Genomic DNA, 57,671 nt, shown 5'->3' with positions numbered 1-57,671 from the left:
TCCAGCATGCGGCCTGAGCCGATATCGCCACACGCCTGGTCGCCCGAGGCCGGACCGAGCAGGTGCACGCCACGCTGGCGCAAGGTTGCCACGTTCGCCTGCACGGCCGCATGCGCCCACATCTGCTGGTTCATGGCTGGCGCCACATAGAGCGGTGCGGCACTGGCGAGGCACACCGTGGTGAGCAGGTCGTTCGCCATGCCATGCGCGAGGCGCGCGATAAGGTCGGCGCTGGCGGGCGCGATGATGATGCGCTCGGCCCAGCGTGCCAGTTCGATGTGGCCCATGGCCGCCTCGGCCTCGGCATCCCACAGGCTGCTGCGCACGGGCTGGCCCGACAGCGCCTGGAACGTGGTGGCGCTGACGAAGTGAGCCGCGTTTTCGGTCATCACCACGCGCACCTCGGCACCGAGATCGCGCAACCGGCGAACCAGTTCGCAGGACTTGTAGGCAGCGATGCCGCCGGATACGCCCAGCAGGATGCGGCGTTGGGCAAGACTCATGGGATGGGGCCTGACAACCGTTTGGGCCGGTAGCTTACCGGAATCATTCGACGGTCTCGGTGAAACGACGAAGGGCGACCGAAGCCGCCCCTCGTGTCTTCAGGCCTGCACCCGTGGATGCAGGATGTCTTCCAGCCCAATGCGGCGCAGCAGCTCGGCCCGAACACGGTCGGCCACGCCGTTGACGATTTCCGCGCCGTCCTGCGACGGGTCGATATGTACGCGGAACGGGCGCTTGCCGAACGGCGCATCCACCACGGCGACGATGGCGCGGGCGACGTCTTCCGGATCGGCATCCTCAGGCTCCAGCGAGGCGAGGCCCTTGAAGGCCACCTCGCTGAAATCGCGCGTGGGACCCTTCGCATAGATCCTGGCTACCGCCTCGTCGGCCGGCGCGCCGGCATGGGCGAAGTGGTTGGTGCCCTGGGTGAAGGCGCCGGGCACCACGATGGAGGTTTCGATGCCCCAGCGCGCCAGTTCGCCCGCGTAGCTCACCGCCAGCGAATCCATGCCGGCCTTGGCGGCGAAATACGGCGCGAGATACGGCGGCGTGCCGCCTCGCACGCTGCTCGAAGAGACCCACAGCACCAGCCCTTTCCCCTGCTTGCGCAGCTGCGGCAGCGCCGCGCGATTCACCCGCTGCGTGCTCAACACATTGGTGTCGTAGAGCTGGGCGAACTGCTCCGGCGTAAATGCCTCGGCCGGCCCGTAGGACATGTGTCCCGCGTTGTGGATCACCACGTCAAGGCGCTGCTGTTCGTTGACGATCCGGGCGATGGCGGCATCCACCGACGGCTGCGAGGCCACGTCCATCTCGATGGCGCGCAGGTCCACGCCATGCTCTTTCGCGTACTGCTGCATTTCTTCGACGCGCGATGCATTGCGTCCGGCGGTTTCCCGCATGCCGGCATAAACGGTGTGGCCGGCGTGGGCCAGGGCGCGGGCGCTCATCAGGCCGAAGCCGCTCGATGCGCCGGTGATGACGATGACGTACTTCATGGTCGTTCTCCAGAAAGGGATCGATGCGGGAAAGGACTCAGACGAGGCCGCCGTTGGCGCGCAGCACCTGGCCGTTCACCCAGCCGCCGTCGGGGCCGGCGAGGAAAGACACCACGCTGGCAATGTCGTCCGGCGTACCCAGGCGCTCCAGCGGGGCGGCCTTGGCGAGTTGGTCCACCTGTTCCTGCGTCTTGCCCTTCAGGAAAAGATCGGTAGCGGTCGGGCCCGGTGCCACGGCGTTCACCGTGATGGCGCGGCCACGCAGCTCCTTGGAAAGCACGTGCGTCATCGATTCCACCGCCGCCTTGGTGGCCACATACACGCCATAGGTCGGGAAGTTGGTGCCCACCACGCTGGTGGAAAAATTCACGATGCGGCCACCGGAGCGCAGTCGCTTGCCGGCTTCGCGCAGCGTGTTGAAGGTGCCCTTCAGATTGATGGCAACCGTGCGATCGAACAGCGCGTCGTCGGTATCGCTGATCGGCGCCAGCTGCATGATGCCGGCGTTGTTGATCAGCACATCGACGCCGCCGAAGGCGGTCTCGGCCGCATCGAACATGCGGCGCACGGCGGCCGCATCCGACACATCGGCCTGCGCGGTGAGGGCACGGCCACCCTTGTTTTCGATGGTGCGTGCCAGCGCTTCGGCGGACGCCGCGTCGCCGGCGTAATTGATGACCACGGTGAAACCATCGCGGGCCAGGCGTTCGGCCACGGCGGCACCGATGCCACGGGAAGCACCGGTAACGATGGCGACTTTGGACGTTTGAGCAGACATGGGGAGCATCCTCGGAAAGTGCCGACCGGTTGTCGGCGTGGGCACAGGATGTTCTTTTCCCTTCAATGGATAATCTGCTCAAATCCGTCATCATCATTCGGCTAGAGCGAACAAATGGACAAGGTTGATGCCATGCGCCTGTTCGCCCGCATCGTGGAGCGGCGCAGCTTCACGGCCGCCGCGCAGGACCTGGAGTTGCCCCGCTCCACCGTCACCGAAGTGGTCAAGCGCCTGGAAGCCCGACTTGGCGTGCGGTTGCTGGAACGCACCACACGACAGGTACGCCCCACCCTGGATGGCGAGGCGTATTACCAGCGTTGCCTGAGCATCCTTGCGGAAATCGAAGAGGCCGAAGCGGCGTTTACCGGCGCAAAGCCAGCGGGCTTGCTGCGCGTGGACGTGCACAGCGTGTTGGCGCGGCACTTCATGCTGCCGGGACTTCCCGATTTCCTCGCCCGCTATCCGCAGATCCAGTTGCGCATCGGCGAAGGCGACCGCTATGTGGATCTGGTCCGCGAAGGCGTCGACTGCGTGCTGCGCGTGGGCAAACCCACCGACAGCAGCATGATCGGGCGCCAGATCGCCTCGCTGGCTGAAGGCACCTATGCAAGCCCGGACTATCTGGCGCGATTCGGCACCCCGGCTTCCCCCGATGAGCTGGACGGGCACCAGATGGTGGCCTTCGTCTCCTCCGCGTCGGGCGCCACGTTGCCTCTGGAATTCCAGGTGGACGGCGGCGTGCGCGAACATCTGCTGCCGCACGCCGTGAGCGTGGCCGGCGCGGAAATGTACGTGGCCACGGCGCGCCTGGGCCTCGGTTTGATCCAGGTACCGAGCTATCGCGTGCAGGACGACCTTGCGCGCGGCACCCTGGTGGAAGTGCTGCCGCGCTGTCCGCCCACGCCGTCACCGGTTTATGTGCTTTATCCGCAGAGCAGGCAGCTCTCGCCACGCGTGCGCGTCTTCATCGACTGGTTGAGCGCGGAGTTCAACCGACGCTTGCCCGCTGCCGGCTGACCCACCATCAGCCATTAGCCCGACGCACCGCGCGGCGCTCGCCGCTGGGCGGCACCGCGCTAAACGGGCAGGCTCAACCGGATGAGCATCCGTGAATGGCCCGAAGGGGAACGCCCCCGCGAAAAACTGTTGAGTCGCGGTTGTTCTGCCCTATCCGACGCCGAATTGATCGCGGTGCTGCTGGGCAGCGGCGTTCCCGGCAAGGACGCCATCGCGCTAGGGCGGGAATTGCTGGGAAAGAGCGGCGGCCTGGCTGCACTGCTGGCCGACCCGGGTGGCAGCGTGCGTCTGCGTGGCATCGGGCCGGCCAAACGCGCCCGGTTGATCGCGGCGCTCGAACTGGCCCGCCGGTCGCTGGCGGAACAACTCATCGAGCGCCCGGTGCTGGCCAACCCTCGCGACAGCGGCGACTACCTTCGCGCGCAGCTTCGGCATCTGCCGTACGAGGTTTTTGGTTGCCTGTTCCTGGACAATCGCCACAAAGTGCTGGCTTTTGAAGAACTCTTCCGCGGGACGATCGACAATGCCAGCGTGCATCCACGCGAAGTGGTGCGCGCCTGCCTGCGCCACAACGCCTCGGCCGTCATCCTGGCCCACAACCATCCCAGCGGCGTGGCCGAACCCAGCGGTGCCGATCGCGCCATCACCCAGGAATTGAAGGACGCCCTGCAGTTGATTGGCGTGCGGGTACTCGACCATCTGGTGATCGGCAGCGGCGCGCCGGTATCCATGGCCGCTGCGGGGCTTTTGTAACCCCCAAAAAACAACGGCGCGGGGGGAGAATCCGCGCCGTATGGCCGTCTTGTGGGGAGAAAGGAGAGTAGCGGCGTTCTCCTGTCCCCGTCGGCGGGGAGGTGCCTGGGGGACGAGAGATAGTGTGGCGGTGCCGCATGACAGGGTCATGACGTGGATCGAGGCAAATTCCCGCCATGTCCGCAGGACAAGCCGTTCTGCGACTTATGCACATTCGGGCTGAGACGGCACTTTCCGTTCACAATCTCTTCAACGCCTTACGTGTGCATCGCAATACATTGTTTTGAATCCATATTTTTCATGACAATGTGATTTCCGCCGGGAAAATCGTATGACCGCCGCGCAGGCCGTCATGATTCCCCACAGAGTTATCCACAGACTTCCCCACCGCGTTGCAGCACGCCTGGGCGCTGCAACCAGGCCCGGCTGGCCAGGCCTTCCTCTGTTAGGATTAGGGGTTCCATTGCCGTCAGACTCCTACCGTGAAAGAACAGCTGCGCGAACTGCTGCTGCAGGCCATTCGTACCCTGCAGAATGACGCTGCCCTGCCCGCCGACCTCGAAGTGCCCAACTTCGTGATCGAGCGTACGCGCAGCCGCGATCATGGTGATTTCGCGGCCAACGCCGCGATGCTGCTGGCCAAGCCGGCCCGCGCCAAGCCGCGAGAACTGGCCGAGAAGCTGGTCGCCGCCCTGCCGGCCAATGCGCTGGTGGGCAAGGTGGAGATCGCCGGCCCCGGCTTCATCAACTTCTTCCTGGCACCCGGCGCTTATCACGCCGAGGTGAACCGCGTGCTCGCCGCTGGCAACGCCTACGGCCGCAGCACCGCCGGCAAGGGCGTGGTGGCTGGCGTGGAATTCGTTTCCGCCAACCCGACCGGCCCGCTGCATGTGGGCCACGGCCGCAACGCGGTGCTGGGCGACTGCATCGCGCGCGTGCTCGATGCCGCCGGCTGGGCCGTGAAGCGCGAGTTCTACTACAACGACGCCGGTGTGCAGATCCATAACCTGGCCATCTCCACGCAGGCCCGTGCGCGCGGCATCACGCCGAATGACGCCGGCTGGCCGGAAGACGGCTACCGCGGCGATTACATCGCCGACGTGGCGCAGGCTTACCTCAACGGCGACAGTGTCGAAGTGGAAGGCCATGTGGTCACCGGCGCCAAGAATGTCGAGGACCTGGACGCGATCCGCCACTTCGCCGTGGCCTACCTGCGCCGCGAGCAGAACCTGGACCTCGCCGCGTTCGGCGTGGGCTTTGACGTGTATTACCTCGAGTCCTCGCTGTACACGCAGCACAAGGTCGAGGAAACCGTCAGCAAGCTGGTCGCGCACGGTCATACCTACGAGGAAGGCGGCGCGCTGTGGCTGCGCTCCACCGACTACGGTGACGACAAGGACCGCGTGATGCGCAAGTCCGACGGCACCTATACGTATTTCGTGCCGGACGTGGCGTACCACCTGACCAAGTGGCAGCGTGGCTACGAGAACGCCGTGACCGTGCTGGGTTCGGATCACCACGGCTCGCTGGCCCGCGTGAAAGCCGGCCTGCAGGCGCTGGATGAGGGCATCCCCAAGGGTTACCCCAACTACGTGCTGTACCAGATGGTGACGGTGATGCGCGGCGGCGAAGAGGTGAAGCTCTCCAAGCGCGCCGGCAGCTACCTCACCCTGCGCGACCTGATCGAAGAAGCCGGTCGCGACGCCACGCGTTACTTCCTGATCGCGCGCAAGGCCGACTCGCAGCTGGTGTTCGACATCGACCTGGCCCGCTCGCAGAGCAACGACAACCCGGTCTACTACATCCAGTACGCCCATGCCCGCGTGTGCCGCGTGCTGGAAGAACTGGCCGAGCGCGGCCTGCCCGCCGTGGACGCCCAGGCCGGCGTCGCCCAGCTGGGTCGCCTGGACAGCGAGCACGAGCAAGCCCTGTTCACCGAACTGTCGCGCTATCCGGAAGTGGTGGAAGCGGCCGCGGCCAATCTGGAACCTCACCTGATCGCGCAATACCTGCGCGAACTCGCGGGCGCGCTTCACAGCTACTATCACGAGCACAAGTGGATCGTGGACGACGCCGAATTGCGCAATGCGCGCATCACGCTGGCGCTCGCCACGCGCCAGGTCATCCGCAACGGTCTGGATTTGCTGGGACTCAGTGCCCCGGAGAAGATGTAAATGGCAGCACGCAAGGGCAGCGGCAAGGGTCGACAGGCCGTCCGCAACAACAGTGGTGGCATGCCGGGTTGGGGCTGGATGGTCATCGGCATCCTGATCGGTGTCGTCGTGGTGTTCGCCATGCGCGGACACCTGCCGATGGCGCCGCATGCCAACGAAGGCCCGCAGCCGAACGCCCAGGCCACCGCCAAGGGCGGTAGCGATGCCGGCGCCGCCGCCAGCGAATCGACCTCTGCCACCGACAACGGCAACGCCGCAGCCGCCGCGAAGAAGCCGCAGTACGACTTCTATTCCGTGCTCTCGGAAAAGGAAGTGCGCATTCCCGATGCCGTGATCAGCGCGCAGGCCAAGGCCGAACAGCAGCAGAAGCAGCAGGCACAGCAGCAGGCTGCCCAGGCCGCAGCGCAACAGCAGGCGCAAGCCGCCCAGCAGAAGCCCGCGCCGGGTCCCGCCGCTGTATCCGAAGCCATTACGCCGGCGCCGGAATCGGCCGTGCATGCACCGGCAGCCGCACCGTCGCCCGCTACCGCTACGGCGGCCGCAGCGCCTGCCGCCAGCGGCTACCTGCTGCAGGTCGGCGCGTTCCCGAGCGCTTCCGACGCCGAGACGCTGAAAGCCAAGCTCGCCATGCAGGGTTTCGTTGCCAACGTGGCCTCGGTGAACGTCAACGGCCAGACCTACAACCGCGTCCGCCTGGGCCCATTCCATTCGGCCACGGAACTGGAGTCGGCCAAGCAGCGCCTGGCATCGGCGGGCATCAATGCGATTGCGTTGAAGGAAGGCAAGTAAGCCGCGCCTCCAACACACGATGTAACAAGAAAAGGCCGTGTCTCTCGACGCGGCCTTTTTTTATTTACAGACACGGCGTCATGGTAATCGACGGCATGCGGACTATCAGCCGCATGCCGTCGCTACATCAGAACTGCCAGCGCATGCCGATGTTCGCGCTCCAGCCCTGCTCACCTGCGCCACCTACGTTGCCCTGGTAGTCGCCACTGCCATATACCGAAAGCGTCGGCGTCAATGCCCCGGTGACACCGGCACCCACCTGCCATGCCTGACCCCAGCTACCGGAATAGAGCGTGCTACTCACGCCCCATTCGTCGCTGGTCACCCCAACGCCACTGCGGCTACCGGAGCTCCACAGATAGTTGGCGCGCACCCACGGCGTCCAGCGCTGACCACCGGTCACGAATGTCTTGCCGAGGTTGGCGCCCACGCGGCCCTGCCAGGCACCGGTGTTTTCCGGCGACACGGTCAAACCATCAGCATCGTGGAAGCTGTTGGTGCGCAACGACTGGTAGACCACCTGTGCCTGCGGCTCAAGGCGGACATCGTTGCCGAACACGAACGGATAGCCGCTTTCCAGCGAGTAAGACCAACCGTGCGTCTTCATGGTCGCCATGTCGTAGCCGCGATAGGCGGTATCAATGCGCGTGCTGTAGTAATTGCGCGACACCACACCATCGACATAGAACCCATTGCCCGTCATATAGGTGCCGGTGGCGGCAACACTGTTGGCACTCATGCGCATGGCACTGCTGCCATCAATGGCTTTCGGTGTGACGTGTGACGTACCCGTGCTCACAAACGCACCCAGGCGGAACGTCGAAGCATCGTCGCCCGCCTTCAACCAGGTCCCGCCAATCTGCACACCGCGATCATTCTGGTCGAAGTCGTAACCGTACTGGCTGAAGCTGCGATCGGTTTGGTACCGGTAATTGCCACCGAATGCCCGAGCGTAGAACTCGTCGGTGTTGCCCGCCTGCCCAGCATCACCCTGATGCAATTCGCCGAGGCGGTCATGCAGCGTTCCCAGGCTACGCATGCCATACGAGAGCATCGCAGTGTTGGCGCTCAGGTAGGCAGGGACCTGTGGAACCAGGGCCGGGCGCACAGGCGTTTCGGTGCCGTTGCTGCTCGGGTCGGGCGACGGGGCCGGGGTCGGGCTGGGGGTTGGATTGGGCGTCGGCGTCGGATTGGGTGCCGGGTCCGGATTCGGTGCCGGCTCGGGGGCCGGCGTTGGATCGGGTATGACGACACTCTGCAAACGGTAATCCCAGAACCCGGGGCCCGAACCCGCGACCTGGCGCTGCGCAGCACTGGCGACGCCAGGCTCGTAAGCGGCCAGGTCATAACGCCACGGACCCACGGCAACGTAGCCGCCAGCCAGGGCGAATGCCGTAGTTGATGAAGCGCCAGCCACCTGTACGAGGGAAATACCTTCGTTCGACTCCAGGATGCCGTTGCTGTTGGCATCGGTCGTTGCACCACTGCCCGAACCCACCACCTTCAGGTACGTCGTGCCACTGGCATTGCCTTCGACCAGCACGCGATCGGTGAACTGATTGGTCAGTGCGCCACCATCGTTGAGCATCGTATTGAGCGTGATCGTGCCGTTGTTGCCGACGAGATCGCCATGCACCGTCAGTGTCTTATAGCTGGACGACGGAGCAGCGAAAGCTGCGTTGCCTGCGAGCGACAGCCTCTGGACATCGGAGCTGGACGTGATGTTCCACAGGCTTTCACCATCGATGGAGACCGCATTGGCGCCATGCATGCCGCCGTTAAGCGTTGCGCCGGTACCTAGCGAGATGTTGGCAATGGCAGGCGTGGTGACAGCGACGTCACCATTGATGACTGTACCGGCATCAGCCGCGTTCAACGCCACGATCGTGCCAGGGTTCACGACCGCCAACGCAACCCCGTTGCCACCCGTTACGGTCACTCCCTGAGACAGGTTTACCGTACTGGTGCCCGCTTCAGCAAAGAGCGCTGCGTCCGCCGCGGACGAGATCGAGCCACCGCTGATGTCCACGGTGTTGATGGCGAGGGGGAGCGCCGGCGCCCTGCTGAGCCACAAGCCCCGGTATTGGCTTTGAATCGTCGTATTCGTGAGTTTGCCGATCCCGTTGGCCACCAGGACGCCCGCCGACTGGGCGCCAGTGGTTGTGACAGCAACGCCACTGGCATCGATTTCACCGCGTGTGCCCGTCGCCAGAAGACCGTGCGCACTCGTGCCGGACGTCTGGATCTGTGCGCCGTCCCCGATGGAGAGGGTGCCGCCATTGAACGCCATGCCGCCATAAGCCTGCGAGCCCTCGGTCGATACCCGAAGATCGCCCGTAGTCACCAGTCGGGATGCCGGGTCGGAGGAACGCAAGGCTACGGCATCGCTCCCCAGGGTCGTCACCGACGAATTGCCGCTGAGCGTGATGCGTGCGCCTGCCTCCGCATCCACACCATAAGCGCCTGTACCGGAAGTCGCGCTCGTTTCGCCCTGCGTCCTGATCTGTACGTTCGATGCCGTCAAGCTCGTCGCCGCACCCGCCGCCACAAGACCGGCGGCGCCCAGGCCACTGGTGGTGACCGCGCTATCGGCGAGTGACGCTGCAGCTCCTTTCGTGGCCACGACACCGAGACTCAGATCGCCCGTGGTATCGACAGTGACCGAGGACAGCGCGACCTTGGTGCCCAACTCCGTGGCAAATGCTCCGAAGGCGCTCGAGCCACTCGTTTTGACGGAGCCACCCGAGACGTTCACTTGAGCACCGGACGACGCACTGACACCAGTCGCGTAGTCACCGATGGTGGAAACGTCCACATTTTCCGTCTTGATGCTGGTTGTTAGACCATTTGCCGCAACGCCGGCAGCACCCTCGGACTGCGTCGTGATGGACCCACCCGTCATATCAGCGCGCGCGCCGCTATCGGCATAAAGACCAACAGCATTACTGCCTTGCGTAAGGATGGACGTGTTGCCGATGCTAAGGCGCGTTCCAAAGTTCATGGCCTGCGCGCCTGGAGTTTTCGATCCTTCGGTGCTGATCGAACCATTGTTGAACACCAGCATCGAGCCGGTGCCCGCATAAATGCCTGCCGACTCAACGCCAGAAACGTTCACCGTCACGTTGTTTGCGTTCAGCAGCGAACCTGTACCCCACGTGCCAATGCCAACAGCTTCGTCGAGTGCCACCGTTACGGTGTCACCGTTAAGCATAAGGCTGCCTCCACCGACGACTTGCACCGGGTAGGTATAGGCGGTGGCAAAGGCCGGGGATTGCACAGCCAGTCCCATGGCCAGCGCCACCCACAACTTGCGTTGGCGCGGCGTCTGTTGGCATTTACCGAGGCTTGGGCAAGGCCTGTAGCTACGCGATGCGCGATACGTGTGATTCATTCGAACTCCTTGTAGATGTCCATGCAGGGCAAATGCCGAGCAACAAACTCGCGAACGCAACACGGATCGCGCGAGTTCCATCACCGCGCAAAGCTTTTGCGCGAGAGTGGATCGATCGTTCTAACAAGGTGTTTTTTTGCGATCCATAAGACGTGACTGAAAGTCCGGATACGCAGGAACCCTTCGCGCTTGCTCGTTGCGAACAAGTGCCAATCAACTGATTGAGAAGTCAGTCATCGCTGATGAATGACACATGGGCCGCGCGACGCGCGACCCATGTGTCACTCAACGTTTTTCACAAACGGTACCTTGCACGGCAGGGCCAATATGGGCATGTGCGGATGCACCTGCCCGCACACCCATCGATCAGCCCTTGCGCTTGAGGCGGATCAGGCCGGAGATGTCGTCGTCACCGTAGCCTTGGCTCATCAGCTCCGCATAGTCGGCCAGCGAGCGCTCGATCACGTTGCGGCTGGTGCCGGCGTCTTCGGCAATGCGGCGCACGATGCCCAGGTCCTTGTGCAGCAGGCCGAGCTTGAAGCCGACGCTGAATTCGTTGCGCAGCATGGTGGCGCCGCGCTTTTCCAGGAACCAGTTGCCGGCGGCGCCGGCGCCTAGCGTGGGAAGCAGGCGCTCCGGATCGAGTCCCAGCGCTTCGGCGAGGGCAAGGCCTTCGCACACGCCCTGCGCGATGCCGGCGACGAGCACCTGGTTCACGGCCTTGGTGGCCTGGCCTGCACCAACGTCGCCCAGATGCGTGATGCGCAGGGCATACGCTTCGAGCACGGGACGTGCGCGTTCAAGCACGTCGGCATCACCGCCGACCATCACCGACAGCTTGCCGTTCTTCGCCCCTTCCACGCCGCCGGACACCGGGGCATCGAGGAAGAACGCGCCAACCTCGGCCAGTTTGGCCGCGGCACGCTTGGCGGTGTCCGGGGCCACGGTGGAGTGATCCACCACGATGGCACCCTTCTTGAGGTGCGGCGCCAGCGCATCGACCGTGCCGAGCACATCCGCATCGGCGGTGACGCACAGGGCGATGACGTCGCACTGCGCGGCGATGTCCGCCAGCGACGGCGCGGCAACGCCGAGTTCCTTGGCAACCTTGTCCGCGTTGGCCTGGGTGCGGCTGGACACGGCGTGAAGCAGGCCGTGGGTTTTCAGATGGCCGGCCATCGGCGTGCCCATGGCGCCGAGTCCGATGAATGCTGCCTTGAGACTCATGTGTGTTCCTGCGTGTTCAATCGTCACAGTGTACGTCGTGCGTGACGAAGGGGTGTTCTGTCGATGGTTTGGCGAACCAATCCGGCTCGTCGAGCGTGCAGAGCATGTCGTCCCTGCCGCTGCTCCAGTGCTGATTCATGCTGTCCACACTGAATTCGTAGTCCTTGTAGTGCCCTTCGTACGGCTTGTTGCGGTAGATGAGGTGGAACAGGTTCACCAGGGCGCCGCTGGCGTAGATTTCGGCCTGCTTGTACGCCTTGTGCTGACGCTGGTCTTCCGGCACCAGCGCCATCAGGTCGTGCAGCACACGCTGCTGGCGCTGGCGGTTGGCCATGTATTCGGTGATGAGGCGCGTGCGGCTGGAGTACTGGATGTCCTTTGAGCGCGTGGTGACTTCGGCAAGATCGCGCGGAAGCTCGCCCCGGGCACTCCAGAGATCCACCTGGAACACCAGCGAGTCGCGGCACGACGCATCGGACAGCACCTTGTACAACGGGGTGTTCGAGACCATGCCGCCGTCCCAGTAGAACTCGCCGTCCACTTCGATGGCGGGAAACCCCGGCGGCAACGCGCCGGAGGCCATGAAGTGCTCCACGCGCAGGTTCCCTTCGGTGTTGTCGAAGTACGCGAAGTTGCCGGTGCGGATATTCACCGCGCCCACGGACACGCGCATCGAGGTCTTGTGGTTGATGCGATCGAAATCGACCAGGCGCTCCAGCGTTCCCTTCAGCGGCGAGGTGTCGTACCAGCTGGCCGTGGCCGGCGACGCGCGCCACGGCATGAGCGGGAACGGACGCGGCGTGAAGAAACCCGGCTGACCTTCCGTGAGCGCGCGCAACGCCGCCAGCCCGCTCAGGCCGTTTTGCCACGGCAACTCCCATGCGCTGGGGTCCAGTGGCGGCGTGATCCATGCCGGCATCAGCGGCGGGCGGGTGATGGATCGCCAGAATTCGCGCAGGCGTTCGACGCGATGTTCGGGTGCGTTGCCGGCGATGATTGCGGCGTTGAGCGCGCCGATGGAAATGCCCGCCACCCAATTGGGATGCACACCGGCCTCGTCCAGCGCCTCGTATACGCCGGCCTGGTACGCACCCAGCGCACCGCCACCCTGCAACACCAGTGCGATCGTCTTGTAGTCCGCGTGATGCTGCTTGAGCAGGTCACGCGCGGAAGCCTGGGATTCGGAAGATTTCTTTCGGACGTCCATACGTATCAGCCTCGGCTCACTCGGCCAGATAGTCGTGCACCACGGTACCCAGGTCGAGCGTGAGGTCCGTGATGAAATGCAGTGCCGATACCACCTTGAGCACCGGAAGATCCGCCACCGGCGCCAGCGCATGCGGATGAAGTTCGAGCGACGCAGGGCCACTCCATGCACCCTTCAACGTGACGTTGGTGGTGTAGTAACGGACCAGTTCGCAGATGCGCGGCGTGCCATCCACATGCGGGATGATCTTCAGCAGGAAGTTGGGCGCCGCCAGCGAATCCAGCACGGCCTGGTGATCGGCCGCGCGATGCTTGAAGCCCATGGTGGCCTTGGCCACGCGCACCTTGCCGTAATCCAGCGTGCCGACCAGCGTGTCGATTTCAGTATCCAGCTGCGGCGTGGCGAGCTTCTTGGGGAAGCCCCACAGCTCGCGACCGCCCGCGATCGGCGGATGATCGTTCAAGTACATGGAATGCACGTAACCGCCATGCTGCCCCTGAAAACTTACCGGGATGACCTGGCCCGATTCGGTGTAGTCGCCGAAACCGGTGGAGTCGGGCATGCGGATGAATTCGTATTTCACCAGTGGCTCGCCAATTTCCAGCGGCTCGGGCACTACCTCGCGCAGCGCATCGGGATCGGTGCGATAGGTGATGACCAGGAACTCGCGATTGACGAAACGATAGGGACCGAGCGGAAACGCAGGACTGGTCAACGGCATGGCGAAGGCATTGGCCTTCACGTCGGCGATCTTCATGGCAGCGCTCCGGGCAGGTCGCCCACGCGGCGCGCGATGGCTCGCGTGGCACGGTATCGATGAATGCAAAGGCATCCCGCCCGGCACGTGCCGGGCGGGTACGTCGATTACTGCATGTACCAGCCGTGGCTCACCACGATCGACTGACCGGTGAGGGCCGCCGACGGGAACGCGGCCAGATAGAGCGCGGTTTCCGCGATGTCCTCGACGGTGGTGAACACACCATCCACCGTGTCCTTGAGCATCACGTTCTTGATCACCTCGTCTTCGGTGATGCCCAGTTCCTTCGCCTGCTCGGGAATCTGCTTCTCCACCAGCGGCGTGCGCACGAAGCCCGGGCAGATCACGTGCGAACGCACGTTGTGCGCGGCGCCTTCCTTCGCCAGTGTGCGCGCCAGACCCAACAGGCCGTGCTTGGCGGTGACGTAGGCGGACTTGAGCTTGGAGGCTTCGTGCGAATGCACCGAACCCATGTAGATCACGGTGCCGCCGCGATCACCCTTGTACATGTGCTTGAGCGCGGCCTTGGTGGTGAGAAAACCGCCATCGAGATGGATGGCCAGCATCTTCTTCCAGTCGGCGAAGGCGAACTGCTCGATCGGATTGATGATCTGCACGCCGGCGTTGGAGATCAGGATATCCAGATGGCCAAACTCGGCGACCACCTTGTCGGTGCCGGCGTTGACGGCGTCTTCATTGGTCACGTCCATGGCGATGCCGATGGCCTTGCCACCTGCCGCCTTGATCTCGTCGGCGGTTGCATCCGCCTGTTGCTGATTGATGTCGGCGATGGCGACTGCGGCGCCATTCTTTGCATAGAGCTCGGCGATTGCCTTGCCCAGACCGCTGGCTGCGCCAGTGATGAGTGCCACCTTGCCGTCGAGACGTGCCATAACCACTCCTGTCGATGGGGAACGGGGAAAGCAGAAACGGTTTTCAGGTTGATGCCTGTGCCGTTGGGGCGACAAAGGCTATGCCAGCCTGCGGTGTGTGGCCATGCGACGAATGGACAACATCGCACCACGCCCTCTCCTACTCCGTCATTCCGGCGCAGGCCGGAATCCAGTTGCCGGGTGCTCGATCTTCGCGAGGCGTCAACCGACGATTTCGCGAAAAGCTCACACTATCGCTACTGGATTCCGGCCTGCGCCGGAATGACGAGCAAAAGAGTGACGCAGCGCGGCTGTTCACCGCCTCAGCGCACACCCTCGGAAAGGTAGGTATATCCGGTCAGACCTTCATTCAATGTGACAAACAGCTGTTCGGCTGCTTCGCCTTCCACACCGGCGGCGGCGATGCGCTCGCGGTAGCTGCGGCGCAGGGCTTCCAGGTCGTAGCCGACGTAGTCGAGCATCAGGTCGGTGGTATCGCCACGACGCTTGTGCGCGAAAACATACGAATCGCCGTCCACGCGCACGTTCACCGCATCGGTGTCGCCGAACAGGTTGTGGATGTCGCCCAGCGTTTCCTGGTACGCGCCGACCATGAAGATGCCGAGGCGGTAGCTCTCGTCGTCGTTCAGTGCGTGCAGCGGCAGGCTCACGTCCACGCCTTCGGCGTCGACGTAATCGTCGATGCGGCCGTCCGAATCGCAGGTCAGGTCGACGATGACGCCGCGACGCGTGGGTTCTTCATCCAGGCGCGCGATCGGTGCGATCGGGAAGATCTGGTCGATGGCCCAGATGTCCGGCACGGATTCGAACACCGAGAAATTGACGAAGTACTTGTCGACCAGCTTCTCGTCCAGCTCGTCCATCGCCTGGCGATGCGAACGCTCGGCCGGCAGCAGGCGCGTGCGCACCGCGTTGGCGATGGCGTAGTACATGTCGTCCAGGCGTGCGCGATCTTCCAGGCTCAGCTGGCCGAGCGCGTACAGCGTCTGGCCTTCGGCAAGGTGATGCTGCGCTTCGTGGAACAGTTCCAGCGCGGGGCGCGTGTCCAGTTCGTCCCAGGTTTCGCGCAGGCGGCGCAGCACGGCGGGTTCGTGGTCGTGCGCGGCTGGGATGTTGCCATCCGGCACCGGTTCCACCTCGGTCACGTTCACCACCATCACGGCGTGGTGCGCGGTCATGGCGCGGCCGGCCTCGGTGATGATGTGCGGCGCGGGCAGGTCCGCTTCCGCCACGGCTTCGGCCAGCGACTGCACGATGGTCGCGGCGTACTGTTCGATGGAGTAGTTGATGGAGTTGTGGCTGCGCGAACGCGAGCCTTCATAGTCCACGCCCAGGCCACCACCGACGTCGACGATGTCCAGCGGCACGCCCATGCGCTTCAGTTCCACGAAGTAACGCGTGGCTTCGCGCATGCCGTTGGCGATGTCGCGCACGTTGGAAATCTGCGAGCCCATGTGGAAATGCTGCAGCTTCAGCGTGTGCTTGAGGTTGGCCTTGTCCAGGCGTTCCACCAGCGTCAGCACCTGGCTGGGCGAGAGGCCGAATTTGCCCTTGTCGCCGCCGGTGTTCTGCCACTTGCCCGCACCGATGGAGGCCAGGCGCACGCGCACGCCCAGCAACGGCTCGACATTCAGGGCCTTCGCTTCGGTGAAAACGTGATCGAGCTCGGAAAGCTTTTCGATCACGATGTGCACGCGCAGGCCCAGCTTGAGGCCGATCAGCGCGAGACGGATGTATTCGCGATCCTTGTAGCCATTGCAGATGACGATGCTGCCCGGGCGCGCCATGGCCAGCACGGCCATGAGTTCGGGCTTGGAACCGGCTTCGAGGCCGAAGCCATGCTCACCGGCGGCCACCAGCTCGCCGGCCACGCCGCGCTGCTGGTTCACCTTGATCGGATAGACGGCCGTGTAGCCGCCCGCGTAGCTCCATTCACCGATGGCTTTGGCAAAGGCGTCCTGCAGGCGCTTCAAGCGGTCGGCCAGGATGTCCGGAAAGCGCACCAGCAGCGGCAAGCGCAGGCCTTCGTCGCGGGCACGATCCACGATGGCCGGCAGCGACAGCGCCGGACCCTTGGTGCCATGCGGGCGCATCACGATGTGGCCGGCGTCGTTGACGTCCACATAGCCGTCGCTCCAGTGCGGAACGGCATAGGTGTGGCGGGCAGCGTCAATGTTCCAGTGCTTCGACATGGAGGGTTCCTTGTTTTACGGGTGTAACACCCTGGACATGTCGTCGCAGCGGCGAGCCTTGACGAAACAAAGTCAGCCGGGCCGGAAGCCTCGCACGCCGCGGGGCCGCGGCTGACCTATGGGATGCTCGGAACCATTCCCTGAGAGTGGCATGGTGTCCAGAAAGCCCACAGGCTGCGGCGCGTGACGCAGTTGCAGGCTGGCTGCCTGGGCAAGTCGCGCGCCGCAGCCTGTGGGCTTTCTGGACACCACCCAAAGGGCGGGTTCTGTGTGCCCGCAGCTGCGTGCCGCGACGTCTCGACAGGCGGCCAGCCTGCCTTCGCCGACACGACACACACCTGCGGGCACACAGAACCCGTGACACCCTCAGGGAATAGTTTCGAGCATCCCTTGAATCGCGGGCAGGTTGGCACGGCGATTCGGACGGCTATTGTAACGGCCTCTTGTGACAATGTGCCGAAGATTGAGCCAGCGTCGGACCGCCCCGGAGACCCCGCTCGGCTACAATTGACGTTCTTTGAACCCTTTGATCGTCAGGAACATCCCCATGTCGCAGCACCCCAGCTGGTTCACCGAAGCCCACCAGGCCTCCGGCTCCTCCATTGGTTACCGCGTGGAGAAGCTGCTGCACGCCGAGAAAACCCCGTTCCAGACCATCGAGATCTACCAGACCACCGATTGGGGCAACCTGATGGTGATCGACGGCTGCGTCATGCTCACCAGCCGCGACAACTTCCTCTATCACGAGATGATGACCCACCCGGCCCTGTTCACCCATGCGCGCGCCAAGCGCGTGGTGATCATCGGCGGCGGCGACTGCGGCACGCTGCGTGAAGTGCTCAAGCACGAGGAAGTGGAGCACGCGGTGCAGGTGGAAATCGACGAGCGCGTGACGCGCCTGGCCGAGCAGTACTTTCCGGAACTGTGCGATTCCAACAACGATCCGCGCGCCGAACTGCTGTTCATCGACGGCATCAAGTACATGGCCGAAGCCGAGCCGGAATCGCTGGACCTGATCATCGTGGACTCGACCGACCCGGTCGGCCCGGCCGAAGGCCTGTTCAACGCCGCCTTCTATGCCAGCTGCTACAAGGCCCTGCGCCACGGCGGCATCCTGGTGCAGCAGTCCGAATCGCCGATTGCCCACCTGGAACTGATCAAGTCCATGCGTTCGGCCATGCGCACGGCCGGCTTCAGCGCCGTGAAGACCCTGCCGTTCCCGCAGCCGTGCTACCCCACCGGCTGGTGGAGCTGCACCATGGTCCGCAAGGGTGGCGACCTGGCCGGCTTCCGCGAGCGCGGCGCGCTGAGCAAGAACTTCCCGACCCGCTACTACAACGCCGATATCCACAAGGCGGCGCTGGCCCAGCCGGAATTCATGCGCGAGGCGCTGGGCGAGTAACGAGAGTAAGTCGGCCGCTCCGCGGCCTGGAAAGCCGCTCGCTGCGCTCGCTGTAAAAAAGTAAGGGGAGAGCGGGCTTTTGCTTTCCCCCTTTCCAGGCTCGCGCTAGCGAGCCGACTTTCCATTTGCAGGCGCCATCGGCGCCGACTCACATCAAAACAGCGTCTGCCGCGCCTTCGGCATCAGCACCAGCACCAGCGTGGCGATGGGGCCCAGCACCAGCGACAGCAGGAACCACAACAGTCCACTGCGATTCTTGCCCTGGGCGAGGCCGGCGTTGATCAGGGCCAGCGTGCCCCAGCCGACGAACCAGGGGGCGGCGCGGCCATCGGCCAGTAGGGAAATGTCGTTCACGTAGTCTTCTCCTGTGCTGCGCAGGATGACGTGTCACCCCGGGGCGTCGCGAAGCGGCCATGCTAGCAAGGCAGGGCGCGTTCTCCCGCCTGCCGCATGAGCGCGGATCAGGCGAGCTTAATCCTCGGGCGTTATCCTGATCGTTGGCTTTTTGTAAGGAACACTCGATGCTCGGACGGCAACTGATCCCCCTGGCCCTGCTGCTGGCGGCAGCTTCCGGCCCCGCCCTGGCGGCCAAGACGCCATCGCCGGATGCCCAACAGAACGCGCGCCGCCAGGCGCTGCTGCAGTACCAGAAGGACCTGGTGAGCGTCGCCGCCCCCCAGGCCGATCCGATTCCCCTGATGGGCGCCGCCCTGCTCGCCCGCCCGCTGAAGGATCAGCCGGACTTCAACAGCTATCACACGCTGATCGACCGCGCTGCCGCCGCCGAAGGCGCGGGGCCGGAAATCAGCTGGGTGCGCCTGAGCGATTGCGACAGCAAGGCCGGCGATTGCCCGAACGCCGACGCGGCCACCAAGCTGGTGCAGCAGGCGCCGGACAACGCTGCCGTGTGGATGCTCAAGCTGGGCCAGGACATTCGCGACGGCAAGAACGACGATGCCCGCCAGGACATCGCCAAGGCCGCCTCGGCCAAGGTTTATGACGATTACGCCGGCGCCACGCTGAAGGCACTGTCCACCACCGTGACCACGCTGCCGCCGCCGGCCAATGTGGTCGGTCCGCTGTCGGGCATGAATGGCGCGGACGTGCAGCTGACCCTGGTGTTCGGCCTGGCCGAAGGTCAACCGCAACCGGCGCTGCAAGCCACCTCGCGCCTGTGCGAGGACAACGCCGACAAGGCGGACATCAAGGCGGACTGCCTGAAGCTGGGCAAGCTGCTCGAATGGGGTTCCAGCCCGCTGGCCCGTTCGCTGGGGCTGCATCTGCGCGAAGTGCTGGCCGATGACGACTCGCAGAAAGAAGACGCCAAGCGGGCGCGCCGCAACCTGGTGTGGCAGGTGCAGAGCTTCTCGGAGCTCTCGGTGCGGGCCAAGGGCGACATGGCCATTGCCCAGCATCTCCTCAAGCTGGCCCGCTCCGGCGGCACGCAGATGAGCCTGGTGCTCACCGCACTTCACGACTACAACATGCCCGTGGATGCACCTTCTGACTGGGAGCCTTCCAAAGCGGGTTGAGCTTCACGACGGGTATCCACAACTCGGGTTGCCAGTCGCAGCACTCACCGCTTGTATGGGTGCCCCGGCCATCGTGTAGGCTGGGCCCCGGCTTGGACACCTGGGGCGGCATCATGCTGACGGTACTGGTAGCAAGCAGCAAAGGCGGTTGCGGCAAGAGCACCGTGGTCACGCAGTTGGCCTCGCATTGGGCGCAGGATGGCAAGCACACGGCCATCGTCGACGCCGACCGGCAGAAGTCCGGTTTCCGCTGGGCGGCCAATCGCCCGGACAACGTTCCCGGCGTGCTCGCCATCGAAGGCGGACGCAAAGCGCTGGACAAGATTCCTCCCGATACCCAGCGCGTGCTTATCGACACGCCTGCCGGTTCGCAGGAGAAAGACCTGGAACCCTATCTCGAGAAGGCCGACGTGGTGCTGGTGCCCGTGCTGCCGTCAACCTTCGACCTCGATGCCACGTTCGGCTTCCTCGAGGAACTCAAGCAGATCAACCGCATCAAACGGGGCAAGCTGCCGGTGGGCCTGGTGGGCAATCGCCTGAAGCCGTGGACGAATGCCAGCCAGGACGCCATGGCGCGGGTGGCCGAGCAGGCGCCGTTTCCGCTGGTGGCGCAGTTGCGTGACAGCCAGGCCTATGTGCTGCTGACCGCACTCGGCAAGGGTATCTTTGATTACGCTTCGGAAAACGTTCGAAGCCAGCAGGAGGACTGGAAGCATCTTCTGCGCTGGATCAAGCGCCAGCACTGACATCGCGTGTCCTGCGTGGCACGACTGGGAGCCAAACATGCAAGAACTCATCCTGTTGCGTCACGCTGAAGCCCAACCGGCACCGTCCGGCGGCGATGATCACAGCCGACGCCTGAGCGGACGCGGAGAGCAGGAAGCCAAGGCCGCCGGCAAATGGCTGGCATCGCACGGGGTCAAGGTGGACCGTGTGCTGTGCTCGCCTTCGGAACGCACCCGCGCCACCGCCGAGCTCGCCCTCGCCGCTTATGGCAAGTCGCCAGGCACCCAATTCGCCGACGACATCTACGAAGCCACGCCCGGCGAACTCATGGCGTTGCTCGACCAGCACGGCGATGCCGGCACGGTCATGCTGGTAGGCCACAACCCCGGCATCGAACGACTGGTGGCGCTGCTGGTGGAAGGCCGTTCCGACGAGTTCCGCGGCATGCCGCCCGGCGGTCTCGCGGTATTGCACCTCAACGGTACGCTTGAACCCGGCAACGCGCGTTTGGATGCCTTCTGGTCCCCATGACCACCTTCGGGCTCCCATGACGTTACCGTTTGCCAGCGCCTGCCTGCTGCTGATGCTGCTGATGATGCAGCCAGCGCAGGCGGCCGATTACCGCATCGATCCCGCACGCTCCCACGCCGATTTCGGCGTCAAGCTGTTCTGGCTCAGCCAGATCAGCGGCCGTTTCGAAGAAATCGACGGCGACGTGACCCTGAGCGCCCTGCACGACACCGCCATCGTCGATGCGCGCATCACGGTCGACAGCATCCACATGGGTTCGGACCGTGTCCGTCGCTGGGTGCTGGCGCCGGAATTCTTCGACGCCTCGCGGTTTCCTTCGATCCACTTCGTCTCCGAACCCATTTCGCTGGACATGCTGGAGAAAGGCGGCGACCTCGATGGCACGCTGACCTTGCGCGGCGTGACCAAGCCAGCGCGTTTCGAAGTGCTTCCTTCGCACTGCCCACTCGCGTCGCCGCAGCAATGCGTGATTTCCGTACGCGGCACCATCCAGCGCAGCGACTTCGGCATGAGCGGTCATCGCACGGCCATCTCGGACCAGGTGCAGTTGGGCATGATGATCAGTCTGGATTACCCCAAGCGTTAATACCCCAGGCGTTAACTGCCCCAGGCGTTAAGCGGCGCCTCAAGGGAACGTCATGCTTCTCCCGTATCATGCGCGCATGCGCCAGCGCGGGATCGCCGTCTCCCTATTGTTTGCAGCGATCCTGATGCTCTCGGGATGCAGCGTGTCGCCTTCGCGCGTGCACCGCGCCGATGTCGTGGTCGCCACCGATTCACCGCGCCAGCTTGATTGCGACCGATACGATCACTGCGCCATCGACTCGGCATTGATTGATGCCGGCCAGCAGGCCATGGCCGACTCCACGCCCGATCAACCCGTGCATGTGGTGACGCTGCTCAACGACAGCGAGGCGGCGATGGTGGCGCGGCTCAACCTGATTCGCGCCGCGCAGCACAGCATCGACGTGCAGACCTACATCTGGGACCAGGACGACGCCGGCCAGCTGGTGCTCAACGAACTGATCAAGGCGGCGCGACGCGGCGTGAAGGTGCGCATCCTTGCCGACCAGCTGTTCTCCTTCGGCGACCCGGTGCTGCTCGAACGACTCGCCACCGTGCACGAGAACCTGGAAGTACGCCTGTACAACCCCACGTTCCACGAAGCGCAGACCTCGGCAGTGGAGTTCAGCGCGAGCATCGTGTGCTGCTTCATGACGTTCAACCAGCGCATGCACAACAAGCTGCTGCTGGTGGACAACCTGATCGGCATCACCGGCGGGCGCAATTACCAGGATCGCTACTTCGACTGGGACAACGATTTCGACTACGTCGATCGCGATGTGATGGTGGGCGGCCCGGCAGCACACGAAATGGCCCGCAGTTTCGAGACGTTCTGGCACCACAAACGCTCCACGCCGTTGACGCAGTTGCGCGATGTGAATCGCTACCTGCTCGACGACATCCACCCCGGCCCCATGCCGGAACCGCACTATGCGCATCCGCAGCGCGTGGCGCGCGTGATGGAAGAAGCCAGCGATCCGGCCTGGATCGACGACGTGCTGGTGTCCGACACGCTGCGTACCGGTCGCGTGGATTTCTTCAGCGACCTGCCGGCTAAAACGGATCAACCCGACAAGCGAAGCGCCCACGAATTCACCACGCACCTCATGCGCATGGTCGGTGCCGCACAACATGAAGTGGTGCTGCAGACGCCGTACCTGGTGTTGAGCGACCGCGCCAAGGCGATTTTCGAGCGGCTGCATCAGGGAGCGTCGCCGCCACGCATCGTGGTGTCGACCAATTCGCTGGCTTCCACCGATGCTTTCGCGGTCTATGCCCTCTCGTACAAACACCGCAAGAGTTACTTGAAGGACTTCGGCTTCGAGATCTACGAGATGAAGCCACACGCCGCCGGCCCCGCCGAAGACAACGCGGATGCCGCCGACGACGAAGGACCGCCACTTTCAACGGATGGCACGCCGGCCCATCGACGCGTCGGTACCGAACGCGGCCTGCTCGCCAGTCGCAGCGGTGCACGGCGCAACCGCCCGGCACCGCTGACCACGCCGGGACGCCGTTTTGGACTGCACGCCAAATCCATTGTGGTGGACGACGATTTCGCGATGGTCGGTTCGCACAATTTCGACCCGCGTTCGGACCACTACAACACCGAAGCGGGCGTGATCGTGTACGACGCACGCTTCGCCACCGAGCTGCGCGAAAGCATCCTGCGTGACACGCAGCCGGAGAATGCATGGGTGATCGCACCGCGCCAGCAGAGCAGCCTGAGCATGGCCATCGGCGACTTCTCCGCAAGCCTGCCCATCTTCGACCTATGGCCGTACCGCTACGCCACCAGCTACGAACTCAAGGCCGGCTGCACGCCGATGCGTCCGAGCGATCCCGCGTTCTTCAGTTGCTACACGCCGGTGGGTGACTTCCCCGATGTGGACGTATCGCCGAAGCTGATCTACACGCGCCTGATCACGGCGTTCGGGGCGGGCGTGCAGGGCGTGCTGTAACCGGGGCGATGCCGTCACCTGTGGGAGCGCATCCTGTGCGCGATGGCTCCTGCGAACGACTGTCGCGCACAGGGTGTGCTCCCACGACACCAGGGTGAGGTCAGGGCGGCGCGGCAGGCCTGTCGTCGAAGCGCATCACCACCACGCCGCTCAAACCCTCGGGATGATCGCTGGGCACGGCAAAGCGCCAGCGGCTTACCGTCTGCAACGCACGATCGTCGAGTGCTGCGTTGCCACTGGATTCGGCCACGGTCGACTGCGCTACCCGGCCTTCACCGTCCACGGTAAGCCGCAACATCACGCGCCCATTGGCGAATACGCTGCGTTGCAGCCAACGCGCGGGCAAGGACGGCGTTTCGACGGGTGTGAGCGCGGGAAGGCGTTCCTCGGAAGGCACCGGCATCGGTGCGCTCGCCGGATGATCGATGGCGGCGCCATGTTCGACGGGGCGCGCATGGCGCCGACGCAACACCATCCGCACCGGATCGCGCGAGGCCGACACCATGCCAGCCGGACCTTTCCAGTCGCCGGTCAACGTGCTCAACCAGAACGTGCCCGCCACGCCGATGGCCAACGCAAGCAGGCTCAGGCTGACGGTGGTGCGCAAACGAAACATGCAACAACCAGCCGCGTACCGGGCCGATCAGCGCTCGAGAATGGCGGTGACGCCCATGCCGCCGGCCGTGCAGATGGAAATCAGGCCGCGGCCCGAGCCCTTCTGTTCCAGCATCTTGGCCAGCGTGGCGACGATGCGCGCGCCGGTGGCGGCAAACGGATGGCCCGTGGCCAGGCTGGAACCGTTGACGTTGAGCTTGGCCGGATCAATGGCGCCCAGCGGATGGTCCAGGCCGAGACGGTTCTTGCAGTAATCGGCGCTTTCCCATGCACGCAGCGTGCACAGCACCTGCGCCGCAAAGGCTTCGTGGATCTCGTAGAAATCGAAGTCCTGCAGGGTAAGGCCGTTTCGCGCGAGCATGCGCGGCACGGCCACGGTGGGCGCCATCAGCAGGCCTTCGCCGTGCACGAAATCCACGGCCGCCACTTCCGCATCGCGAAACCATGCCTGCACTTTCAGGCCGCGCCTGGTGGCCCACTCCTCGGTGCCCATCAGCACGGCGGCAGCGCCATCGGAAAGACCAGTGGAGTTGCCCGCCGTGAGCGTGCCGTGACCCGAACTCTTGTCGAACGCCGGCTTCAGCGAGGCCAGCTTTTCCATCGTGCTGTCCGGACGCAGGAAACCGTCGCGTTTCAAACCGCGGAACGGCACCACCAGGTCTTCGAAGAAACCCGCTTCATACGCGGCCGCCAGCTTGTGGTGGCTGTCGAGCGCCAGCTGATCCTGTGCCTGACGGGCGATGTGCCACTCCTTGGCCATCTTTTCGCAGTGGTCGCCCATCGACATGCCGGTACGCGGCTCGGCCACGCCGGGAAAGGCGGGCTTGAGTTCGCGCAGCGAGAAGCCCTGCGTGGCCGCACGCAGCTTGTCCTGCCAGGTCTTGCCGCGGTTCATGGCGAGCAGGCGCTTGCGCAGGCGCTCACCGAGCACGATGGGCACATCGCTGGTGGTGTCCGAACCACCGGCAATGCCCGCTTCGATCTGGCCGGTGGCGATCTTGTTGGCGATGATGATGGCGTTGTCCAGCGAGGTACCGCAGGCGCGCGCCGTGGTGATGGCAGGCGTGGTGGGCGCCAGGCCCGAGGACAGCACGGCCTCGCGGGCCAGATTCCACTCGGACGAGTGCTTGATCACCGCGCCCATCGCCACTTCGCCCAGCTCCAGGCCATGCAGGCCGAAACGCTCCACCAGCGACCCAAGCACCTTCACCGACATGCCGAAGTTGCCGACGTCGGCGTAGGCGGTGTTGTTGCGGCAGAACGGGATACGTACGCCGCCGATCACACCGACGCGCTTGAGCGTGTTTTCCATGGCTGGAGCAGTCCGAAAAAGCCGAGTCGTCAAGGCTAACCCGCCCCGATACGGCACGGAAGCCCAAAACCGCCCAGATGCTAGAATTCGGTTCTTTATTGTTCGGGTTCGTGATCGTGGAAGCTCAAACGCTCGTTGCCCTTCCGGTGGTCCTGGCGCTGGAGCTGTCCGCCGGCGACACGCCCTCGCACCGTACGCTGAGCCGTGACGAGGCCGCCGAGCTCGCCGCGCTGGTCGCCGAGGACCTCCACGCGCTGGTGCCCCAGGTAAGCGAAGCCCGCCTGGCCGTGGCCGGCGCGCTGTTCGATGCGGTGGAATTGCTGCGCCCCGGTTTCCCGGTGTGGGCGACCCTGGACGAGCTGGCCCGTCGCGTGCCGCGCGGCCATCTGGACAACGTGGTGGCCTTTGGCACCCATGAAGGTCACATGCCGGCGCAGCCGCTGGAGCCCGAAGCGGCCTTCGCCGATGGCCCGATGCGCCTGCTGCCCATGTCGCTGCTGGCGCCCGAGTCTCTCGCCGAGAGCCTGTCGGAAAAACTGGAAGTGGAACTGGTGGGCCGTGGCGAGGCCGGTGCCCGCACCGCGGACTGGCTGATGCGCACGCTGGGCGTCCGCCTGGAACACGCGCGCTACCTCAGCCGCAACGACCTGCTCGCGCTGACCTGCGTGCAGTACGAGCACGTCAACCTCGCGCCGCTGTGGACGCTACTGGAGTCGGCGCTGCTCACACCCTATCGCGATGAAACCACCATGAGCGCGCGCGGCCTCACGCTGCGCTATCACGAGGGCAAGGTGGAAGCGCAGTCACCGCTCGACTGGCTGCGTCACCAGCCCGGGGACGTGAGTCAGCGCGCCCACGACTTCGCCGGCCTGCTGTTCGAATTGCGCCAGTACGCCGCCTTGCTTGGCGCGCATCACTTGCCGCTCGTCCTCGCCGATGGCGAACCCACGTCCGGATACTTGCTCGAGACCTTCGGCCATACCGATGCCGGCTACGATGCGCCCGCGCTGTACGCTCATGAAGCGCCGGGCCTTGGCGTGGTTGCGGTAACCGTCGCGCAGCGCGGCGATGGCGGCCGTGCCCGCGTGCTGGCGCATGGTTATCCGCTGCATCCCAAGGCGCTTGGACCCCTGGTGTCCGCATTGGCGGATCGCTACGGCATTGCGTCGGATGTGCATGCCCTGGGCTGCATCCTGCTCGATGCGGATGGACAGCTCGGCGCGCCGGCCGACGCCCTCCACTGATGATTGACGCATCCCTGTTCACCCGTGAACAGGGATGCGATGCACCTTCGTTGTCCGTGCCGCTGCACCTGCCCGAATAAAAGCTGACGAGGCTGGCCACACGGATAGTGCGAACGCCCCCCGAATTGGCGCATGATGCGTCGATAAGGCGCGGGGGGTGCGCCACCGGGCCGAAACCCAGATGCGCCAAACCGATCACGAGTTCGTCCCTGCAGGAGGCGAGGCCCAATGGCCAGCGCATGTATTGCAGGGCGCACCCGCGCTGATCACCTACATCGATACCGAGCGACGCTTCCGCTTCGCCAATGCCACGCACCAGTCGTGGCTGGGCATTGATCCCCAACGCATGCTGGGCCGCACGGTCGATGAGATCATCGGCATCTGGAACCTGCAGCGTGCCGGTTCCAGCCTGGACCAGGCATTGGCCGGCGAGCCCTCGGTGTATGAAGGCGAGCTCCAGGCCGGCAATGCACTGTTCTACGTGCACGGCAACTTCCAGCCCGATGTGGACAGCGACGGCCATGTCCGTGGTGTGTTCACCGTATTCATGGACATCACCGCGCGCTACGCCCTCGAACAGCAGTTGCGCGAAAGCGAGCAGCGCTTCTTCGGCGCGTTCCAGCACGCACCCATCGGCATGGCACTGGTCACCACGGAAGGCCACATGCTTCGCGTCAACGAAGCGCTGTGCGACATGCTTGGCTACAGCGAGGAAGAATTGCTGTCGCGTACGCTACCTGGCCTGACCCACGTCGACGACCTGCCCGCCTCGCGCGAGCTGACGCGCGCCTTGCGCGAAGGTCACCGCGAAACCTACCAGCTGGAAAAGCGCTACATCCATCGCGACGGGCACGTGGTGCATGTGCTGCTCAACGTGTCACTGGTGCGCGCCGTGAAGGGCGAGCCCTATCACGCGGTGGCGCAGATTCTCGACATCAGCCAACGCAAGTCCTACGAAGAAGCCCTGTTCCGCGAACGCGAACTGGCCGAGGTCACGCTGCGCTCCATCGGCGATGCCGTGATCACCACCGACCTGAAGCACTGCGTGACCTCGCTCAACCCTATCGCCGAAGCGATGACCGGCTGGAGCCAGGCCGAGGCAGTGGGCAAGCCGATGAGCGAAGTGTTCCGCCTCATCGACAGCCGCACGCGCGAACCGCTGCACAGCCCGCTGCTCGATGCGATCGCGCGCGACGCCATCGTCGAGCTGAAGGGCAATGCAGTGCTGCTGCACCGTAACGGGTTTGAAACGCCCATCGAGGATTCCGCCGCATCCATCCACGACCACGCCGGCAGCGTCATCGGTGGCGTGCTGGTGTTCCACGACGTAAGCGAGACACGCGCGCTGGCGTTGAAGATGGCGCACCTCGCCCAGCACGACACGCTTACTGGCCTGCCCAACCGCAGCCTGCTGCAGTCGCGCCTTGAACAGGTGCTCGCTGCTGCCGTGCGTCGTCATGACGAAGCCGCACTGCTGCACATCGACATCGATCACTTCAAGCTGATCAACGACGCACTCGGCCATGCCGCCGGCGATGAATTGCTGCGCGCCTTCGCTGCCCACCTGCGGCATCACCTGCGCAACGAAGACACCGTCAGCCGCATCGGCGGCGACGAATTCGTCGTTCTTCTCTCGCACGTGGATGGCCGCTCCGGTGCCAGCCAGCTGTGCGAAAAGCTGATGCGCCTGTGGCAGGCCTCGCCGGCCAGCAAGATGGGCGAGTTCAACATCACCTTCAGCACCGGCATCAGCGTCTATCCGGACGATGCGCTGGAAGCGGAAGTGATGCTGCGCAATGCCGACATCGCCATGTACGAAGTGAAGATGAAGGGGCGCAACGACTACCGCTTCTTCACCTCGCAGATGAGCGAACTGCCCGCCGCGCGCCTGCGCATCGAGCAGGACCTGCGCAAGGCGCTCAAGCGTGGCGACCTGCACCTGCATTACCAGCCGAAGGTCGATGCGCTCACCAACACCATCGTCGGTGCCGAGGCGCTGTTGCGCTGGCAGGTCGATGGCCACGATGTGTACATGCCCGACCAGTTCATTCCGGTGGCGGAAGAAAGCGGCCTGATCGTGCCCATCGGCGAATGGGTAATCCGCGAAGCCTGCCGCCAGGCCGGCGAGTGGTACCGCGCCGGCAAGGCCATCGTGGTGGCAGTGAATGTGGCCGCGCCGCAGTTCCAGCATCCGGGTTTCCACGCGACGCTCAAGGCCGCACTGGAAGAAGCGCAGCTGCCGCCGTCATTGATCGAACTGGAACTCACCGAGCGCATGGTGATGTCCGCCGGCGATCAGAGCCGCGCGCTGATGCAAGGCATCAAGGATCTGGGCGTGAGCCTGGCGCTGGATGATTTCGGCACCGGCTATTGCAGCCTTTCGTACCTCAAGTATTTCCCCATCGATGCGCTGAAGATCGACCGCACCTTCGTGCGCGACATTGCCAGCGATGCGGACAACGCGGCCATTACCGACGCCATCATCACCATGGCGCGCGGACTGGACATGAGCGTGGTCGCCGAAGGCGTGGAAACCGCCGCCCAGGCCGAACATCTGCGCCGCGCGGGTTGCTCGCTGCTGCAGGGCTTCCTGTTTGGTACCGCGATTCCGCCGGAAGAATTCAGCAGGCAGTTGCTGGTTGCCTGAGGGGCGTCCTGTCGCGCACAAGTGCGCTCCTACAAGGGCGCACACTCTTTGTAGGAGCGCACTTGTGCGCGACAACCCCCTCAGAATTCCGCTTCGTACATGAAGTAGTGACACCGCTCCATGCCCAGCCCCGCATACGTGCGCTGCGCCCGTTCGTTCTCCGTCTCCACGTAAAGACGCAATCCCACAGCACGTGCCTGCTTCGCGCGATCTTTCGCCTCTTCGTACAGCCGGCGAAACACGCCTTCGCGACGCGCGGACTCCACTACGTAGACGCTCTGTATCCACCAGAAGTCGCCCGCGCGCCAATCGCTCCATTCATAGGTTACCAACAGGCAACCGACGGGTTCCTTGTCGCGCTCGGCCAGCAGGTAGAAGCCGCGACGCGGTTCGTCGAACACTGCCGTCACGCCGCGATGGATCACGGCTGGCTCCAGCGCCTTGTGTTCGGTTTCCCACGCCATCGCGGTGTTCCACTGCGCGATGTGTTCGATGTCGCCGCGATCGGCGATGCGAATGGCGATGCTCATGATCGATCTCTCAGGATTTGGACGGCCGGCGCGAACGCGATGCACCAAGCTTTCGTGTCAGCGTATTGCGGCCTACGCCAAGGGCTGCAGCAGCATGCTGGCGATGGCCTTCGTGCGCCTCCAGCGCTACCTGCAACAACGTGTGGTCCAATGCTTCGCGGGCGCGTGTATGAATATCAATCTCACCATCCGCCAATGCCTGCGAGGCCCATACGCGTAACCCGTCCGTCCATCCGCCCGCCGTGCCGGTGGTCGGGCTCGAACCGAGGTCCGACGGCAATATCTCGTTGCCCGGCGCGATGACCGCAAGGCGGCGGCACAGGTTTTCCAGCTCGCGCACGTTGCCGGGGAAATCGCGCTGCGCAATCGCCTTCAACGCAGCCTTGGAGAAACGCTTCGGCGGCAGACGCAATTCCTGCGCGGCGCTGGCGAGGAAATGCTGGGCCAGCACGGGAATGTCGCTGCGGCGCTGACTCAACGGTGGCAGTTCGATGCGCACCACGTCGAGGCGATGCTTGAGGTCGGCGCGGAACTGACCCGAGGCCACGCGCGCATCCAGATCCTGATGCGTCGCCGCCACGATGCGAACGTTGCCGCGAATCAACTCGCGGCCACCCACGCGGTAGAACTCACCACCTGCGAGCACGCGCAGCAGCCGCGTCTGCAGCGCCAGCGGCATGTCGCCAATTTCGTCCAGGAACAGCGTGCCGCCTTCGGCCTGCTCGAAACGACCAGCGTGGCGGCGTGTGGCGCCAGTGAATGCGCCTGCTTCGTGCCCGAACAATTCGCTTTCCAGCAGCTCGCTGGGAATGGCTGCGGTATTGAGCGCAACGAACGGCTTGTCGCGTCGTGCGCTTTCTTCGTGCAACGCACGCGCCACCAGTTCCTTGCCGGTACCGGTTTCACCGGTGATCAGCACGTTGAGGTCGCTGGCAGCCACGCGGCCGATCAAACGGAACACTTCGCGCATCGCCGGACTTTCACCCAGCAGCGCATGCGCGGGCGCAGTGGTCGTCACGGGCGTGGAAGCCACCGGCACATCGGCCAGCGCGCGTTGCACGGCGGCAACGGCCTGGTCGAGGTCGAACGGTTTGGCCAGGTAATCCACTGCGCCCGCGCGATATGCCGCGGCCGTGGTGGCGACATCGGTGAACGCACTCATCACGATGACCGGCCCGACGCCGTCTGCTTTCAACGCAGCCACAAGCGCCAGTCCACCTTCGCCCGGCATGCGCACATCGGTGAGCAGCAGGGCGGGAGACGACGTGCGCAAGGCGGCGCGCACTTCTTCCGCATCGCCAAATTCACGCACAGGCAAACCCGCGTCACGCAGCGCTTCGGCCAGCACGAAGCGGACGCCGCGGTCGTCATCGGCAATCCAGATCTCGGTGCGTGACTCAGTCATGGGTATGTCCCATCGGCAGATAAAGAGAGAACGTGGTTTCGCCAGCGCGCCCCACGTGGCGCAATTCGCCGCCGTGGTCACGGGCAATCTCGCGGGCGAGCGCCAGGCCAAGGCCGCTGCCATCGGCGCGTCCGGACACCAGCGGTTCGAACAAGGTGTCGCGCAAGGGCTCAGGCACACCCGGGCCGTCGTCGATGACATCGACACGCAAGGCCATGCGTGCCGTGCGTTCACCCAACCGCACGGCGGGTTCGGCACGCGTGCGGAAAACCAGCGTTTTTGCGCCCGCCTCAATGGCGTTGCGCGCGAGGTTGAGCAGCAGTTGAAGCAGGCGATCCGCGTCGCCGTAGATATCCGGCAGGCTCGGATCGTAGTCGTGGCGAATCGTGGGCGGCGACGACTCAGCCTGGAGCAGATCGCCCAGGCGTTCGAGTTGTTCATGGATGTTCACCTCGCCGAGTTGAGCGGCGCCGCCGTGATGCAGCAGGCGATTGGCCAGCGCCGCCAGGCGATCGGCTTCCGCAATCACCAGACCCGCCAGGTTGCGCAGCTGTTCGTCGTCAACGCGCCGCTGCAGCAACTGCGCGGCGCCACGCAAACCGGCGAGGGGATTCTTCACCTCATGCGCAAAACCGCGCAGCGTGGCCGAGATCGGCGTATCGGAGGCAGCCGGCGGCGCCAACGCGTGAACTTCCAGCAACAATTCGCCACTGGCCAGCCGCTGCATCGACACATCCACCCGCGCCATCTCGCCTCGCGCGGATGGCACCTCGATCCCGCGCAACTGATGCGGCGATGGCTCGCGCAAGGCGCGCTGCGCCTGCGCCATCCACTCCGGCCGATGCAGCAACACCGCCAATGACTGCCCCACCGCGCTGCGCGGACCGATATCCAGCAATTCCGCCAGCGCCGGATTGACCCACAGCAGACGCAGCCCCGCATCTGCCAAGGCCACCCCGGTCGCCAACGGCTCCGCCCATGCACGCGAGCCCTTATCGTTCATTGCACCATGATGGACAACGCTTAGGTTTGGTGCAATGCCTGTGGAAGAGCATTTGCTATGTGCTATGACTGAGGTTATCCCATTCTCAGATATGCACGGCCTTAAGCCCCCAACTCGCCAAAACCAAAAGCAAAACACGTCAAGGCGATAGCGTCATGGCACTTTAAGGCACCTACGTTTCACTTCAATGCTCTATTTGCGCCTAGATATCGCTTTTCGTAGCGTGCAATCGCGATTCAGATTTCCACATCCTGTGCAATACGTATACACAGGGTAGCCAGCAGACGGCCAATAACACTAGGCCACCGTCTCCTAGCCCACCGGAATTTGCGCGCGGCATGAACCGTAATAGGCATCCAATGAGAAATGATGCGATGGCAAGCCCGAGAAATAGGTACTTGTTCTTCGGCATCTCAAATAACCGAAAAGCAATAGCTCCGGTTACCAGGGGAAGAATTAGAAAGGCAGAATAGCCTGGAAAAATGGGAGCGGCGACCAATACACCCAATGTGCTCAGGCCTAAATTGAGGGCTAGAAGTGGCTTGTCCATTTTTTCCTTTGTTTTTAAGTCCAAAAGAGGGAATCATAGGTTTGTAGGATCATCTCTTCGATCCGAGCCCCCTGGGCTCTGCGGACCCCACCAATTGATAATGCTCTGCTGAGGTTTTGCCGGGGTTCCGCTGCTCTTCCCCTCACCCTCCTTGTTAGCGTGCTCATTTTGAGCCTCCGCTGCCTTATCCGCGAGCTCACCAACTCCTTTGATTCGCTCTTGATTCTCCAAGATCTTGGCCGCCGTTTCGCTACCTTTTGTGCCGGCTTTCGCCACTTTGTTCAAGCCTAGCGTTGCGACACTCACCAAACGCTCGGCTGTGGGATCGAACGCAAATGCGCCGACAGTCGTCACTTCGTCGACGACCGCAGCCACGGCTGCGACGGGTGGCAACTCAGATGTCGACAACGTGACCACCGTTGCTCCTGTGCCAACTTTATCCAAAGCTTTGGCAGCACCTTTCCGATCTATATTGGGGTTGTTCACATCGGTGAGATTGGCATGGACTTCGTCCGCAGCTTTTACTTGCCCCGCAATCCTCGTTGGTACAGAAATGGTGGAACCATCCCTAAGGTAGACCTCGGTCATCGATACACTTTCGCTTTGACGCCCGTCAGGATCAATGTTGAGGATCGGGTTGTTCCGCCCGTAGCCGTATCGGCCAAACCCGAAATAGTCTCCCGCTTCAGGCGCCACGAAATCGACACTCAGAAATCTTCCCAAACTTGGATCGTAATAGCGCGCTTGCATGTATACGAGATTCGTGTCCGCGTCGTTCACATGACCCGTATAACCGATACCGTCCTTGGAGGGGGCCATGCCCCCTCCGCTATATGACGAGCCATACGGGTGATAGTCATAATTTGCAGTCACGTTGCCAGACGAATCAGCCTCTGCAATCGTCGTTCCTTGAGTGTCTGTATATATGTAAGTAGTGGTTGTTGCCATTGCGGCTGATGACGCTCCGAGGGCCAGCAGGATCACGGAAAAGAGCATTGTTCTTGCGCTCATCGGACGTCTCGCCGCTTGAAGGTTGGACTGCAATTTCCCAGCGATCGGACATGAGTCTCCGATATCTATCGCGACATGGCGGCGTGCGGAATTCATAGCTGCCATTCGCGAAGGGAACGGTGCGCGATCGAGCTCTGGGTGCCTGCGAACAAAATGGCGCCCGAAGTCGTTGTAGGCACTAGGCTTGTGGCTCATGACCCAGCACCTTCAGTATCTGCCGTCAATTGAAATGTAGAGCTTGAAATATTCGCCCCTGTCGCGCTAAAGAAATCCACGCGCACTTGATACGTCCGTGCATGCGATCCGGAATGGTTGTTCCACGAATTGGTGGTGTACCAACTGTTCGGATTGCTGCTGACATTCACCTGCGATGGCGCGCCATTAGTGAATGAGCCACCCGCGTCGTTGAAGCCTGCTGGTGCTCCCACAAGCGTCCAGGTGTATTGCACGGTCACTGCATACGGCGGCGTGGCACCCGAGGCCATGACGCCATGCACGGTGCCTGGCTGGATGTAATAAACCTCCCACGTGTTCCCGCCAACGATGTCGAAGCCGATCGCCATGTTTCCGGTCGTGGTCGAGATCGTGTACGTGTGCCAGTAGGACTGCCCATTGGCCGGCAGCGGCATGTTGAGTGAGACCACGACGGAGCTCGTGCCGCTCCATGCCGAGCAGCCGCCCGCGTTACACGCCTGCACGCGATAGCCGTAGGTACCGTTGTTCTTGGCGCTGGGTGCCCAAGCGGTGCCGCCTCCGGAAACCACCTGCGTCCAGCCACTACCGTTGACCTGCTCCTGCACGTAGTACGTGGTCGCCCCGGCCACCGCCGTCCAGCTCACCGTGTACTGACCGTTGTTGCTGGTCGACGGTACGGACACCGTGGGCGAACTCGCCGGTGGAATGGTCACCGCTACAGCACCGCTGGTGACGTAAGCGCTGCACTGCGCGCTGTAGCAAGCCCGGACTTCGTAGGTGTAGGAACCCGTGGCCGATTCATTGACGACGGTGCTGGTTGCGCTTCCGTTGTAGACGCTGGTCCAGCCACCGCCGTTGAAGTTGTGTAGCAGTTGATAGCTGGTCGTATTGGCGCTCGCCGCCCACGACAGGGTAGTGGGGCCACTACTCGTACCTGGCACGCTGATGCTTGCCGGTGCCGCCGGTGGGATCGCGACGACCGTCTGGGCGCCGGCACTCAGTGCACTGCATCCGCCCGCATTACAGGCATTGACCTGATACACGTAGGTGCCGTTGCCGCGACTGGCGGTCCAACTGATGGCGCCCGTGGACTGCACCTGGGCCGGTGTGCCGCCATTGACCTGCTCAAGAAGCACGTAGTACGTCGCAGTGGATACCGCCGTCCAATTGACCGTGTAATTGCCGGTACTGTTGTTGGCCGGCGTGGTGATGCTGGGCGCGCTGGCTGGCGGATGTGTGACGACCAGGGTGCCGCTCTGCTTCCACGGTCCGCAGTTGTAGTTGTTGCAGGCCTGTACCTGGAAGACATAGCTGCCGTTGGCCAGGCCACTGAGAGCGGTACTGGTGCCCGTACTGTTGTAGATCTGCGTCCAGCTATTACCGCCGTTGCTACTTTGTTGGACGATGTAATGCGTGACTTGGGTGACCGCGCTCCAGCTGATCGCTGCGGTGCCATCACTACTGGTAGCAGGAACGGTGATGCTGGCCGATGCCGGTGGCACCACGCCGTAGGTGGTGTCCACAGTCACCGCGGCTGAGGTGGCCGCACCGCGGTTGCCATAGCTGTTCTTGGCCGTTACTTGGTAGGTGTAGCTGCCGGTGGTCGTGCCCGGGCGCGCGATCGAGTTCGCCGACGTATTCGATGCAATGACGGTCCATGCACCGCTATTGAGGCTTTCAGCCACGTCGAAAGTGGTTGCGCCCGGCGGTGTGCTCCAGCTCACCGTGTAAGTGCCGTTGGTGATGCTGGTGGGTACGGTGATGGTCGGCAACGCCGGCGTTACGCCCAGGCTGGCCGAGGATGTCCACGCCGTGCACATACCCGTCTTGCAGCCTTGCACGCGATAGGTATACGTGCCGCCATCACGGTTGCTCTCAGCCTGACTGAGTCCGTTGCCGGTATAGATCGTGGCCCAGGCGCCGCCGTTGATGCTTTCCTGCAGCGTATAACTCGTGGCACCCGTGGCCGCAGCCCAACTGATCGTGTACGTGCCGTTGTTCGGATTGGTGTCGAAGCTGATGCCGGTGGGCGCCGGGAATTCGATCGTCTCGTTGCGGGCGATCAACTTCTTGCCGAGATAGATGTAATCCGTGAGCTTGGTATTGCTGGCGTCGTACTGATAAAGCAACTGGCCGGCCTGGTTGTAGAAATAGAACACCGGTGTGGTGCTGTTGACCGGCGTTTTCTGCACGCGGCGACCGGCCGCGTCATAGGCGTAGCTGTCGAAACCCGGAATCTGCAGCAGCTGGTTGAGTGCATCGAACACCAACGTGTTGCCGTTCTTGTTGGTGACATTGCCGCGCGGGTCGTAACCGAACGTGTTGACCGGTGCACCGGCCAGGGTGATCGACCGCAACAGATTGGTGGCGTCGTAGTTGTACGTGTAGGTCTGGCCACCCGTGGTGCGCGTCTGAATGTTGTTGAGCGGGTCGTAGGTGTAGCTTTCCGCACCCCATAGATTGCTCGCCTGCGCCGAGGTCAGACGATTGAGACCGTCATACCCGAACGATTTGGTGCGCTGCCCGGTTGCCAGGTCGTTGATGTTGGTGATGTTGCCGTTGGCGTCGTAGACCACGTCCTCACTGAGATTGAGCGTGCCGGTCTTGCCGTAGGTGAAGTTGCTCAGCAACTGGCGCGCATTCTCTTCCGCCAGATACTGGGTGCCGTTGCCATAGATGAACGATTGGACGTTGCCGTCCGGGAAATAACTCACTCCCGTAGCGAAACTGCCCGCTTGCTTGACACGACCGAGTGCATCCGGCGCGTAATCGATGGCCAGACCATCGGGATAAGTCACGGTGCGCACCGTGCCGTACGCATCGTGCCCGTAGCGCAGCACGTTCGAGCCGTTGCCCGTCACGTTGAGGGTCTCATCCGTGATCAGGCCCAGCTTGTTGCGATTGGCCGACCAAATGCTGATGCCCGACGCGGCGTAATTCTTGTTGCCCAGCGCGTCGTAACCGAACGTGGTGCTCTGCGTACCCGAAGGCGGCAAAACCTGGCTGACACGATTGAGCGCATCGTACGAGTACTGGGTTTTCGCCGTCGCGGCGACCTGGTCCTGGTCGCACGACGTGCCATCGGCGAATGAAAGACCGGTCGCGCGCCAATCGACATTGTTGGCGGCATCGTAGTGCGACACCTCACTGCCACTTTCGGGTTCGATGGTGCGACACAAACGATGCTGCGCGTCATAAATGAGCTGCTTACTCAGGTCGATGGTCTGACCGGCGTAATTGCCCCACTGGCGGATTGTCGTCGGATTGCCATAGATGTCGCGCGCCACGCTCTGGCTCACGCCTTCCGGCGCCTGCACCAGGATGACCTTGTCTTCCGAAGGCTGGTCGAAGACTTGATAAGCGGTGGTGGTGACGTAGTTCTTGGGATCGGTGATTTGTTGCTGTGCACCGGCGAGATACGCCGTCTTCGTCGTCAACGTGCCGAGCTCAGAAGTCTCGTCCACCTCCGTGACGCGGTCGAGTTCGTCATACGTCGTGTGCGTGCCGGCGGTGGCGCCGACGTTGGGGCTACCCGACACCGAAAACGCGGCGAACGTCTTGCGTCCCTTCCAGTCGTAGCTGCTTTCGATCGTGATATGCGAGCTGGGATCGCTGCCAATGGAGGTGTCCGAGATCAACGGTCGCAGCATCGCGTCGAAGTACGTGACAACGACGTTGTCGCCCTTGGTTGCAGTGAGCCTCCAATGCGTTCCGCTGATCCCTCGCTCACTACCACCGACCACCGCATAGGTGAACGACTTGGGATACCACGACTGCTCATCACCCGTCGGATAAGTGATCTGCGAGACGCGTCCCATCGCGTCGTAACTGTAGGACGTGGTATTCCCGGCCTGGTCGGTCACCGAGCGGATGTCGCCAAACTCATCAACCGTGAGCGACTGGCTGGTGTTGTCCGGATAGTTGATGGTCTGCGGCAAGCCGCGCATGTAGTTGCTGACAGCGATCGTGTTGTTCCGACCGTCCGTCACCGAGGCCACCTGGCCTTGCGCGTTATACGTGTAGGACTTGAGCAATAAGCCGAAGTGATACTTCGCTGTCACCGTGACATTGGACAGGTCGAACGTGTTGCTGCTTTCCGTTTCACCGGTCGTGAGGTTGTCGACCTGCTGATTGAGCCCAAGTACCCAGTGCGGCAGATCATTGAGATACGTGGTGCGCTCTTCAATGGATGACTGTCCAGCGATGCTGTTGAAGCGCAGTGTTTGCGAGGGATGCGCGAACACATCGAAGGCTTCGGTCTGGTTCGTATAGGTGTCACCGTCCTGCACCGTGGTCGTCATCGTCACGGGCCGAATGCGATTGACCATCGGGTTCTTGAAAGACGGCTGCACTTGCGTACCGGCATTACCGGCAAACAATTGCGCGCTGACCTGGTCTTCGGTCAGATACGTATTGGTGACGACTTTCTTGACCGTCCCGTCCAGAGCGTCGGTCTCTGTCGACAGCAGCCAGCCTTCGTTACGGGCGTAAGCCGTGCCGAACGTGTACTTGATGATGTCGCCCGGCTCCGTCACCGTGACGGTCTTCGATATGGTGCAGCCGGAACAATCACCGGGCGGAATATACGTTTCGCTGGTCTGGACGTATTGATCCGACGCGGGGTAATAGCCGCCCGGCGGATCAGGGTAGCTGTAACTCCAGGTCTGCGTGCCAATGCCCGCGCCCGTGATCTGCTTGGAAGTCAGCGTGAAATTGTCGAAATAGCTGTAGACCAACGGGTAGTTGGTCAGTGGATTGGTCGCCGGCAAGCACGACTTGGGCACCATGGTGCGGTAGTGCCGAGAGTAGGAGAAGTTGAATGTGCCGGTGGCGCCCGATGGCGACGTAATGGCGTATACGAAACCGCCGGTATTGCCGTCGGGCTCTAGCTGGCAGTGAACCTGGCCGCCGTCATAAACATCCGAAACTTTCGTTGTCGCCAGCGATCCGGATGTATAGCTATACGACCATATCGAGCCGTCCGGCTGCGTGACCGAGGAGAGATTGCCGTTTGAATACCCGTAGGTCCAGGTGCGCGATCCGTAAGTTGGCGACACTGCTGTCGCGGATTGGACCAGGCCACCGGACCAGGTAATGTCGATTTCGCGACCATCACTGGCCGTGATGCTGGTCAGCTGGTTGCCGCTGTAGTTGTATTTGACCCAGTTGCCGAAACGATCAACCACCTGCGTCGCGAGCATGAAGATTCGATCACGCTGCACCCCTTCTTTCACGGTGCCAGTGCCGCTCGCGGACGTCTGATAGATCAGGTCGGACGTGTTGTTCACGACCACCCAATTGAAGGTGTAGCGGGTTCCCGATGACGTGAGAACCGAAAACGCCTCGCCCGGGTAGCCGTTGGCGGTGCCCGCCAAACAGCTCACACGGTTATAGCTTTTGGTCACCCATGGGTAGGTTCCACCGTCGCCGACAGCAGGAAGTTTTGCTTCGGTATTCGCGAGAAGTTCTTCCGACACGCCGTTGGGAATATGCAGCTGGTTGCCGTCCCATACCGACACGGCCGGTGCCCAATCCTGTGTTCCAGAGAGAAACATGTAGGGCGTATTGGTCAGGCTGCATCGGCTGTAGCTTTGTTGCGGATTGGCAAGTGAGCTCTGGACCGTCCATCCATCTTCATGGGTAAACACACCGTCGATGTAGGGAATCTCAACGTCCCAGTCGCCCATGCCACCCAAGTGGCCGGTCGGCAGACGTCGATCCTCAATTTCAAATCGACGGCCAAACTGCACGGGAAGCGCGCTATTTCCGGGAATGTCGATGTCGGTGACGTCGAATTCGACGGAGCCGTTGTAAAGGCTCACGTGATCGCCGAAAAGATCAGATTTCAGCGGCGTCACTTCCTGCGCCGCGCGCAAACGCTTGCCGAACTCCTCGTAAGCTTCCACGCCACTCGATTGGCCGTAAGCCGCCGTTGCAAACAGCACACCCACGGCAACAGCCACAAGCATCGAATACGGTTTGCACGACGCAGCATTGAGCCACGCCTTGCGGCGTCCCTGCACCAAACCGAGCATAGTTGTCCCCTTGGCCCGTACATTGCGCACGGATGGAGCAATTTCTAACGACGTGCTCAGTTCACTGTCAATTGACCAGGGTCGTAACTTCTTGCATTACTGAGAATTTGTGATGCCTGTCGTGAAGCTATCGTGTAGGCGCCACGCCGACTGTTTCAGCGAGACTCACCTGCCTAGACGTGCAACAGGCACATGCCACCATGATTTTTTTGGACCTCGCTTCCACCCTGATTCGGTAGCCATGAGCAACGATCTTCCTTTCTGGATTCGTATGACCCGGCTGGAGGCATCGGCGCTCGTACAACCCTTGGTTGAAGCGGTGATTACGATGCTGGCGAGCATCGCCACGTTGCTTTGCACATGGGTCATCGCCCCAGGCCCCGGTCCCGCCGTGCTGGCGGTGGTGCTGAGTCTTTCGCTGTCGCGCAGCCATATGGACCGCGATCTGCGCGGGCGACTGGAAGCGGTGGTCGTGTTGCCGCTGGTGGCGTTTGTCGCCATGGGCGTGGGCTTGTTGTTGCGTCATGCGCCGTGGATGGGTGCCACGGCGTTTGTGGTGGGCATGTTTCTTTCCGTGTGGCTGCGTCGGTTTGGTTCGATGGCGCGACGCGCGGCGGGGGTGATCGCGCTGCCGTTTGTCACGCTGCTGACGGTGCCGCATGTTCGCGTCGCCTCGGGTGCTGCCATTCCTACGTGGCTGGTACCGGTACTGGTGGCGTTGCTCGCGTTGTTGTGGGTGACGGTGTGCCACGTGAGCGCGCGAAGATTGAAGTTGCTTCCGCCGCTGCCCGCGCCAGTGGTGATGCCAACGCCGCAAAAGCAGGAAAGCAGCCTCCGCCCCGACGCCACCACGCGCATGGCGATCCAGATGGCGGTGGCATTGGCGCTGTCTTTCGCGGTGGGTTACGCGTTCTTTGCCGAGCGCTGGGCGTGGATCGTGCTGACGGCCTTCATCGTGCACAGCGGCAATCGTGGGCGACTGGACGTGGCCTACAAGAGTGGCTTGCGCGTACTGGGCGCAGCGGCAGGCACCGTGCTCGCTATGACATTGACGTTCCACGCGGACAACCCCGCGACCACGGGCGTACTGATCCTTACAGCTTTGTTCTTCGGCGTATGGCTGCGTCCACTGGGTTATGCCTGGTGGGCGCTGTTCGTGACGTTGGCGCTCGCCCTGTTGCAGGGTTTCGATGCGCAGCCACCGTCCACATTGCTGTGGCAACGACTGGAAGAGATCGTGATCGGCGCAGTGATCGGGCTGGCCTCGGCGTGGTTCGTCTGGCCGGTACGCTCGACCGATGTGTTGCGCCGCCGGCTGGCCGACGCACTGGCCGCGATGGCTGAAGCGATGGACCCGGCCATGGCCGAACGCACGCCTGCTCGCCTGGCCAGCAGCCTTGATCAGATCCAGGACATGGCTGCGCCGTTTCGTGCCAGCCGCCGGTTCACGCGCCGCTTTCGCGCCATGCAGCCGGCGGACTGGGTGGACACCTTGCTCGCCTGCCGCACGCCAGCGATCGATGTGATCACCCGCGGCGAAACGCCGGGCCGCGTGCGTCAGGCGATTGGTGCGGCACGCAAGGCGTTGCGCGAGCCGGAAAGCCTGTTGCCGGCGTTGCAGCAGTTGCGGCAGACGCTCGACGCCTGATCAGTTCGCCGGCAGCGGTTGAACCGCCGACAGCACGGAGACGCCACGCTCATCGAAGGCTTCCACGGCCACCACGTAGTTCACGCCCTTGTTGAGCGAATGCAGCACCAGCGTCGTCGGTTCGTCGGCGAAGCGCTGATACGTTGAATGCAGGCGGTCGGCGGATAGTCCCCAGCGCACGTTGTAACCCACCGCACCGGGAACAGGCGTCCATGCGATTTCCGCATCACGCGTATCGGTCCCTCGCTTGGCCCAGGTCAGCGTTGGCGCGGCGGGCATCGGACCCTCGGCATTGCCGAACACACGCAGGTCGCTGATGGCCAGTGTGTGGGCACCCGCGTGCTGGTGAACGTAACGCACATAGCGGATGCGCGCAGCCTGGTCCAGTTCGATGTATGCGTTGGGGCGGTCACGGGTTTCGTGTGTGAGCTCCGCCAGCAGGGCCCAGTGCGTGCCGTCGCTCGAACCTTCGAGCTTGAATTGCGTGACGATGTCCGGCGCATCGCCGTAACGGCCGGATTGATAGTCGGCGTAATTCACCTGCACGGCGCGCACGGTACGTTCACCGCCCAGGTCCACCGTGAGTGTCTGTCCCGGCGCATTCCTGGCTGCCACCCAGAATGTGCGCGGGTTTTCATCCGTGACGACGCTGGCCGGGTGACCCGGCAACGATGATGAGGCGACCGCCTTCTTGCGATACGACAACAGCATCCAACCGGTGAACGTGTCCTCGCCTTCCTTCAGTGCGTGATCGGGCATGCGGTGGGGGAAATCGCCGAAGCGCGTATCGACCCACATTTGGCCGTCCGAATGAAAACCTGCCGGATAGAGGCCGATGCGTCGCTCGAAGGTCCAGTTGGCGCCCACCCACGACGTACCGGTGTTCCACACGTTGCCATGGGCGTCTTCGAAGGTGGAACCGTGGCCCACGCCAGTGACGAAACCGCCAGGCTTGTCGCCGATGGGGTTGTACGGCGCGTACTGGAAGGGACCCAGAGGCGCGTCGCCGACCATCACGCCGGTGCCATAGGCGTTGTATTCGGTGCCCGGTGCCGCGTACTGCAGGTAATAGCGATTGGCGTGGCGATTCATCCAGGCGCCTTCCAGGAACGGCTTGACGGTGTCGTTGGCGTGATCCTGGCCAAAGCGCTCCCAGCCGTGGTCGGCAGGATCGAGCCTCAACAACGCTTGCGGCAACGTGGCAAACGCCAGTCGCTTGCCCTCGCCTTCCGAGGCAGCGCCGAACTTCATGTCCAGTTGAGCGCCATAAAGCGGATAGACATTGGACGAACCCCAGTAGAGATACACCTTGCCGTCGTCATCCTGGAACAGGCCCGGGTCCCATGGACCGGGCGGCAATTCATCCGGCTTCTGCGCCCACGCACCCGCGCTGGACACCGCGCCGGGTACGGCCGGCAACAGGCGCGTCCAGAACTGCCAGCGGCCGTGCGCGGGGTCGGTGGACACCATCAGCGGCCGCGGCTCGGTGGCCGACTGCATGAGGAACAATTTCCCATCCGCCACCAGCGTGGCCGGCGCCACTTCGCTGTCGAACGGCCAGTGATCAGGCTTCACGAAATCCCAGTGCAGCAGATCGGTGGAATGCCAGTAACCATCGGCGAGCGTCATGAACAGGTAGTAGGCGTCCCCATAACGCACCACGGCCGGATCGGCACCGGTGCGATAGGAGATCTCCTGATTCATCTGCTCGAAGTTGTAGCGGTAGTCGACATCGACCGGATTCGCCCACGTTCGCGTCACTGCAGAAGCGTCGGAAATCGCGCTGGCCGTGAGTAATGCCATGCAGCAAATCGAAGCGATGCGGGAACGCAAAAAGGTCTTGGGAAAAGGTCTGGACATACGACAGCTCGCCATGTTGCGGCGCAGCGACGCCGGTTTCTGTGAAGTGCGCTTATTGATCATGCGACCCGGTCTGTAAGAGACTCCACCGCGAATCGCGTAAACGTTTACATCCTAGCGGCCGCCGCATGTCCGGCCAACCCACTCCCCCGACCGAAGGAATCGCCATGTCGACCCCGTCACCGCTACGCCGTCTTGCCTTGCGCACTTGCGCCGCGGCTTGCCTCGCCCTGCTCGGCAACGTGTATGCGGCGCCGGCCGGCAACGATTCGGTGCAACTGCAGGTGGACGCGACGGCCAAGGGCACGCCGCTGCCGCACTTCTGGGAAAACATGTTCGGTTCCGGTCGCGCCGTGCTCGCGTTGCGCGATGACTACCGCAAGGACCTGGAAAACGTGAAGGCCGCCACGGGCTTCACCTACATCCGCTTCCACGGCATTTTCGACCGCGACATGGGCGTGGCCTACCGCGATGCGCAGGGCAAGCTGCAATTCAACTTCAACTACGTGGACCAGGTGTACGACGGCCTGCTCGCACGCGGCGTGAAGCCGTTCGTGGAGCTGGGCTTCATGCCGCCGGAAATGAGCACCGACCCGGCCAGCCATCACGACTTCTGGTACCACCCCAACGTGATGCCGGCGAAGGACTGGAACGAATGGGACGCCATGGTGCGCACCTTCCTGCAGCACGAGATCGAGCGCTATGGCATCGACGAAGTGCGCAGCTGGTACTTCGAGGTGTGGAACGAACCGAACCTCGCGTTCTGGGGCGGAAAACCCGAGAAGGAAACCTATTACGACCTTTATGACCGCACGGCGCGTGTGGTGAAGTCGGTCGACAAGCAGTTCCGTGTCGGCGGCCCGGGTACCGCGCAAGCCGCGTGGCTTCCCGAATTCCTCAAGCATGTGAAGCAGAGTGGCGCGCCGATCGATTTCGTCAGCACACACGTCTATGGCGACGACACCGCCGACAACGTGTTCAAGACCAACGAGAACATCCCGCGTCGCGACATGGTGTGTCGCGCGGTGGAGAAGTCGCACAAGGAAGTCGCTGCCTCGGCATTTCCGAAACTGCCGCTCATCTACAGCGAATACAACGCCTCGTACGCCAACCTGCCCAACGTCACCGACACCGTGTACATGGGTCCGTGGATGGCCAACACCATTCGCGAGTGCGCCGGCAAGGTGGACATGATGAGCTACTGGTCGTTCTCCGACGTGTTCGACGAACAGGGCGTGGTGAAGACGCCGTTCTACGGCGGCTTCGGCCTGATCGCTGCGGACCGTATCGAAAAGCCGGCCTTCAACGCGTTCGCCATGCTGCACAAGCTGGGCGACACGCAGCTGCCGCTGAAGACCGACAGCGCGCTCGCCACCCGCCGCGCCGACGGCACCGTGGTGCTGGCGCTGTGGAACTACACCAAGCCGCTGGGTGACACCGCCGACTACACGCCGGGCGTGCCCACGGGTGACAGCAAGCACTTCGACGTGGACGTGAAGCATCTCGGCAACGCCACCAGCGCCACCGTGTGGCGCCTGGACCAGGATCACGGCAACGCCGTGGCCGCGTTCGACAAGATGGGTCGACCGGCAACCCCGAGCCGCGAACAGATCACTCAGTTGCGTGAAGCGGGCAAGCTCGCGGCTCCCGAACAGGCATCGATCTCCAACGGGCGTCTGAGCATCGACATCCCGCCGCAGGGTCTGGTGGTGGTGGAACTCCACTGACCACCAACGGGCGCGCGACGTTGCCAACCCCTCGTGGTGGCGTCGCGCGCTGATTTTTCCAAGGCGACTAACAGTGTCTGCGCGCCTGGCCCGCTACCAGTTCCAGCGAAAACCCACCTTGCCATCCCACGCGTGGAAGCCCCGGCTGTCGAAGCCCTTCTGATAGCCCACGTTGGCGTAGAACGACGTGTTCTTGTCCAGCTCCCAGGTCATGCCGCCGTTGAGCTGCCACCACGAACCCTTGATGCTGCCGTCGAACGGCACGAATCCGTCTTCGGATGAGAACGACGTGGTGGGTTCGCCCTTGAACTCCTTCCACAGATTGAAACGCAGCCAGCCGGGGAACAGTCGCGGCGCGCCTTGCGCCGTGGGTTCCAGCGTCCACGTGTTGGCCCAGCGGAGACCCACGCGTCCCACCAGCGAGGTGATGTTGCTGAAGTTCACCAGCGCTGCTGCGTCACTGGATTGGCCGTTGTTGATGCGCTGGTAGATCACCTGCGCCTGCGGTTCCCATACCTGCGTGTCGTTGTGGAAGGGATAGCCGCCTTCCAGTGATCCCGCCCAGCCGAAACCGTTGTGGTTCAGCGCCAGGCCCTCATCGGATTTCGCGCTGTACTTCGACCACGTGCCCTGCCACACGGCATCGAGGTATTGGCCTTCGGCCCAGAAGTGCGTCCAGTACAGGCCGAGCGATTGACCTTTGACGATGTCGTCGCCAGCGTCGTTGCCGTCGTAGTTGGTGACGTCGCTGCGTATGCGGCCCGTGCCCAGATACAAGCCTGCGTGATCGCGCTGCTCGTTCTCGTGTTCTTCGGCGAAGATGTCCATGCCGGCCTGGAAGGCGATGATGTTGTAGTCGTACTGCGGGCTGCCGTTGTAGATGCCTTGCGACGCGCCGCGCACATTGCCGTCTTCGCCAATCACACGCACCCACAACGCGTTGAGCGTGTTGTCTTCGCGCAGGTCGCTGCGGTTGCGCAGTTGTTCTTCATCGCCGACGCGTTCGTGCAGATCGCCCAGGGTGGCCCAGCCATAGCGCAGGGCCATGCCCGGCAGCGCGGTGTACAGCGACACCTCGGGTCGATAGTTGGGCACGACCTCTTCCGGCGTCGGCTTTTCCGACTCCTCGGGTTCCGGCACCGGTGGTGGGGCGGGAGGATCCGGCGGCACCGGCGGCGGATCCGGTGGCGGCGTGGGCGGCCCGGGCGGCTGCGGCACCGGAGGTCCGGGCGGGTCCGGCGGCGGGGGCGGTGCTGGCGGCTGTGGACATCCCGGATGCGTGCCGCCTTCGCAGTTGATGGTCGAGCGCAGGAACCAATAGTCCTCCGTGCCGGGCGATGCACCACCGCGTTCCAGCGTGTATTCGTAAGGACCTGCCACCACCGGGCCCGCCAGTGCAAAGGCCGATGCCAGGGTGGTGCCACCGTTGAGCACTTCCACCACCGGAATGCCGTTATCGCTGGTAAGCGCGCCCGGGCCGCCCGTGTTGTGGACGAGAATCGTGCCCTGGCTGCCCGCCGTGCCGCCGTTGATGTACAGGCGATCCGTCGGCGAGCTGTCATCACCGAGGAAGGTGTTGATGCCTAGCGTGCCGCTGCCGGTGTAGTCGTGGACATACAGGCTCTTGTAGACGCCGCTCGTGGGCGCGGTGAACTGCACGAGGCCGTTGTTGAGCAGTTGCTGCGACACCACGGAGCCAGCGGGAATCGTCCAGCTGCTGGTCGCATCCACATCGATGTTGGTCACGTAGTACGACTCGCCCGTCCACGCGGAGTGATTGGACAGCGTGATGTTGGCGTTGCTCTGACTGTCGGCCTGGGCCAGTCCGCTGAGCGTGCTGTCGTTGGCATCCAGCTGCACCTGCGTGGCCTGCCCGCTGCTGTTGCGGTACGCGTAGAGCAAGTCACCGCCGCCCGTGATGGACGAACCCTGCTGCACCGTGATCTGCAACGGACCGGTGGCTTCGATGGCCGTGCCTGACTGGCTGGACAGCGATGTGCCGGTGAGCGTGACCACGTTCGTTCCACTGGCCGCACGATTTATCGCATCCAGTCCCATCGTGCCGAACGGCATACCGAACGCACTGTTGGTGCCGGTGGCGGTGACGGTGCTGCCAGCGATGGTCAGCGAGGCTGGCGTGCGTGTGCCGTAGTCGCTCAGGGCCAACGCGGCAATGCCGCTGTCATTGCTGATCTGCGACGCTGTCGCGTTGATCTGGCCGCCATCCTGCGCCAGCAATCCGTAAGTCGACGGGCCGGTGGAAGTGAGCTTGACCTGGTTGAGATTGAGCACCGCCTGTGGGTATGAGCCATCCGATGCAGTGGTGCTGGACCAGGCATAACCGCCCGCCGTATACGCCGTGCTGTTGACGACGATCTGCGTGCCATTCGCGTTGATCGTGCCGCCATCGGATTTGAGCGCGGCATTTGGAAGTCCAAACGTCCCGACGTAGATCGGTCCCACGGCGCCTCCGCCGGGGTTGAGCAATTGGCCGGCGCGTAGCGTGTAAAAACCGGTGTTGCTCACCGCCGATACGGAGATCTGGCCCTGGTCCAACGTGGCCGTCGAGCCGTTGCGCACCCACACGCCCGTCGCGGCATTGGGGCCATCCACGGTCAACCCGGTGAGCGAGATACTGCCACCACCGATGACGACCACTCCGGTCGATGCGCTGGTGCTGGTGGATGACGCCGCATTGAAATGCAGCGTCAGACCGCTGCCGATGGCGCTGGTGGGTACTTGCGTGCTGTCCACGGTGATGCCGTCAGCGCCCGCACCGCTGCCACCGAACGTGAACACCTGATTCTGCGGCAACTGCACGATACCGCCGGCATACATGTACACGCCCAAGGCGCCGGGCGAATTCATGGTGATGGTGGCAGGCGATGTCACGTTGACCACGCTGCCTGCACCCGCGGCGCCGAGCGCCAGCGCGTTGAGGCTGCTACCACCCGTCGAGGTGATCGCGGATGTGCCGCCCAGCGTGATCACACCGCCGCCTTGCGCGACGGCACCGCGTCCGTTTCCACCGTTGAGATTCACGCTCACCGTCGTCGCGTTGATGGCTGCGCCTGCGCCATAGGCGCCGAGCGCTGCGCCCGATGAACTCAAGGCGACGCTGGCGCCATTGTCGATATCGATGACGGCGGGTGCGGCCGGGTCGGTACTGTTGGCGAGAAACCCGATGCCATTGCCCGTGTTGATGGCCAGTCCGGCGTAGGGCACATCAACCGTGCCACCGTTGTTCTGCACGGCCGTACCGCCCACGGTGGTGATTGCGATAGGGCCTGACGTGCCGGACTGCGTGTTCAATTGAGCGAGAAAGCCGCCGCTGAGCGCGAGGCCGGATGCCTGTCCCGTGCTCGTGATCGTGCTTCCACCCTGCACCTGCGTATTGCCGCTGACCGTGCCGACGGTGACGGGCCCGATGTTGGCACCATTGATGATGGTGGGAAACGTCTGTGCATAAGCGGCCAGGGGCAACGACAGCAGCAACACGGCGCCGCAGCCGGACACCTGTCGCGTGCGCAGGACGGCCCGGATTACGCGGTGCAACGGCGTTCGCGACAACTCGCGATGCTGCGGCCACACCCCTGGGGAAACATCGCAACGTCCATCCATAGAGCATCTCTCTCAACGACTGAGTGAGCTAGCTGATGTGCACGTGGCCATACAAAGCTGCGCGGCAAAGCCTGCGCGAAGGGGCATCATCAAAGCGTGTATGCGGCGAAGCGGCCGTAGAACTACTTAGACAACATCGCGTAGAACAACGCGATGCGTCGTCGGCACTTTTCGCGTGCAAGAGGCGCAAAAAAAACGAAGGGCGCCGAAGCGCCCATCGTCCCCTCTCCCGTTTTTTCTACGCGATCAGAGTGCGTAGTACATCTGGAATTCCAGCGGGTGCGTGCTCGCGCGGTAGCGCGTCACTTCCTGCATCTTCAACGCGATGTACGCATCGATGAAGTCGTCGGTGAACACGCCACCGGCCTTGAGGAAGTCGCGATCCTTGTCGAGCGCGTTGAGCGCTTCGTCCAGGCTCGCGCACACCTGCGGAATGTTCTTCTCTTCTTCCGGCGGCAGGTCGTACAGGTCCTTGTCGGCCGGTGCACCCGGGTCGATCTTGTTGATGATGCCGTCCAGGCCGGCCATCATCAGCGCGGTGAACACCAGGTAGCCGGAGTTCATCGGATCGGGGAAGCGCACTTCGATGCGGCGGCCCTTCGGGCTCGACACGTACGGAATGCGGCAGCTGGCCGAACGGTTGCGGGCCGAGTAGGCCAGCATCACCGGCGCTTCAAAGCCCGGCACCAGGCGCTTGTAGCTGTTGGTGGTGGAGTTGGCGAACGCGTTGATGGCCTTGGCGTGCTTGAAGATGCCGCCGATGTACCACAGCGCCGTCTGCGACAGGCCGCCGTACAGGTCGCCCGCAAACAGGTTGTTGCCGTCCTTCGCCAGCGACTGGTGCACGTGCATGCCGCTGCCGTTGTCGCCCACGATGGGCTTGGGCATGAAGGTGACGGTCTTGCCGTTCTGGTGGGCGACGTTCTTGATGACGTACTTCATCGTCATCAGTTCGTCGGCCTTCTTCACCAGCGTGTTGAACTTCACGCCGATCTCGCACTGGCCGGCATTCGCCACTTCGTGGTGATGCACTTCAACCACCTGGCCCAGCGATTCCAGCACCTTGCACATGTCGGCGCGCAGGTCGCCCAGCGAGTCGACGGGGCTGACGGGGAAGTAGCCGCCCTTCACGCCCGGACGGTGGCCGGTGTTGTTGTCTTCGTACTTGTAGCGCGAGGACCACGCGGCTTCTTCGGAGCCGATTTCGTAGAACACGCGGCCCATGTCGTTCTGCCAGCGCACGGAATCGAAAATGAAGAATTCCGGCTCCGGACCGAAGAAGGCCGTGTCGGCGATGCCGGTGGACTTCAGGAAGGCCTCGCCACGCTTGGCGATGGAGCGCGGATCGCGGCCGTAGGCCTGCATGGTCGACGGCTCCAGCACGTCGCAGTGGATGACCATCTGCGTGTGTGCGCTGAACGGATCGAGGTAGGCGGTGTCCGGGTCCGGCATCAGGATCATGTCGGACTCGTTGATGCCCTTCCAGCCGGCGATCGACGAACCGTCGAACATCTTGCCGTCCTCGAACGTGCCCTCGTCGATGGCGTGGGCCGGGAACGTCACGTGGTGATGCTTGCCGAGCATGTCGGCGAAGCGGAAGTCGACGAATTCGACTTCGTGTTCCTGGATCTGATCGAGCACTTTCTGGACGGGGGACGACATGGACAACCTCGGCGGGTGTAAGGGTTAAATCAAGCAGCCTTTGGCAAAGGCCGTGCCAAACCGATATAGCTCATTGAATCAGCCACTTGGTGACAAAACGCATCGCTTTCCGATACTTGCTTGCACCAAAAATGGTCAAAATCGAAACCAGATTGCCCCAAAATTGGACTGACCAGGGTCAGAGGCCCGATTTCAGGTCCATCGCTTCGGCGGGCACGTCCACGCCCCATCCGGGGGCGAGCACGGTCCAGCCATCGAGCTGGAACACTGCATCCTGAGCCCGCGCGGCGCGCGTGGCAACCTCGACGCTGTCGGCATCGAGCACGTAGAGCGTGTCTTCCTCGGGGCGACCTTCGGCCAGCCGCTTCAGTTGTTCGTCGTGCACGCGGTTGAAGACCTTCCAGTTGGCGCGGGCGACCTGCACGGCATCGGTGGGCATGCGGTGCTTCAGCGCATAACGCGCCAGCACTTCCCAGTTCGGCGCCAACACGCGCGTGGGTACCAGCCGCAAGCGCTTATAGCGCTCGCCCGCCGCATCCCAGAACGGACCCCGCAACGCCGAGGCCTCGTCTGCCTGTGTGCGTTGAACGATCTGTTGCCGCCAACGAACCAGGCCGGGTCCCAGATCCAACAACTGAAGCGACACCAGCACCACCAGCACGGTGATGAAAGCGCGGGATGGCAACGCACGTGCCAGGGCGAAGAAAGCCCATACCAGCAACGCGTAATAAGCCACCCAGAACAAACGGCCGGTCGACTGGATGGAGGAATGCGACAGCTTGCGCTCCAGCGCCCCGGGCAGCGGCAAGGTGCCCTGCCATGCGCCGATGCCAAGGTGAGGCGTCAACGCAAGCAAGGTGAGCCCAAGCGCGGCGAGCAACAGCGGCCAAACCGTCAGCCCCGAATCGTTCTTCTTCAACGCGCCCGCGAGTTGCGCTGCCGCGGCAGCAAGGCACAGCAGCACGGCGCCCACGCCCAGGTAGTTGAAACCCTCGTACTCACCTAGCGCCTGCGGCGTCTGCAGCCCGAACCACGACCATCCACCGCCGTTGACCGGCGCCAGCAGGTTCATCTTGTAGAAGCCGAACCCGCTGGCACCCATGCCACCGCCGGGCACCATGAAGAAGCCCGCCAGCCACGCAACGGCCACGGTCACGGCAACGACCTGCGCAACCTCCTGCATCAACGGAAGCCATGCCGCAACGCTGCGATCGTCCCGAACCGTCCAGGCGCGGCGCAGCAGGTCTGCCGCCCACACGGCGGCGACCATCACGAAGATGTACGCATGAATGACCATGCTGGCGGCCACCAGGCAGGTCCACGCGACGTCTTGTCGACGCGGCAAAGGCTCCAGGTACAGCAACAGCGCAGCCAGGATCGGCCAATGCGCAAACAGCGCCATGTGCCCACCGAGGCGAAAGAGCAACGGTGGCGCCAGCAGGAAGAACACGCAGCCCAGCGTTCGCGCCACCGCGCCTGGTGTCGCCAGGGACAGCAGGCGCCACGCAAACACGGCCTGGAGCACGAAGCACATCAGCACCCACAGGCCGAAATACTGGAACGGCTCCGGAAGCCAGGGAGAGAACGGCTTCAACGCCATCGCCATCAACGGAATCGAGTCGGAGTAGAAAACCGACGAATGAAATTCCAGGCCGTACGAAGGATGTGCGCCGAGCGGCCAGCCCCATGGACCATGGCGATAGAACGCCCAGCCCAGGTAGCTCTGCGCAAGATCCTGGTGCTGCAACCAGCTGACGTTGCCGGGCGCCAGCATGTTTCCCCCGGTCATCAGCACAAACACAGCTACACCCAGGAACACCGGAAGCAGGCGGCGCCATAACGACATCGCCCGGTTTGAAAACGCTGATGACATGCCACGCCGTCCCTGCCAAAAAATCCGCCGCCCGCATGAATGTGCGATGCAGCGCAAGAAAGAACGAGGGTAACCGGGTGCAGCTGCAGCACCAAGCGGGAAGCGCATGGAAGGCTTTCGATCAGGACAAACTCGGCACCTGCTTCGCTTAAGCTATGGCGCCTCGCGCCGGCATGGAGCCAGCGCTGTCATCTGACCGGAGTTTTCGTGAGCGATCTCATCAACGTCATCCTGCTCGGCATCATCGAGGGCATCACCGAGTTCCTCCCCATTTCCAGCACGGGTCACTTGTTGATCGCGGAGAAATTCGGACTGGGCGAGCGATCGGATCTGTTCAACGTCGGCATCCAGGCCGGCGCGATTCTCGCGGTGACGTTCATTTACTGGGGCCGCATCTGGAAACTGTTCACGCAGTGGCGCGACCCGGCCAACCGCGATTACCTCGCCAAGTTGTTCGTCGCTTTCATGATCACGGCCGTGCTCGGCCTGGTTGCGGTGAAGCTTGGCTTCAAGCTGCCCGAAGCGGTGACGCCGGTGGCGTGGGCGCTGGTGATCGGCGGCATCTGGATGATCGTGGCGGAGTATCTCGCCGCGCGTCAGCCCGATCGCACGCGCGTCACCTGGGTAGTGGCGATCCTGGTCGGCATTGCGCAGATGATCGCGGGCATCTTCCCGGGCACGTCGCGTTCGGGTGCCACCATTTTCGCGGCCATGCTGTTTGGCACCAGCAATCGCGCCGCGGCCACGGAATTCGCGTTCCTCGTGGGCATTCCCACCATGTACGCAGCCACCGGGTATGAGTTGCTGAAGGTGGTGAAGGAAGGCGGCGTGCACCACGAAGACTGGACGGCACTGATCGTGGGTTTCATCGTGTCGGCCATCGTGGCGTTCGTGGCGGTGAAGTGGCTGCTCGGCTACATCCGCAGCCATCGCTTCATTCCGTTTGCGATCTACCGCATCGTGCTAGGTATCGCGCTGTTGCTGCTGGTGCCGGCGGGCGGTTGAAGGCTGTATGCGTGTGCGGGGCTGCGGCGTTGCACACGCTTGCGGTGCTCGACTCCCCCACCGTCATTCCCGCGAAGGCGGGAATGACGGTGAGGGTGATGCTGTACTGAGCTAAACGTCGAGGGTGCGCTTACGCACTGACTCACCTGCGAACGCCCTCACGCGCTAAGCCGCTGCTCCGGCACCGCCACCATCACCGGCTTCTTGTGCTTGCCCGGCTCGTTGGTCTGCTCGAACACTTCGCGCACCCATTCGATGAAGGCCTGCACGCGCGCGGAGAGGTGCTTCTTCTGCGGATAGACAATCCACACCGGCTTGCCGGTGGAGATGGTGTCGGTCATCACCAGTTCGAGCTTGCCGAAGTCGAGCATGCAGGAAGCGATGACGTGCGGCGCCTGCGTGATGCCAAGACCTGACACCACCGCCTGGATCACCGACTCGGCGTCGTTGATCAGGATGTGCGCCTCGATATCCACGCCCACCTGCCCGCTCGGCGTGTCGAACTGCCACTGGCGCGGGCGACCATTGGGCTGCACGTAGTTGATGCAGCGGTGGTTCTTCAGATCCTCGATGCTCTGTGGCGAGCCGTACTTGGCCAGGTAGTCCGGCGAAGCGATGATCACGTTGCGCAGGTAGCCGATCTTGCGCGCGATCAGGCTGGAGTCTTCCAGCGGCCCCACGCGGACGGCGCAATCGATGCCTTCCTCGTTGAGGTCGTAGGGGTAATCGCACATTGAGAGTTCAAGCCGGATATCCGGGTAGCGCTGCTCGAATTCCGCCAGGCGCGGAATGATTACGGTGCGCCCTACAGCAGCCGGAACACCGATGCGCAGCTTGCCCGTCGGCTTCTTGTTGGCGTAGCCGAGGGCCTCGGTCGCCTCGGTCAGGTCGGCGAGGATTTCCTTGCAACGTGCATGGAACGAGGCCCCATCGTCGGTCAAACGCAGGGATCGCGTGGACCGGAACAACAGGCGTGCACCCAGTTGTTCCTCCAGGCGCGACACGGCGCGACTGACCCCTGAGGGAGTCATGCCCAATTGGGCGGCGGCGGCGGCGAAGCTCTTGGCCTCGACCACGCGGACAAACGCGGAGATTGCGGCAAAGTCTTCCATAGGCTGGATTTTTACCCCATTCGTGACTGGCAGTCACTATTGCGTTGCATCATAAAGCATTTATTGAACCGGATGGTACATCTAATCTTCCGCACCTGATCGTCGGGGTACCCCCACTTCGGCGAGTTCAAATCTGGGAGCCGAAGATGAACAAACGATGGATTCTCGCCATGCTTTCCCTCGCCGTGGTGGGCGGCAGCTGGGCGCTGCTGGGCCATAGCGGCGACAGCCATGCCCAAGCCGGTCCGCCGCCGGCGCCCGCCGTAACGGTCGCCCAGGTGCTGGTGCGTCCGGTGGACGACGCGGATGAATTCACCGGCCGCCTGCAGGCCGTCGACACCATCCAGCTGCGTCCCCGCGTGAGCGGATATGTGGACTCGGTGCACTTCAGGGAAGGGGCGATCGTGCGAAAAGGCGATCTTCTTTTCCGCATTGATCCGCGTCCTTACCAGGCCGAAGTGGATCGCCTGAGTGCCAACCTCGCCGAGGCGAAGGCCAATCAGGTGCTGGCCCAGGCCAACGCCGGTCGCGCCGACCGCCTGCTCGAACAGCACGCCATTGCCAAGGAAGAAGCCGACCGCCAGCAGACGGCCGCGCAGAGCGCCAAGGCCCAGGTGGCTTCGACCGACGCGGCGCTTGATGCCGCCAAGCTCAACCTGGGCTTCACCGAAATTCGCGCGCCCATCGATGGTCGCGTGAGCAACGCCCTGGTGACGCCGGGCAACCTGGTCACCAGCAACGACGTGTTGACCAGCGTGGTGAGCATCAACCCGATCTACGCCTACTTCGACGTGGACGAACACAGCTACCTGAAGTTCGACCGCCAGCGTCGCGAACACGGCGACTCGCCGCAGATCTCGATGGCGCTGGCCGACGAAAAGGGCTTTCCCCACACCGGCCGCGTCGACTTCGTCGACAACCAGCTACGCGCGGGCAGCGGCACGATCCGTCTTCGCGCCGTGTTCGACAACGCCGATGCCAGCTACACGCCGGGCCTGTATGTCCGCATCCAGCTGCGCAGCGACAGCCGCCAGCCGCGTGCGCTGGTCGATGACCGCGCCGTCGGTACCGATCTTGGCAACAAGTTCGTGTACGTCGTGGGCGGCGACCGCAAGGTGGAATACCGCCGCGTGGTCACCGGTCCGCTACTGGACGGCCTGCGCGTGGTTACCGAAGGTCTCGATGCCAAGGACACCGTGATCGTCAACGGCCTGCAGCATGTGCGTCCGGGTGTGGAAGTGAACCCGACGAAGGTGGCGATGGAAACGCGTTCGCTCGATCCGAACAAGCAGGTGGCGATGGTGGGTGGTGCGTCGGGGAAGAACGCGGCGCAGAAGCCGTAACGATAACGTCGCAACGTTTTTAGCTCGTCATTCCTGCGAGACGCTTTTCAACAGCCGCAAGGCTGGTCAAGCAGGAACCCAGTGACTCTCCTTCGCCGTGGATAAAGGCGCTGGATCCCCGCCTTCGCGGGGATGACGACTCAGGAAAGTGATTGGCAAGAAATGAATGCACGCCCTCTCTCCGTCGAGAGAGGGCCAGGGGCGCTTTGTCTCCGCACATCGCGAACAACGCGCCGAAAGTCCCCGCCCAACGCGGGAATGGTGCCAGCGAGCAACCAGGACGAATGCAATGAAAATCGCACAATTCTTCGTGGACAGGCCAATTCTGGCCGGCGTCCTCTCCGTGCTGATCGTCATCGCGGGCAGCATTGCGCTGTTCAAGCTGCCGATCAGCGAATACCCCGAAGTGGTGCCGCCCACCGTGGTGGTGCGCGCTTCCTATCCCGGCGCCAACCCCAAGGTAATCGCCGAAACCGTCGCCACGCCGCTGGAAGAACAGATCAACGGCGTGGAAGGCATGCTCTACACCTCCTCGCAGTCCACCAGCGACGGCGCGATGACGCTCACTGTCACCTTCGCGCTGGGCACGGACCTGGACAACGCGCAGGTGCAGGTGCAGAACCGCGTGGCGCAGGCGCAACCGCGCCTGCCCGAGGAAGTGCAGCGTCTTGGCGTGACCACGCAGAAGAGCTCGCCCGACCTCACCATGGTGGTGCACCTGATCTCGCCGGATAACCGGTACGACATGCTGTACCTGTCCAACTACGCGCGCCTGCACATCAAGGATCAGCTGGCGCGCCTGGATGGCGTGGGCGACGTGCAGATCTTCGGTGCCGGCGAATACAGCATGCGCGTGTGGCTTGACCCGGAACGTCTGGCGTCGCGCCAGCTGACCACGGGTGACGTGGTGCATGCGATCCAGGAGCAGAACATCACCGTGGCCGCGGGTGCGTTGAATGCGCCGCCGGGGCCGAACAACTCGGCATTCCAGCTCAACATCAACACGCAGGGTCGCCTGATCACTGAAGACGACTTCGCCAACATCATCGTGCGCAAGGATGCCAGCGGTTCGTTCGTGCACCTGCGCGACGTGGCGCGCATCGAGCTCGGTTCCAACAACTACGCGCTGCGCAGCCTGCTCAACAACCAGCCCGCCGTGGCGTTGCCGATCTTCCAGCGCCCCGGTTCCAACGCCATCCAGATCTCCGACGAAGTCCGCGGCCTGATGGCAGACCTGAAGAAGGATTTCCCGCAGGGCGTGGATTATCAGATCGTCTATGACCCGACGATCTTCGTGCGCGGTTCGATTGAAGCCGTGGTGCATACGCTGTTCGAAGCCATCGCGCTGGTCGTGCTGGTGGTGATCCTGTTCCTGCAGACGTGGCGTGCATCGATCATCCCGCTGGTGGCCGTGCCGGTGTCGTTGATCGGTACATTCGCTGTGATGCTGATGGCGGGCTTCTCGCTCAACGCGCTGTCGCTGTTCGGCCTGGTGCTGGCCATCGGCATCGTGGTGGATGACGCCATCGTGGTGGTGGAAAACGTCGAGCGACATATCGAACACGGCTTGTCGCCGAAGGAAGCCACACGCAAGGCCATGAACGAAGTGACCGGGCCCATCGTGGCCACGGCGCTGGTGCTGTGCGCGGTGTTCGTGCCGGCGGCATTCATCAGCGGCCTCACTGGCCAGTTCTACCGCCAGTTCGCGCTGACCATTGCCATCTCCACCGTCATCTCGGCGTTCAACTCGCTCACGCTCAGCCCGGCACTCGCCGCGCTGCTGCTGAAGGATCGCGATGCGCCGAAGGACAAGCTGAGCATCTGGATCGATCGCGGCTTCGGCTGGCTGTTCCGCCCGTTCAACCGGCTGTTCATCA

General features: G+C 63.3%; 40 protein-coding genes (2 of these 40 only partly in view). 18 read left to right on the top strand and 22 right to left on the bottom strand.

Features of this window, described 5'->3' with window-relative positions:
• The 3 genes from coaBC to DK366_RS06505 all read right to left on the bottom strand — a co-directional run.
• Positions 1-503: the start of a bifunctional phosphopantothenoylcysteine decarboxylase/phosphopantothenate--cysteine ligase CoaBC gene (gene coaBC / locus DK366_RS06515; protein WP_109124727.1), read on the bottom strand. 703 nt of this gene lie to the left of the window's left edge; only the first 503 of its 1,206 coding nucleotides appear in the window; it begins with the start codon at positions 501-503; its stop codon lies beyond the left edge, outside the window.
• Between the two features lie 99 nt (positions 504-602).
• Complete coding sequence (locus DK366_RS06510; RefSeq protein ID WP_109124726.1) at positions 603-1,502, bottom strand: SDR family oxidoreductase; 900 nt, start codon at positions 1,500-1,502, stop codon at positions 603-605.
• 37 nt (positions 1,503-1,539) lie between these two features.
• Positions 1,540-2,280 (bottom strand): SDR family oxidoreductase, encoded by a 741-nt coding sequence (locus tag DK366_RS06505; protein ID WP_109124725.1) that lies wholly within the window; start codon positions 2,278-2,280, stop codon positions 1,540-1,542.
• A gap of 114 nt (positions 2,281-2,394) precedes the next feature.
• Here DK366_RS06505 and DK366_RS06500 point away from each other — a divergent pair, with 114 nt between their 5' ends.
• The 4 genes from DK366_RS06500 to DK366_RS06485 all read left to right on the top strand — a co-directional run bounded on the left by DK366_RS06500 (position 2,395) and on the right by DK366_RS06485 (position 7,013).
• Positions 2,395-3,297 carry a LysR family transcriptional regulator gene (locus DK366_RS06500; RefSeq protein WP_109124724.1) on the top strand — a complete coding sequence of 301 codons (903 nt, stop codon included), beginning with the start codon at positions 2,395-2,397 and terminating at the stop codon, positions 3,295-3,297.
• Between the two features lie 81 nt (positions 3,298-3,378).
• On the top strand, positions 3,379-4,050 hold the full coding sequence (gene radC, locus DK366_RS06495; RefSeq protein WP_109124723.1) for a DNA repair protein RadC: 672 nt from the start codon (positions 3,379-3,381) through the stop codon (positions 4,048-4,050).
• Between the two features lie 482 nt (positions 4,051-4,532).
• Positions 4,533-6,224 carry an arginine--tRNA ligase gene (argS, locus tag DK366_RS06490; protein ID WP_109124722.1) on the top strand — a complete coding sequence of 564 codons (1,692 nt, stop codon included), beginning with the start codon at positions 4,533-4,535 and terminating at the stop codon, positions 6,222-6,224.
• Entirely contained in the window at positions 6,225-7,013 is a 789-nt protein-coding gene (locus DK366_RS06485) for an SPOR domain-containing protein (protein WP_109124721.1), read from the top strand.
• Between the two features lie 127 nt (positions 7,014-7,140).
• Here the strand turns inward: DK366_RS06485 and DK366_RS06480 are convergent, their stop codons facing one another.
• The 6 genes from DK366_RS06480 to speA all read right to left on the bottom strand — a co-directional run bounded on the left by DK366_RS06480 (position 7,141) and on the right by speA (position 16,680).
• Positions 7,141-10,302 (bottom strand): autotransporter outer membrane beta-barrel domain-containing protein, encoded by a 3,162-nt coding sequence (locus tag DK366_RS06480; RefSeq protein ID WP_157956464.1) that lies wholly within the window; start codon positions 10,300-10,302, stop codon positions 7,141-7,143.
• A gap of 468 nt (positions 10,303-10,770) precedes the next feature.
• The gene (locus tag DK366_RS06475) at positions 10,771-11,631 is read right to left on the bottom strand and encodes an NAD(P)-dependent oxidoreductase (protein WP_109124719.1); all 861 of its coding nucleotides are present in this window, start codon (positions 11,629-11,631) and stop codon (positions 10,771-10,773) included.
• Positions 11,632-11,647: 16 nt separating this feature from the next.
• Complete coding sequence (locus tag DK366_RS06470; protein ID WP_109124718.1) at positions 11,648-12,838, bottom strand: patatin-like phospholipase family protein; 1,191 nt, start codon at positions 12,836-12,838, stop codon at positions 11,648-11,650.
• 16 nt (positions 12,839-12,854) lie between these two features.
• Positions 12,855-13,595, bottom strand: coding sequence for an acetoacetate decarboxylase (locus DK366_RS06465; RefSeq protein ID WP_109124717.1), 741 nt, complete (start codon positions 13,593-13,595; stop codon positions 12,855-12,857).
• Positions 13,596-13,702: 107 nt separating this feature from the next.
• Complete coding sequence (locus DK366_RS06460; RefSeq protein WP_109124716.1) at positions 13,703-14,488, bottom strand: 3-hydroxybutyrate dehydrogenase; 786 nt, start codon at positions 14,486-14,488, stop codon at positions 13,703-13,705.
• 302 nt (positions 14,489-14,790) lie between these two features.
• A complete protein-coding gene (speA, locus tag DK366_RS06455) occupies positions 14,791-16,680 on the bottom strand; it encodes a biosynthetic arginine decarboxylase (RefSeq protein ID WP_109124715.1) in 1,890 nt (629 codons plus the stop codon).
• 547 nt (positions 16,681-17,227) lie between these two features.
• Between speA and speE the strand changes: the two genes are divergently transcribed.
• Positions 17,228-18,082, top strand: a complete 855-nt coding sequence (speE, locus tag DK366_RS06450) for a polyamine aminopropyltransferase (protein WP_019466540.1) — start codon at positions 17,228-17,230, stop codon at positions 18,080-18,082.
• Positions 18,083-18,235: 153 nt separating this feature from the next.
• Here the strand turns inward: speE and DK366_RS06445 are convergent, their stop codons facing one another.
• Positions 18,236-18,436: an antitermination protein NusB gene (locus tag DK366_RS06445; protein ID WP_109124714.1), complete on the bottom strand. Its 201-nt coding sequence runs from the start codon at positions 18,434-18,436 to the stop codon at positions 18,236-18,238.
• 167 nt (positions 18,437-18,603) lie between these two features.
• On the opposite strand from DK366_RS06445, the gene DK366_RS21380 reads away from it, so the two are divergent.
• The 5 genes from DK366_RS21380 (at position 18,604) to DK366_RS06420 (ending at position 23,396) form a co-directional block, all read left to right on the top strand.
• Positions 18,604-19,614 carry a hypothetical protein gene (locus DK366_RS21380; protein WP_198651447.1) on the top strand — a complete coding sequence of 337 codons (1,011 nt, stop codon included), beginning with the start codon at positions 18,604-18,606 and terminating at the stop codon, positions 19,612-19,614.
• Positions 19,615-19,727: 113 nt separating this feature from the next.
• Positions 19,728-20,360, top strand: a complete 633-nt coding sequence (locus tag DK366_RS06435) for a ParA family protein (protein WP_109124751.1) — start codon at positions 19,728-19,730, stop codon at positions 20,358-20,360.
• A 37-nt stretch (positions 20,361-20,397) separates the two neighbouring features.
• Entirely contained in the window at positions 20,398-20,871 is a 474-nt protein-coding gene (locus DK366_RS06430) for a histidine phosphatase family protein (protein WP_109124713.1), read from the top strand.
• A gap of 16 nt (positions 20,872-20,887) precedes the next feature.
• Positions 20,888-21,457 carry a YceI family protein gene (locus DK366_RS06425; protein ID WP_109124712.1) on the top strand — a complete coding sequence of 190 codons (570 nt, stop codon included), beginning with the start codon at positions 20,888-20,890 and terminating at the stop codon, positions 21,455-21,457.
• Positions 21,458-21,533: 76 nt separating this feature from the next.
• On the top strand, positions 21,534-23,396 hold the full coding sequence (locus DK366_RS06420; RefSeq protein WP_109124750.1) for a phospholipase D family protein: 1,863 nt from the start codon (positions 21,534-21,536) through the stop codon (positions 23,394-23,396).
• Positions 23,397-23,496: 100 nt separating this feature from the next.
• On the opposite strand, the gene DK366_RS06415 is transcribed toward DK366_RS06420, so the two are convergent.
• Complete coding sequence (locus tag DK366_RS06415; RefSeq protein WP_109124711.1) at positions 23,497-24,012, bottom strand: energy transducer TonB; 516 nt, start codon at positions 24,010-24,012, stop codon at positions 23,497-23,499.
• A 27-nt stretch (positions 24,013-24,039) separates the two neighbouring features.
• Positions 24,040-25,323, bottom strand: a complete 1,284-nt coding sequence (locus DK366_RS06410) for an acetyl-CoA C-acetyltransferase (RefSeq protein WP_109124710.1) — start codon at positions 25,321-25,323, stop codon at positions 24,040-24,042.
• A 116-nt stretch (positions 25,324-25,439) separates the two neighbouring features.
• Between DK366_RS06410 and DK366_RS06405 the strand changes: the two genes are divergently transcribed.
• Complete coding sequence (locus DK366_RS06405) at positions 25,440-26,567, top strand: hypothetical protein (protein ID WP_109124749.1); 1,128 nt, start codon at positions 25,440-25,442, stop codon at positions 26,565-26,567.
• Positions 26,568-26,748: 181 nt separating this feature from the next.
• A complete protein-coding gene (locus DK366_RS06400) occupies positions 26,749-29,214 on the top strand; it encodes a GGDEF and EAL domain-containing protein (RefSeq protein ID WP_109124709.1) in 2,466 nt (821 codons plus the stop codon).
• Between the two features lie 80 nt (positions 29,215-29,294).
• Here the strand turns inward: DK366_RS06400 and DK366_RS06395 are convergent, their stop codons facing one another.
• The 5 genes from DK366_RS06395 to DK366_RS06375 all read right to left on the bottom strand — a co-directional run bounded on the left by DK366_RS06395 (position 29,295) and on the right by DK366_RS06375 (position 39,943).
• Complete coding sequence (locus tag DK366_RS06395; protein ID WP_109124708.1) at positions 29,295-29,744, bottom strand: GNAT family N-acetyltransferase; 450 nt, start codon at positions 29,742-29,744, stop codon at positions 29,295-29,297.
• 10 nt (positions 29,745-29,754) lie between these two features.
• Positions 29,755-31,149, bottom strand: coding sequence for a nitrogen regulation protein NR(I) (ntrC, locus tag DK366_RS06390; protein ID WP_109124707.1), 1,395 nt, complete (start codon positions 31,147-31,149; stop codon positions 29,755-29,757).
• A complete protein-coding gene (locus DK366_RS06385; RefSeq protein WP_109124706.1) occupies positions 31,142-32,152 on the bottom strand; it encodes an ATP-binding protein in 1,011 nt (336 codons plus the stop codon). Before DK366_RS06385 ends, ntrC begins: the two co-directional genes overlap by 8 nt.
• A 583-nt stretch (positions 32,153-32,735) precedes the next feature.
• A complete protein-coding gene (locus DK366_RS06380; protein ID WP_109124705.1) occupies positions 32,736-33,908 on the bottom strand; it encodes an RHS repeat-associated core domain-containing protein in 1,173 nt (390 codons plus the stop codon).
• Positions 33,905-39,943 carry a hypothetical protein gene (locus DK366_RS06375; RefSeq protein ID WP_109124704.1) on the bottom strand — a complete coding sequence of 2,013 codons (6,039 nt, stop codon included), beginning with the start codon at positions 39,941-39,943 and terminating at the stop codon, positions 33,905-33,907. The genes DK366_RS06380 and DK366_RS06375 overlap by 4 nt, the downstream gene beginning before the upstream one ends.
• Positions 39,944-40,184: 241 nt before the next feature.
• Between DK366_RS06375 and DK366_RS06370 the strand changes: the two genes are divergently transcribed.
• Entirely contained in the window at positions 40,185-41,591 is a 1,407-nt protein-coding gene (locus DK366_RS06370; RefSeq protein WP_157956463.1) for an FUSC family protein, read from the top strand.
• On the opposite strand, the gene DK366_RS06365 is transcribed toward DK366_RS06370, so the two are convergent.
• Positions 41,592-43,394, bottom strand: a complete 1,803-nt coding sequence (locus tag DK366_RS06365; protein ID WP_232820937.1) for a family 43 glycosylhydrolase — start codon at positions 43,392-43,394, stop codon at positions 41,592-41,594.
• Between DK366_RS06365 and DK366_RS21375 the strand changes: the two genes are divergently transcribed.
• Both DK366_RS21375 and DK366_RS06360 read left to right on the top strand, forming a co-directional pair.
• Positions 43,393-43,530, top strand: a complete 138-nt coding sequence (locus DK366_RS21375) for a hypothetical protein (RefSeq protein ID WP_198651454.1) — start codon at positions 43,393-43,395, stop codon at positions 43,528-43,530. The genes DK366_RS06365 and DK366_RS21375 overlap by 2 nt on opposite strands.
• Before the next feature lie 88 nt (positions 43,531-43,618).
• Positions 43,619-45,178 (top strand): glycosyl hydrolase family 39, encoded by a 1,560-nt coding sequence (locus tag DK366_RS06360; RefSeq protein ID WP_109124702.1) that lies wholly within the window; start codon positions 43,619-43,621, stop codon positions 45,176-45,178.
• Positions 45,179-45,271: 93 nt separating this feature from the next.
• On the opposite strand, the gene DK366_RS06355 is transcribed toward DK366_RS06360, so the two are convergent.
• The 3 genes from DK366_RS06355 to DK366_RS06345 form a co-directional block, all read right to left on the bottom strand.
• A complete protein-coding gene (locus tag DK366_RS06355) occupies positions 45,272-48,799 on the bottom strand; it encodes an autotransporter outer membrane beta-barrel domain-containing protein (RefSeq protein WP_157956462.1) in 3,528 nt (1,175 codons plus the stop codon).
• A gap of 246 nt (positions 48,800-49,045) precedes the next feature.
• Complete coding sequence (gene glnA / locus DK366_RS06350) at positions 49,046-50,461, bottom strand: type I glutamate--ammonia ligase (protein WP_109124700.1); 1,416 nt, start codon at positions 50,459-50,461, stop codon at positions 49,046-49,048.
• A 178-nt stretch (positions 50,462-50,639) separates the two neighbouring features.
• Positions 50,640-52,307: a DUF6311 domain-containing protein gene (locus tag DK366_RS06345; RefSeq protein WP_109124699.1), complete on the bottom strand. Its 1,668-nt coding sequence runs from the start codon at positions 52,305-52,307 to the stop codon at positions 50,640-50,642.
• A 234-nt stretch (positions 52,308-52,541) separates the two neighbouring features.
• On the opposite strand from DK366_RS06345, the gene DK366_RS06340 reads away from it, so the two are divergent.
• Entirely contained in the window at positions 52,542-53,339 is a 798-nt protein-coding gene (locus DK366_RS06340) for an undecaprenyl-diphosphate phosphatase (protein ID WP_109124698.1), read from the top strand.
• A 158-nt stretch (positions 53,340-53,497) separates the two neighbouring features.
• On the opposite strand, the gene DK366_RS06335 is transcribed toward DK366_RS06340, so the two are convergent.
• A complete protein-coding gene (locus DK366_RS06335; RefSeq protein WP_109124697.1) occupies positions 53,498-54,451 on the bottom strand; it encodes a LysR family transcriptional regulator in 954 nt (317 codons plus the stop codon).
• 146 nt (positions 54,452-54,597) lie between these two features.
• Here DK366_RS06335 and DK366_RS06330 point away from each other — a divergent pair, with 146 nt between their 5' ends.
• Both DK366_RS06330 and DK366_RS06325 read left to right on the top strand, forming a co-directional pair.
• On the top strand, positions 54,598-55,794 hold the full coding sequence (locus DK366_RS06330; protein WP_109124696.1) for an efflux RND transporter periplasmic adaptor subunit: 1,197 nt from the start codon (positions 54,598-54,600) through the stop codon (positions 55,792-55,794).
• A gap of 289 nt (positions 55,795-56,083) precedes the next feature.
• Positions 56,084-57,671, top strand: partial view of a multidrug efflux RND transporter permease subunit gene (locus DK366_RS06325; protein ID WP_109124695.1) — the 5' end (the start) only. Its footprint extends 1,613 nt past the window's final position; 1,588 of the gene's 3,201 nt are visible here — the first part of the coding sequence; it begins with the start codon at positions 56,084-56,086; its stop codon lies off the right edge, out of view.

It is taken from the genome of Dyella sp. C11 (assembly GCF_003121485.1).
GTDB lineage: Bacteria > Pseudomonadota > Gammaproteobacteria > Xanthomonadales > Rhodanobacteraceae > Dyella.
This window is presented reverse-complemented; position numbering and strand designations above follow the sequence as displayed.

Coding starts and splice junctions, on each gene's coding strand:
- DK366_RS06480 (WP_157956464.1), bottom strand. CDS start 10,302: ATGGGACTGGCTGTGCAATCCCCGGCCTTTGCCACCGCCTATACCTAC.
- DK366_RS06475 (WP_109124719.1), bottom strand. CDS start 11,631: ATGAGTCTCAAGGCAGCATTCATCGGACTCGGCGCCATGGGCACGCCG.
- DK366_RS06470 (WP_109124718.1), bottom strand. CDS start 12,838: ATGGACGTCCGAAAGAAATCTTCCGAATCCCAGGCTTCCGCGCGTGAC.
- DK366_RS06425 (WP_109124712.1), top strand. CDS start 20,888: ATGACGTTACCGTTTGCCAGCGCCTGCCTGCTGCTGATGCTGCTGATG.
- DK366_RS21375 (WP_198651454.1), top strand. CDS start 43,393: ATGCAGCAAATCGAAGCGATGCGGGAACGCAAAAAGGTCTTGGGAAAA.
- DK366_RS06430 (WP_109124713.1), top strand. CDS start 20,398: ATGCAAGAACTCATCCTGTTGCGTCACGCTGAAGCCCAACCGGCACCG.
- DK366_RS06485 (WP_109124721.1), top strand. CDS start 6,225: ATGGCAGCACGCAAGGGCAGCGGCAAGGGTCGACAGGCCGTCCGCAAC.
- DK366_RS06415 (WP_109124711.1), bottom strand. CDS start 24,012: ATGTTTCGTTTGCGCACCACCGTCAGCCTGAGCCTGCTTGCGTTGGCC.
- DK366_RS06510 (WP_109124726.1), bottom strand. CDS start 1,502: ATGAAGTACGTCATCGTCATCACCGGCGCATCGAGCGGCTTCGGCCTG.
- DK366_RS06500 (WP_109124724.1), top strand. CDS start 2,395: ATGGACAAGGTTGATGCCATGCGCCTGTTCGCCCGCATCGTGGAGCGG.
- DK366_RS06360 (WP_109124702.1), top strand. CDS start 43,619: ATGTCGACCCCGTCACCGCTACGCCGTCTTGCCTTGCGCACTTGCGCC.
- DK366_RS06505 (WP_109124725.1), bottom strand. CDS start 2,280: ATGTCTGCTCAAACGTCCAAAGTCGCCATCGTTACCGGTGCTTCCCGT.
- ntrC (WP_109124707.1), bottom strand. CDS start 31,149: ATGACTGAGTCACGCACCGAGATCTGGATTGCCGATGACGACCGCGGC.
- DK366_RS06345 (WP_109124699.1), bottom strand. CDS start 52,307: ATGTCGTTATGGCGCCGCCTGCTTCCGGTGTTCCTGGGTGTAGCTGTG.
- DK366_RS21380 (WP_198651447.1), top strand. CDS start 18,604: ATGCTCGGACGGCAACTGATCCCCCTGGCCCTGCTGCTGGCGGCAGCT.
- DK366_RS06335 (WP_109124697.1), bottom strand. CDS start 54,451: ATGGAAGACTTTGCCGCAATCTCCGCGTTTGTCCGCGTGGTCGAGGCC.
- DK366_RS06385 (WP_109124706.1), bottom strand. CDS start 32,152: ATGAACGATAAGGGCTCGCGTGCATGGGCGGAGCCGTTGGCGACCGGG.
- DK366_RS06370 (WP_157956463.1), top strand. CDS start 40,185: ATGAGCAACGATCTTCCTTTCTGGATTCGTATGACCCGGCTGGAGGCA.
- DK366_RS06330 (WP_109124696.1), top strand. CDS start 54,598: ATGAACAAACGATGGATTCTCGCCATGCTTTCCCTCGCCGTGGTGGGC.
- DK366_RS06365 (WP_232820937.1), bottom strand. CDS start 43,394: ATGGCATTACTCACGGCCAGCGCGATTTCCGACGCTTCTGCAGTGACG.
- DK366_RS06380 (WP_109124705.1), bottom strand. CDS start 33,908: ATGAGCCACAAGCCTAGTGCCTACAACGACTTCGGGCGCCATTTTGTT.
- radC (WP_109124723.1), top strand. CDS start 3,379: ATGAGCATCCGTGAATGGCCCGAAGGGGAACGCCCCCGCGAAAAACTG.
- DK366_RS06395 (WP_109124708.1), bottom strand. CDS start 29,744: ATGAGCATCGCCATTCGCATCGCCGATCGCGGCGACATCGAACACATC.
- DK366_RS06465 (WP_109124717.1), bottom strand. CDS start 13,595: ATGAAGATCGCCGACGTGAAGGCCAATGCCTTCGCCATGCCGTTGACC.
- glnA (WP_109124700.1), bottom strand. CDS start 50,461: ATGTCGTCCCCCGTCCAGAAAGTGCTCGATCAGATCCAGGAACACGAA.
- DK366_RS06375 (WP_109124704.1), bottom strand. CDS start 39,943: ATGCTCGGTTTGGTGCAGGGACGCCGCAAGGCGTGGCTCAATGCTGCG.
- DK366_RS06460 (WP_109124716.1), bottom strand. CDS start 14,488: ATGGCACGTCTCGACGGCAAGGTGGCACTCATCACTGGCGCAGCCAGC.
- DK366_RS06420 (WP_109124750.1), top strand. CDS start 21,534: ATGCGCCAGCGCGGGATCGCCGTCTCCCTATTGTTTGCAGCGATCCTG.
- DK366_RS06355 (WP_157956462.1), bottom strand. CDS start 48,799: ATGGATGGACGTTGCGATGTTTCCCCAGGGGTGTGGCCGCAGCATCGC.
- DK366_RS06435 (WP_109124751.1), top strand. CDS start 19,728: ATGCTGACGGTACTGGTAGCAAGCAGCAAAGGCGGTTGCGGCAAGAGC.
- DK366_RS06400 (WP_109124709.1), top strand. CDS start 26,749: ATGCGCCAAACCGATCACGAGTTCGTCCCTGCAGGAGGCGAGGCCCAA.
- DK366_RS06410 (WP_109124710.1), bottom strand. CDS start 25,323: ATGGAAAACACGCTCAAGCGCGTCGGTGTGATCGGCGGCGTACGTATC.
- speA (WP_109124715.1), bottom strand. CDS start 16,680: ATGTCGAAGCACTGGAACATTGACGCTGCCCGCCACACCTATGCCGTT.
- speE (WP_019466540.1), top strand. CDS start 17,228: ATGTCGCAGCACCCCAGCTGGTTCACCGAAGCCCACCAGGCCTCCGGC.